The organism is Evansella clarkii, assembly GCF_002019695.1.
GTDB lineage: Bacteria > Bacillota > Bacilli > Bacillales > Salisediminibacteriaceae > Evansella > Evansella clarkii.
On the sequence record NZ_KV917376.1, the window covers coordinates 3,456,756 to 3,514,426 of the forward strand.

Genomic DNA, 57,671 nt, shown 5'->3' on the forward strand with positions numbered 1-57,671 from the left:
TCGCCAGGTAATCAAAATCCTCAGTACGAGCTTCCAGTAAGGACGCAAAGGAAGGGATTTCAATATCTTTAGCAAGCTGCTTTACTTCGTGAACCAGAGCAGCAGCAGCTTCCGAATCGGATTCTTTTTCACCCGCTAATCCGAAAGTTCTGGCAATTTCAGCGTGTTTATACGTATCTGCTTCAGCATTAAACTCGATAAGATAAGGTAAAAACATGGAGTTAGCCACCCCATGCGGAGTATCATACAGCCCGCCAATTGCTTCTGCCATACAATGAACAGAAGCCACATCAGCGTGTGAAAAAGCCATTCCTGCAATCATTGAGCCTGTCATCATATGGTACCGGGCCTCTTTGTCGGAACCATTTTCCACTGCCCTCCGGAGATTCGGATATATATGCTTCATTGCCTGAATCGCAAGCCCGTCTGAAACAGGGTTCGAAAGTTTGCATGTGTATGCCTCTATTGCGTGTACAAGTGCGTCCATACCGGTGGAAGCGGTTAATGCTGGCGGGAGCCCGTACGTAAGCTCAGGGTCCACAATAGCTGCCGCGGGAGCAATTCTTACATCCTTAATTGTAAATTTGATTTTTCTTTTTGTATCCGTAATGACAGAAGATCTTGTTACTTCAGCGCCTGTCCCGGCTGTTGTAGGGATCGCCACAAGGGGCTTTACTGGTCCTGGCACATTCCCCCGCCCTGCATACTCCTGTGGCATTCCGCCATGCATTTGCAAGACTGCGATCGCTTTCGCTGCATCTATTACCGATCCTCCTCCAAGAGCCACAATACAATCAGCGTCAAAACTCCGGGCTGCTTCTCCCCCTTCTGCACAGTCTGCGTCTTTTGGATTTGGCACCACTTTTGAGAAAATTTCCACTTCGAAACCGTTCTTTTGAAGCTGTTTTAAAAGTATGTCCGCAAGGCCGATTTTTTCCATCCCCTGATCGGTTACTAAGAAAACTCTTCTGCCTTTAGTAATATTGCTTATGTAATCTGCTGTTTTGTAAAAAAGTCCATTACCTAAGTAAATTTTTGTTGGTAAATCGAATGTGAAATTATTCATCCTGTTTCCTCCAGTTTGGCAGTTTAGTTAGTCTATTGATTAGATTCGACACCTATTGCTAAACTCCTCCACTTGTTCAACCGATCTAAACAGCACAGCAAAAAAAGCGTTCCAGTTTAGAACACTCTCTGCCTGATTTTATGAAAACTCAGCTGATTGAGAAGTAAAATCTTCTCTGAAAAACCATTTGTAAAATATCCGGGAAAGATAATTAGTGATGCCCAGGGTCTGAAAACTCCAGTACCACTTCCATTTTCTGTACTTAATTAAATTAGTGTATCTTTCTATAGCAACTTCCCCCAAGGTCATAATTCCCGCATAGAAGACTATGTATAACAGTTTAACAAAAGAATTGTATTTTTCCGGATATTTAATGTTAAAGATTGCACATAAAGCAGTGTAAATAAAATACTCGAATGAAAAACTGGATTTATTTTCTTTTTTAAAAAATCTTACCGGATACGTGATATAGTCTTTTTTCACGACCATCAGTCCCAGTGGCCAGGTAAGCATCTGCTTAAATAAAAATGCTGCAATAGCATGTCTGATTTTATTTTCATATTAAATTTAATAATACTTTATTGTTGACCATTATGAAAACCTCCCTTGTACTTAAATTATCCTTTTAAAGGATATAAATACGGTTTAAGGGAGGTTCAGCCCTTCTTTACGGGATTTATCAACATGCAGGAGGAGTGCTTTAAATTACTGGGCGTGCAAATATTATTCTCCCGCTTTAGTTCTTCTTAAAAACCCTTCGATTTCTTCTGCTGGAAGGGGCTTGCTGTAGTAATACCCCTGCCCGATAACACCTTTTTGCTTCAGAAAGTTAACCTGGTCTTCCGTCTCAATCCCTTCTACAATAACATCAGAACCAATTTCAGTGCCTATTCGTATAATCGTATCCAGCAGACCTGCTGATTTACTGTTTTTCATGACATCCCTGAGGAATGACTGATCAATTTTCAGGCTGTCTATATCAATGATTTTTATCATATTCAGTGAAGAGTAGCCGATGCCGAAATCGTCGATCGCAATGCGTACTCCTGATTCTCTTAGTTTATTCACGCTGTCTGCCGCTTCATTTACATCCATCAGTATCCGTTCGGTTATTTCAAGCTCTAAACAATGAGGCTGAAGGCCTGTTTCCTTTAATATGCGTGTAACCATCTCTGTAAAATCAGGATCCATAAACTGCCGGGCGGAAACGTTGACAGAAACAGGGGCATTTAATATTCCAGCATCATGCCATGCTTTTCCCTGTATACAGGCTTCATACAAAACCCATTCTCCAATATCGACAATCATTCCTGTTTCCTCCGACAGAGGGATAAACTCAGCCGGAGATACGGTACCAAATTCCGGCTTCCACCTAAGTAATGCTTCCAGGCCGGTAATCTTAGACGTCTCCAGTTCAAACTGCGGCTGATAATGCAGGGAAAATTCTTTCCGATGGAGTGCTTTTCTGAGAGAACTGACGAGCTGGTTTCTTCGCATGACTTTTTCGTGAAGATGTTCTGTATAGAACTGATATTTGTTTTTTCCTGTATCTTTTGCATGATACATAGCTAAATCAGCATTCTTTATTAAATTTACGGCATTCACTTTATATTCAGGGTACATGCATACACCAATGCTCGGCGTAATAAAGACTTCATTTCCGTATAGCTCAACAGGCATTGTTAATTCATTAATGATTGTTCTGCAAAGTGTTCGCATTTCAGAGATGCCTGCTTGTTCAGTTAAAATTAAGAATTCATCACCGCCCTGTCTGGAAAGTATATCTTCATCTCCTATACATGATTTCATTATTTCAACAAGCTTTTTGAGCAATTCGTCCCCGAAATCATGTCCTAAGGTATCATTAATAGATTTGAAATTATCAAAATCAATAAATAAAATACCCAATGAACTACTGTTTTCATCAGCCCGATTAATCGCTTCTTCCAGTTTCAGCTTAAACAGTGAACGGTTTGGCAGGCCGGTTAAGGCGTCCTTATATGCAAGTTCTCTGATCTCCTCGACTGCCTGCTTTTTTTCTGTAATATCCTGAACAAAAGCTAGGACAGTACAGGAATTATCCTTATAAGAAACAGGAACTACATTCACATCAATAAATAAGTGATGCCCTTCTTTATGAATAAGCCAGTTTTCAAAACGGAATGACTGGCCATCTTTTACCTTTCGAAAAACTTCTTCGGCTTCTTCTTTAAACAGCATTAGGTTATTAAAATGCATTCTGAGCAGTTCCTGTTTACTGTATCCGGTTAGTTTTTCCGCTACATTGTTAACTCTTGCGTAATTGCCTACTTCATCGATTTCAAAAATTGCGTCAAGAGAGTTGTTGAACAGAGAATCGAATTTTTCCTGGGTCTCCTGAAGATCCTCGATTACTTCTTCCAGCTGCTGCTCGGCCTTTTTCTGATTTGTGACATCTCTCGTAATGTAGGCAAAATGAGTGATGCCCTGGTTATTATCTCCAATCGGGTTTCCTTTAGTGTCCAGATACACCCAGTGGCCTTTTTTATGTTTAAACCGAAACACTGCCTGGTGCTCCTGTTGATTGGTTTTAAGTGATTCTTCAAATGCCTCCACTACAAAATTAATATCATCAGGATGCATAAATTCAAAGCAGTTTTTACCTAACAGCTCCAGAGAAGAATAACCTAAATACTTTTCATGGGACGGTGATACATAAACATAATTACCCTCAAGATCCACAATACCGATAAAATCAGAAACATTATCTGCAAGGAGCCGGTAGTGCCGTTCGCTCTCTGATAGTTTCTCATCTGTCTTTTTATGTTCCAATGCCATAGCTGTTATATATGTAAAAGTTTCTATTATCTGTACATCATCTGCTGAAGGCTCATTCGGAAAACTGTGATAAAGGGCAAAAGTACCCAGTATTTTTCCTTCAGAGGAAAGAATCGGTTCGGACCAGCATGACCTCAGGCCATGTGAAACACCAAGGGATTGAAATTCATTCCAGAGCGGATCCTTTGTAATATCTTTTACGATTACTCTTTCTTTTCTGTATGCTGCAGTTCCGCATGAACCTGAATGAGGAGCTATTTTGATTCCTTTGACAGCACGTTTATATGAATCGTCAAGGCTTGGAGCCACAGTGTCTGCTAAAATGTTTTCTGCTTCATCACATATCATTATTGAACAGTATGTATCCTTAAAAATACTTTCAATTTCCACGGTCACTCTCTCGAGGATGCTCATAAGGGATTCCCCGGTTGCAATCATTTCCAGAATAATATTTTGCGATTTCAGTAGTTTTGTATCCGGAATATTTAATGTCATACTTCCCTTTCCTTTCTCTGTTCATACTGATCTTAAATTCTCATGGAATGGTGCTGCCAAATACAGGGACCCCGGACTCTTACCAATGAAAACCTTCATTTAAATACAAAAACACATCCGTTTTCAGAATGTGCTATCCATTAAAACGGTAACTGGCTGGCATAACTTTGCAGTTGTAGCCCCTGTAGTTTTGCGTCCCATCATTTCTGAAGGTTTGCCCTGAACGTTTAGTTTTAAAATTTTCCAATTAATTACACTGATTCCTTTTGAAGTTACCATAAGTACTTTGTCTGTACGATAAGAAATTTTTATAATTACAGGACTTGGGATGAGAGAGGGAAACAATTAACTTCATAGGGTTATAGTCATCCTGTAAAAGTACCGTTCCCTTGTCTGAAATTTTTAAAACTACCAGAGTGGATAATATATCCATGTAAGAGTTATGTTAGTGGTTAAAAACTAAAGAAACAGGCTGATGAGAAAAAATTCTCAACAGCCTGCCAGGGTCATAATTAATCTGAATAGCTTTAATTATTCAGGTGGATAAATTCTCCTGGTCCCAGTGGAAGCCCAAGGAAGTACCATGCTGCGAAAAGGATAATCCAGACGATTGCGAATGCAATTGAGTATGGGAGTAAAGAAGCCATAAATGTTCCGATACCGATTTTCGGATCGTATTTTTTCGCAAATGTCAGGGCGATAGCGAAATACGCAAGCATTGGAGTAATTGGGTTCGTGATCGAGTCTCCAATGCGGTATGCGAGCTGGGTGAATGCCGGGCTGTATCCTACAATCATAAACATAGGCACAAAAACCGGCGCGAGGATCGCCCATTTCGCAGAAGCACTTGCAACCATGAGGTTGATCAGCGCTGCCACAATAATAAATCCAAGGAGAAGCGGAAGGCCGGTTAATCCTAATGCCTGAAGAAGGTCTGCTCCCTTAATGGCAACGATCGGACCTAAATTACTCCAGTTAAAGAAGGCAATCATTTGTGCAGCAACGAAGGCGATAACAATGTACATTCCCATGCCGGACATTGCTTTTGCCAGATGGTCAGCAATATCTTTAGAAGATTTCAGAACCTTAGTAACGAGTCCATAAACGAGCGCTGGCACCAGGAAGAATACCATCATTAGCGGCACAAGGCCTGTCATGAATGGTGAAACAGTTAACGAACCTGTCTCAGCATCCCGGAGCAATGCATCCTGAGGGATTGTAAGGAACAGAACGATTACTGAAAGAACAGCAATGGATATACCTGCCCAGAGCAATCCTCTTTTTTCTGATTTTGTAACTTCTTCAATCTTTTCTGTAGTACCTGTATACGAGCCGAGACGGGGCTCTACGATTTTTGTAGTTACAAGTACAGCTACAGGGACGAGAACAAAACAGGAAATAGCAAGGAAATAATAGTTCATTGCCGGATTTGCAACATAGTTAGCATCGATAATTTGTGCGCCGGTTTGTGTGAAACCAGCTACTAAAGGATCAAGCATGCTTAATATCAGGTTTGCACTAAACCCTCCGGCTACTGAAGCATATGCTGCAGCCAGACCGGCGATCGGATGCCTTCCGAGAGCTATGAAGATCATTGCTACGATTGGCGGAAGAACAACCATCGCTGCATCTGCTGCTGCATTCCCGAGCATTGCTACCAATACAATTACCGGAAGGATCAGTTTCTTTGGTGTATTCATAATGGTTGTTTTCATTAGCGCTGAAATCAGTCCGGTAGATTCCGCTAAGCCAACCCCCAGCATGACCACTAATACAATCCCAAGTGGAGGGAAACTTGTAAAGTTCGGAACGAGTTCGGTTAAAATCATAATTAACCCTTCCCCGTTCAATAAGTTCACGACGAAAATCTCTTCATCGGTTGCCGGGTTGACAGCCGATGTGCCTAAAGCGGCAAACACTGCGGAACAAAGAAGTATAATACCAGCAATAATTACAAATAGCATTACAGGATCAGGAAGTTTGTTACCGTACTTTTCCACAAAGTCTAAAAATTTAGAAAATAATCGATTCGCTATGCCTGGCTTTTTATTATTAGGATCCATTTGCGGGTCTGGTTTCACCCCTGGATTATTTTGTGGGATTGCGCTCACGAAGTTTCCCTCCTTATTTTCAATTATTTAGTGTTCTTTTTTCACATAGTTTTTGTGTCTTTTGTCAGCTCTGCGACTTGTCCAGATAGTTGTACATCGTATACTTGGAAATATCCAGCAATGTAGCTACTCGCTGTACGGCTCCTTTGATAAGAAATAATCCTTTCTTATCAAGGTAAGCAATAAAGGCTTCTCTCTCCTCCTTATTCATTAATGCAACTGGCTTGCCAATCTGATTGACTGCATCTTCAATGATTTCATCCTCAAGTTCTGTAATAGACTGGGAAAATTCCTCCTTTCTCGTTTTCTTCTGGTTTGTTGCCATGAGGCTTTCGGCAAAAGTGTGATTCATCTTTAAATATGTTAAATCCATATTAATGCATAAACAGCCAATCATTTCGTCATGCTCGTCCCTGATGATCATGGAGCTGGACTTTATATACTTCTGAGGAACGGTAGAATTAGGATAGTTCAGTATAAGATCCTCACCGTTTTCCCCTTTACGGAGTATTTCAAGCCCGAGATTTGTAACCGGAGAACCAATCCGGCGACCTGTCACCTCTCCATTAAAGATAGCGACGATGGAAGAAGAAACGTCTGAAAAATCATGCAATGTTACTTCACAGAACTCACCGAAAGTAGATGCTATCCCTTCAGCTATTGGAAGGTAGCTTCTTAGCAAAGGATGGATATCGGTTTTTACGAGCTGTTTTTCCATCTTACTGTACCTCCGGAACTTTATTCAGTGCTGTTCCCTGATAAAGCCTGCCATCCTTAAAAACGTGAACTGGATTTTTCAGAATACTAATGTCTGTAAGCGGATCCCCGTCCACAACCACTAAGTCAGCAGTTTTTCCTGCTTCAACGGTTCCTATTTTGCTGTCCGCTTTAACCGCTCTGGCAGCTGTGATAGTTGCTGATCTTAAAGCTTCCGCTGGACTCATCCCGCAATCCACCATCAATGCGAGTTCATCAGCGAGCAGCCCCGGTACATTAAATGGGGTTCCTGCGTCTGTTCCGGCTGCGATCGGCACCCCCGCTTCCAGAGCCAGCCGGAAACTATTAATATGGTCATCGACTATCTGATTCAATTTATTCAGCATATAGTCAGGAACGATCCCCTGCTTGTCCAGTATGAGGCGTGGTGCCAGTAAGGTTGGAACAAGATACGTCCCCATCTGGACCATGAGCTGGACTCCTTCTTCGTCAAGAAGATAAGCGTGCTCAATCGTTGTTACTCCAGCTCTGACTGCGTTCTTTATCCCCTCCGTGCCTATAGTGTGGGCCGCAACAGTTTTAGAAAGGTTTGCAGCTTCTTCACAGGCGCAACGGAGCTCTTCTTCATTTAACTGAACTCCCCCGGGTCCTTCGTTGCTTTCTGTGAGAACTCCGGCAGTAGCCATTACTTTTAAAAGATCAGCTCCTGCTTTAAACTGTTGGCGTGCTGCTTTTCTTACCTCGTCAGGTCCATCAGCTTCTACTGCCATAACGTGGCCGTGTCCGCCTGTCATAACGATGGGCCGCCCAGCGGCAAAAACTCTTGGCCCTTCAATGAGGCCTTCCTTTACTGCCCTGGAATATTTAATGTCTGCATTGTACCGGGTCCCGAGATTTCTTACCGTCGTAATTCCAGCAGCCAGAAATTCGTATCCTTGTTTTACAGCTTTAAAGGCAATTTCCTCAGACCCGTCATCTTTCATCTTTGCGAACGGATCGGGAGAAGCATCCATTCCGAGATGGACATGAGAATCTATTAATCCGGGAATTACCGTTTTACCGGTGCCGTCTATTTCCGTAACAGCACCTTCTGGTTTTTTCACTGATATGCCAGCTTCTGTTATCCCTTCTTCGCTGAACAAAACCTCCCCGTTTTCAAAAATATCATCGCCGTTACAGGTGATCACGCGAATGTTTTTCAGCAAATATGTCATCGGGCCACCTCCTGTTTTGCAGCATTACGCTCTGTGTATTCTCTAATCAGCTTATGATAAAGCTCAAAGCTTACGTTCCCTCCGCTGACCATCACTACAGTTTTCTTGTCTTTTATGTTGACTCTTCCGCTTAGAAGCGCTGCTGTTGCAGCTGCACCGGAAGGCTCCACAACAAGCTTTGCCCTTTCAGCCATAAAAGCAACACTGTTTGCAATATCTGCTTCAGAAACGAGAACGAGGTCATCCACATATTTTTTCGTATGAGCGAAAGTCAGGTCTCCTGGTTTTTTTGCCATCAGGCCGTCAGCAATTGTATTTACTTCACTCACTTCAGTCGGCTGGCCATGCTGTAAAGAGGTATACATCGCAGTTGCCCCTTCTGTGTTAACTCCGATTACTTTAATCGTCGGTTTGATTTCCTTTAGAGCGGCTGCAAGCCCGGATATCAGCCCTCCACCGCTTACAGGGATGATGACTACCTCTGCATCCGGAAGATCTTCAAGTATTTCCAGCCCTATCGTCCCCTGACCAGCAATGATATATGGGTCATCAAAAGGATGGATCATTACACGGCCTTCTTGCTGATGTAATTCGAATGCCTTTTCAAACATGGCAATCGAAGTAGTTCCGTGTTCGATTACTTCCGCCCCGTACTCAAGGATGGCGTTCTTTTTGCTTAACACTGGGTTTTCCGGCATTACTACAGTTGATTTAACCCCGAGCTTTTGTGCCGCGTATGCAGTGCCTGCTCCATGGTTTCCCGCAGAAAAGGCAACTACTCCTTTTTTCCTCTCTTCTTCAGGCAGATTAGCAATTTTGTTATAGGCACCGCGGATTTTAAAGGAACCAGTCTTCTGGAGGTTCTCGGTTTTTAAATATACGTCATTACCTGTTAATGTGGATATTGTCGTGCTGTTTTCGAGCGGTGTTCTGTTAATTACACCTGCCAGATTAGCCCTGGCCTGGTAAATATCATTAATCGTAACTAGCATAGTAGCCCTCCTAATCTTCTATTTCTGCGACCATCTCGATTTCTACTGGTATATTAAATGGCAGGACACTTGTCCCAATCGCGGACCTGGCATGTTTTCCTTTCTCGCCAAGGAGTTCTGCGAAAAGATCTGAAGCAGCATCGATGACTTTTGGCTGATCATAGAAGTCTGGTGAACTATTTACAAATCCAAGAAGTTTAATTATTTTGATTTTATGTAAATCGCCTGCTTCACTGCTTACCATGCTTAATAAATTCACTACAGTTATTCTGGCTGCTTCTCTCGCCTCTTCAAATGTTACTTCTGCCCCGACTCTCCCCTGGTAAACAGGTTTTCCATTTACAAACGGACCGGCCCCTGAAACAAATAATAAATTACCAGTTCTTCTTACAGTGACGTAGTTAGCCATTGGTGCAGGCGGCTCGTCCGGCCATTGAAGCCCTGTGCTGTTTAATTTCTCCTGAATTGTCATGTACAGCCTCCCTTCTCTTTATGTTATAATATTCTAAAAATTTAATAAATTCAATAACTTTTTGTAATTATAAAAATTTTTTGTTATATTAAATAAAAATATTTTGCCTGGAGGGTGTTAGGATGACGGAAGAACTTTATCTGGAAGACAGTTATTTAAAAACATGCAGCGCAAATATCATTGAAATTAACGATGGTACGGTAATACTTGATAAGACAGTTTTTTATCCATCCGGCGGCGGACAGGAATGCGACCATGGTCATATCATACAGAACGGACAGGAATTTGAAGTACATAAAGTGAAAAAAGAAGCGGGGAAAATACTCCACTATGTACGGGATGCAGAAAGGCTTATTCCCGGTCCTGCTGAAGCGGTAATTGACTGGGAACGAAGAGAAAACCTTATGCGGCATCACACCATGCTTCATGTGCTTGCTGCGGTATTCCATAAAGAGTATGGCTCTCTTTGTACCGGTAACCAGATTTACCCGGAAAAAGCGAGAATTGATCTTACAGATATTACAGAGCTTGACCGGGATGAAATTAACAGGATCGTAGCTTTAGCTAATGAAGAAGTAAAGAAAAACCATCCTGTCTCAGCGAGAACCCTCCCTCGAGAAGAAGCGGAAGCAATTTCAGGCGCGATTAAAACAGTAGTGAATCTTATTCCAAAGGCTGTGAAAGAAATCCGTCTCGTGAAAATCGGAGAGATAGACGAACAGGCATGCGGCGGGACCCATGTGAAAGGAACAGAGGATATCGGGGAAATTGTTCTGGATAAAACAAAAAATAAAGGAAAAGGAACAACAAGGCTTGAGCTTCGGGCTGTAACTAAGAGTGTTGAAGCAGTTTAGATGTGTATTGGTGGATTTCTCTATAAAAAACAGAGGCAGCCTTTTAAAAAGGTCTTGCCCCTGTTTGTTTTTCCTATGTGTTAGTCTCTTACCGGCCTTTCTCCCACTCCGCTATCTCGCCTTTTACACGGGGAGCTACCTCTTTGCCAAGGAGTTCAATCGCATTCATGACTTCATCATGAGGCATTGTTCCAAGAGGAAGATGGAGCATAAAACGGGTGATCCCTACATTTTTTCTAAGGTGGATAATCTTCTCCGCCACATAATCAGGATCCCCGACATAAAGAGCCCCTTCAAAACTTCTGGCATGGTCGAAGCTTGACCGGTCATAATGCCCCCAGCCTCTCTCCCTGCCAATAACATTCATCACCTGCTGGGTTGACGGGAAAAACTTATCTGCTGCTGTTTCTGTTGTTTCCGCTATAAAACCATGTGAGTGGGAAGCGACTGGAAGTTTGGAAACATCATGGCCCGCTTCCGCTGCTGCTCGTTTATACAGGTCAACAAGGGGAGCAAACTGCAGCGGGCTTCCACCAATGATCGCCAATACGAGCGGCAGCCCCAGATATCCGGCCCGCACAACGGATTCAGGATTCCCGCCGCTTCCGATCCATACAGGCAGCGGATCCTGTACAGGACGAGGATATATCCCCCGGTCATGAATGGATGGACGGTGCTTTCCTTTCCAGGTGATTTTTTCTGTTTTTGTAAGTTGAAAGAGCAAATCGAGTTTTTCTTCAAACAATTCATCATAATCCTGCAGATCATAACCGAACAATGGGAAGGATTCAATAAAGGATCCCCTCCCTGCCATAATTTCCGCCCGGCCGTTTGAAATACCGTCAACCGTAGCGAAATCCTGGAAAACTCTTACCGGATCATCTGACGAAAGCACCGTAACCGCGCTCGTCAGTCTTATGTTTTTTGTCTGAGATGCGGCAGCTGCCAGAAGAACAGCGGGCGAAGAAGCGGCGAAATCTTCCCTGTGATGCTCCCCCACTCCAAAGACATCCAGCCCCACCTGGTCAGCAAGGACAATTTCCTCCACTACCTCTCTGAGACGCTGCGCATGGCTGATTACTTCACCAGTTTTCGGATCTGGCGTTGTTTCTACAAATGTACTGATTCCAATTTCCAATGTATATCCCCCTCTTTTTGATTAGAAAATTATGTATTGCATATTTTGTTCATTGTTTATTATTTTGAGGTTTATTAGTATGGAATACAAGGTTTTTGAACCGATGTGACGCTGTATCTTACACTGGCAGAGTTGACAATATGTTAAAAAGAAGGTTTAACTGCGAAATCGCCCCTCCAACTTGCGAAATCCACCCGTCTGCCAGCGAATTAAATATTAACTGCTAATAAAAAACGCGAGCAGGGTTCATCCCCTGCTCACGCTATTTCTTCCGGCTTATTTTTAACAAGTGCTTTCTTTTCCCACTTTCTGCTTTTCCAGCGGTACCAGAGAGCTATTCCCCGGATCCATTCATCTATAATGAATGCAGCCCAGATGCCAATTAACCCCCATCCAAAATGGATACCGAATATATAATACATTGGCACACTGAGCCCCCAGATGACGATAATCGAAACAGCCATCACGAATCGCGCATCCCCTGTTGCCTGCAGAGTTGCTCCATAAACAAGATTGAAGCATCTGCCAGGCTCCAGAAGCAGGCCCATCAGCAGGAGAATCATACCCATTTCGATTATTTCCGGATCGTTTGTAAATAACCGGAGCAACGGTTCCCTTACTGCTATAACCACAAGAGCAACAACTACTGCAGCGATAATGCTGATGCGGATAGTCCTCAGCCCTTCCCTGTATGCTTCCTCCATTTTACCTGCACCAACAAGGTGGCCGGTAATTATCTGAGATCCCCTGCCAAGAGAAATGCCAAGAATGATTACTAAAAAGAGGACATTTAATGTGTATATCCTTGTTGCAAGCATTTGTGTGCCTAAAAGAGTGATAATTGCTGTTGTTACTATCTGGCTTAGATTGTAAGAGAGATTACCGATAGACGATGGAATCCCGATACTAAGGACTTTACTGAGCCTTTCTTTTTGAAGATCAATAAAGTCATTCCAGGTAAGCTTCAGTTTTACCCGGTAATAAAGAACTACCGCATAAGCAATCAATGCGAGAAACTGGCTGACTGCTGTTGACAGAGCTACCCCGGGGACTCCCCACTGAGGAAAACCGAGTGCTCCATATATAAATAAATAGTTTCCAAATATATTAATGATGTTCATACAGCCGCTTACAATCATTGTATCTTTCGTGAATCCGTGCGTCTGGATAACCATAGACATCGTAATGCTCATCGCCTGAAAAACAAGCGCTCCACCGACAATAATCAGGAATGTCCTTGCCTGATCAAATAGTGCAGGTTCTAAGGAAAATAACCCAAGAAGCTGCCTGCTGAACGCTATAAGAATCGCGGAAATCAAGATTCCGAATAAGAAGTTGATCAAAATTCCATTTCCAGTATATTTCCTGATTTCATCATGTTTATTTGCGCCAAGATACTGTGCAACTACGACAGAAGTCCCTGCAGCAATAAACTGAAACAGAAAAAACATAAACATAATCAGCTGGTTGGCGACGCCGACCGATGCGACTGCTTCGTCTGATACTTTACTAAGCATAAAAGTATCTGCAGTTCTTAATGACATATGCAGAAGTGATTCAATAAAAATCGGCCATGTAACAGCAAAAAGAGAGATATTCTTAACTTGTGATTTTGTCATAGGTCTTCCTCGCTGTATGGTATTAAAAACATTTTCTATTCCCGGGGTTTCGTACTGCTCAGCCTCTGTTTCTCTGGGGCAAGGAAAATTGCTTCAGAGATAACCGCTCAGCTTTAATCAATGTAAGAATTTTACCACTAAAGTTCCTTAATAAAAACAATTTATTTCGTATTCCTAAAAAAATATAAAATCATCCTGCTCAATATGCCCCTCCCTCAGCCCTAACCTCTCTGGAGCCTGACACCGAACCGACAAGGGCCAGACCCCCGACAATTACTGTGTTCCCCTATCTTAGGAATAGGATTGTGTGCTATATTAGTTTTGATTGTGTTTTCCGGAAAGGATGTTTAAAACAGATGAAAAAAAGTGTTGTTATTGCAGAGAAGCCTTCTGTAGCCCGAGATATTGCCCGGGTGCTGAATTGCCATAAGAAAGGAAATGGTTTTCTTGAAGGCGACAAATACATTATTACCTGGGCGCTCGGCCACCTTGTGACACTTGCCGACCCTGAAGTGTACGATGAAAAATATAAGACGTGGAAAATAGAAGATCTTCCGATGATGCCAAAGAACCTTAAATTAACGGTAATCAAAAAGACGAGCAAACAGTTCCACGCTGTAAAAAGCCAGCTGCACCGCCCTGATGCTGGTGAAATAATTATTGCTACTGATGCAGGCCGTGAAGGTGAACTTGTAGCCCGCTGGATCATTGAAAAAGCTAAAATAAATAAGCCGATTAAACGGCTCTGGATTTCCTCCGTTACTGATAAAGCGATAAAAGAAGGATTCCAGAAGCTCAAGAACGGAAAACAGTATGAAAATCTCTACCATGCAGCGGTAGCCCGGTCTGAGGCTGACTGGTATGTGGGATTGAACGCTACGAGAGCACTCACAACAAAATTTAATGCCCAGCTTTCGTCCGGCCGGGTGCAGACCCCTACTGTTGCGATTATCGCAAAAAGAGAAGAAGAAATCCGTAATTTTAAGCCGAAAAAATACTACGGGATTAAAGCGAAAGCGAGCGATGGCCTGTCTCTTACGTGGCAGGACAGCCATTCCGGTGACATTCGCACTTTCTCTAAAGAAAAAGCGGATAAGCTGCTGCAGAAAACGAATAAAAGCCAGGCAAAAATAACAGAAATCAATAAGAAACAGAAGAAAAGCTATGCTCCTCAACTGTACGATCTGACTGAGCTGCAGCGTGATGCAAATAAAGCATTCGGTTACTCGGCAAAAGAAACACTATCTATAATGCAGAAGCTCTATGAGCAGCATAAAGTCCTCACCTATCCGAGAACCGATTCAAGATATTTATCGAGCGACATAACTGATACACTGAAGGACCGGATTAAAGCATGTGGTAATGGAGGCTATACGAAGCTTGCCCACCAGCTGCTGAAAAAGCCGATTAAAACGAATAAATCTTTTGTGGACGATTCAAAAGTGAGCGATCACCATGCGATTATTCCTACTGAGGAAACCCCAGTCGTAAGCAAGTTTTCCGATAAAGAGAGGAAAATTTATGATCTGGTTGTAAAACGATTTTTAGCAGTTATGTATCCTCCGTTTGAATACGAACAGACAACAATCAAGGCGGACCTGGCAGGAGAAACTTTCCTCGCCAAAGGGAAAACAGTCCTCTCCCCTGGCTGGAAAGAAGTATATGAAAACAAGTTTGAAGAGGACGAGGAAAACAGTGATGACATGAAAGAGCAGCTACTCCCTCAGCTGGCACAGGGAGACCAGCTGAAAATCGTCTCTGTAAACCAGACTTCCGGGGAAACGAAACCTCCTGCAAGATTTAATGAGGCAACTCTTCTCTCCGCCATGGAAAATCCTGCGAAATATATGGCCGGCGAAGAAAAGGATCTTGCTAAAACGCTGCAAAAAACAGGCGGCCTCGGTACTGTGGCTACCCGTGCGGATATTATTGAAAAACTGTTCAATTCCTTCCTTATCGAAAAGAAAGGAAAGGATATTTTCCTCACTTCCAAAGGGAAGCAGCTCCTGGACCTGGTACCGGAAGAGTTACGGTCCCCTGCTCTTACTGCAGAGTTGGAGCAAAAACTTGAGGCGATCGCTCAGGGGAAGCTGGCTAAAAATCAGTTCATCGGAGAGATGAAAGACTACGCTAAATCCGTCGTGTATGAAATTAAAAACAGCACGAAAAAATACAAGCATAATAATATCACCGGAACGAAATGCCCTGACTGCGGAAAAAACATGCTTGAAGTAAACACGAAAACAGGTAAAATGCATGTGTGCCAGGACAGGGAATGCGGTCACCGGAAGAATATTTCCAAAACAACAAACGCCCGCTGTCCGAAATGTAAAAAGAAACTGGAACTGAGGGGACAAGGCGAAGGTCAGGTCTTTGTCTGCCGTTGCGGCCATAAAGAAAAGCTCTCCACCTTCAATGAAAGAAAGAAGAAAGAGAAAAACACGAAGATTTCCAAGCGTGATGTTAATAAATATATGAATAAACAAAACAAGGATAATGACGAGCCGTTTAACCCAGCTCTTGCCGATGCCCTTGCCAAGCTAAAACTTAAAGATTAAAACTAAATGATTCCTGCTGAAAAAAACTGCACCCCGATTGCTAATCCGGCGGTGCAGTTTTTTCGCTCTGTTAAAGGCTTTACAACAGTTTGTAACAAGAATGTTCCCTGTAAAAATACTTTTGTAAAGAAATTGATATTTTTAAATAACGAAAAACGGGTATGAGATAGAGTAATAAGCAACAAAATTCACAGTGGAGGGATAATATGAAAACTTCAACATTAAGTCTAATAGTCGGATCAATTGCGGGCGGAGCGGTTCTCGCTTCTCGTATGTACAAGAAAAAGCAAACAGTAAATTCTGAAGCAGATAAAGACACCCACTGGAGAGCGAGTGAAAAGATTGATGACATAGAAAGTGTCTATGCAGAAGATGATCCGGAAGAAAAAGGGCTGACGCAATTTGATTCTGCGCACAGAAACGACTGGATCGCAAACCGCATACCAGATGAACAGGCGAGAAAAGAACTGGAAGAACTCAAAAACAACCAATAAAAATTCAATGACCATAATAATACAAATAGGCTGGGACACAACAGCCTCTCTCAAGTACAAAAGGGTCCAGTTACCATTATCCATAACTGGACCCTTTTCAGGTGATAAAAAGGCATTCACAGTCGTATGAACCCTTTATACGACTGTTTTTTATATTCAGGACTGATTTTCGGCCGTTATGAGACTCAAACAGAAAAGACGTATGATTATTCATACGTCTTTTCTTCAGCCATCATCCAATTCTCCTGTCATCCTGGTCAGTTTACACTTCAATAATAAACGGCAGAATCATTGGTTTCTTTCTTGTCTGTTTATATAAGTAGTCCCCTGTCACCTTTTTTAGTTCATGCTTGATCATGCCCCATTCATTTCTTTTAGAGGATGTCATCTCATTCACTGTCTGGGAAACAAGGACATTGATATTATTTAACAGCTCTGTAGATTCTTTTTCAAAAACAAAGCCCCGGGAAATAATATCAGGATTCGTGGCAAGTTTTTTATCTGTTTTGCTCATGGTCAGAAAAATAATAAGAATTCCGTCTTCTGAAAGCTGTCTTCTGTCACGGAGAACAATCTCGCCAGTTTCCCCTACACCAAGGCCGTCTACATAGGTATTTCCGGCGTGTACGGACTTCGTCTGCCTTGCTTCCCCGTCCTGAATATCCAGCACGTCGCCATTTTTCAAAATAAAGGTGTTTCCTTCTTGCACCCCGACAGATTCAGCAAGCATACGGTGGTGATGGAGCATCCGCAGCTCCCCGTGAATCGGAATAAAATACTTTGGCCGCATTAAGGTGAGCATCAGTTTTAAGTCTTCTTGATAACCGTGGCCAGATACATGCATTCCTGAAGAGCTTCCGGAACCGTAGATAACTTTTGCTCCGAGGCCATACAAATTATCGACGATACGGCTCACTGCTTTTTCATTCCCGGGAATCGGGCCGGCAGCTAGAATAACCGTATCTCCCGGAAGGACTTCCGCATCCCGGAAATCTCCGGTAGACAGCCTGGACAGAGCCGCCATTATTTCTCCCTGGCTTCCGGTACATAATATTGCAACCTGCTGAGGAGGGAGCTTGTTAATATCCCGTTTATCAATAAGCATGCCGTCCGGCACATTCAGATAGCCTCTCTCCATCGCCACTTCGACTACATTTACCATCGTCCGGCCAAGCAGCGCCAGTTTCCTGCCTGTTTTTGCTGCTGCGTCCACCGCTTGCTGCAAACGGCTTACATTTGAAGCGAAAGTCGACAGGAACACCTTCCCATCCGCCTTCATAAATGCTTCATCCACATGCTCCCCCACCCTTCGTTCCGTTGGAGTAAGCCCGGGACGTTCGGCATTTGTACTTTCAGAAAGAAGCAGCAGCACTCCTTTTTTCCCTATTTCCGCCATCTTATGAATATCTGAGTACTCTTCAATAGCCGGAGTCAGATCAAATTTAAAATCACCTGTATGAACTACACTACCCTCCGGTGTATTAAATACAACACCTAAACAGTCAGGAATACTATGGATGACTTTAAAAAATTCGACCTGGACACTTCCAAAGTCCAGCTGCGTATCCTCCTTTATTTCTTTCAGCTCTGTAGTGCCAAGGAGCTTATGGTCCTGCAGTTTCAGCTCGATTAAACCGATCGTAAACCTGGTTGCGTAAACCGGAACATTTATTTCTTTCAGTAAGAATGGAATGCCGCCAATGTGGTCTTCATGACCGTGAGTGACAATCAGCCCTTTCACCTTCTCTTTATTTTTAATAAGAAAACTTATATCAGGAATGATAAGGTCGATCCCTAACAAACTTTCATCAGGGAATTTATTGCCGCAGTCAATAAGAAATATGTCATCGTCGTATTGCACGGCATACATATTTTTTCCAATCTCATGCAAACCACCTAAAGCAAACACCGATAAACCGCTCAAACGAAATCCCTCCATAAAATAAATGTAAATTTATTCTGCCCATTACTTGCTGCATTATAAGACAGGAGACACAGCGGTCCCCTTCGTATAAAACTAATCTGGTTTAAATTATTTAAAGTATGTATTAATCTTTTTACACCCTGAATGAATTCCATATATAGACTTTACATTTAAAAAGACGAACATTACTTTTCGATTGCAGCGTAAGGCGGCGGTGACTGTCTCTTCATCTGCTCCTGCGGTTACTCGTCGCAAAAAGAGTTTTGCTCCTGCGGTTACTCGTCGCAAAAAGAGTTTTGCCAGCATAGCTCCGTAGAATATCCGTCGAGACAACTCGACGCATTTGCGGTGAAGAAGATGCTCGTTCTTGCGGGAAAAGCATAAAAAGCTGAAAATCCATTTTTGACGGCGTACAGCCGTCAAAAATTATTTGAAGCCGTGCCCGCAGAACGCGTCCGTCTGTAGCGTAAATCGATCAACAAAGTAACATTTCCTGAATTATAAAATTGATTCACTCTAAGTATATATAGCGAAGAAATCAATCCGACAATGGAATTTTATGGCTAAAGTACAAGTGCAACCATGCCTCTGTCTTCGCAAATCGGCTGGTTTTCTTTACTTATGCCCTTACTTTGTTTTTTTAAACCTGTTCCCGGTGTTCACATAGTAAAGAATAAAAAATATAACAATGAAAAAAAGCGCAAGCCCAAAATAAAAAAGCCATCCGATTTTCAGCAGTTCACTGAGCAGCATAAAAACCTGAATGAATGCAAGGGCGAACATCATTTTTCCCATGAATTTTGTTAGAGCAGTTTTGTCATATTTATCTCTTTCTTCCTTTGGCATCGTGTTGAAACCGGCTATAAGGAAAGAGCCTTTTCCGAAAGAAAACAGTATTCCAAGCAGAATCAGGCCAGCCATTACTATTAAAGCACTTACCATAATTTCACATCCCCCTGTCGTTACTAGTAATACGGGGGACTTTCGGGAAAGTTCCCTGGAGAGTCAAAGACTATCTCCATACATTACAAATTTTTATAATTATCTAATGCTCACCAGGCTCGATCAGCTGTTACGTCTGCTTCCGGTTTCCTTCTTTCCAGGAACTTATTAAACTGTGTGGGAGTTACACCTGCCAGTCTCTTGAAATCCCGGTTAAAATGGGCGTGGTCATAATAACCGTTTTCCTGAATAATTTCCAGAAATAATTCCTGTGTGATCTGCTCCTGACGGATGATTTTCTTCACGGAATTCTGGAATTTAACAATGCTGCAGAACTGCTTCGGTGAAAAGCCAATATATTCGGCAAATTTATTGCGTACATACCTGTCTGAATAGCCGGTTTCCTCTGAAAGCTGGCGGACGGTTACTGTACCATTCGACGCATAAATTCTCCTGCTGCAGTATTGAATGATTTTATGATCATACCTTACCCTGCCCGTCATATTCACAAAAATGCTTTCAAACAATTTAACTCTCTCAGAAAAGGAATTACATTCAAAAATCTGATGAAGAAGTGCAGTATCAAAGTTAGCTGTAACACTTTCTGCAGGAAAATTCTGATCAATAATTTCGTTCATAGGGCTTTTTACTTGCAGCGTAGTCTGTTCCGGGATGAACCTGATGCCAAAATATAAACTATTTTCTTTGAAATCGGGCTGTATTTTTCTCACAGGTGGGCTCGTCCAGAGTACAGCTTCAGGATGAGCAGGTTCGCAGCAGAAAATACAGTCAATACAACCATCAGGAATAACAGGGATCGCATAGGAAGTGGCTTCCTTTGTTCTGAACTGATAATACAAAGCAATGTCTTTATTCCAGGCACTCCGGGGCGGCTGAAACTCAGTGTAATCATATGTATTTAATGCTATTTCAGGCTGAGAAGGAAAAAATAGCATCAAATTCCCCCTTATTAGTAATAGTCTAAACCAGCATTCTAATAATGAGGTTAGTATAACACGGGCGTTTAAAATAATTTGTAGTAATTTGTATATTGAAAATATTCATAAAGTTCCGTTTCTTCCTATTATCATACTCATAACAGGGATATGCTTAAAAATGAGGCACAAAGGTCTGAACTGGATTGTTTTGCTGCCATCATCGCTTATTAACCCCGGGAAGTTGTTAAACTGCAGTGCAGGCTCTCCAGCAGGACCATTTGTGAATATCCCTGTCAGGAGGAGATCAAATGGAAATTAAGGAAAAAACTCAATTAATTAATCACCCGCTCGAACCGCTTACAGCAGAAGAAATCAGAGAAGCCGTTGCAATTGTAAAGGAAAAACAGAACCTCTCCCTCTCGGCTCGTTTCGTACAAGTAGTTCTCTACGAGCCTCTGAAAGAAACCGTCCTTTCCTTTGAAAAAGGAGATCCGATTATACGGGAAGCATTTATGATTATACTTGATAATGAAACGGAGAAAACATATGAAGCTGTCGTTTCACTTACAGCTAAAGATGTGCTTTCATGGGAGCACATTCCCGGAGTACAGCCCGGTGTCATGCTCGATGAATTCGAACAGTGCGAACAGGTTGTAAAGAACAGTCCCGAATTTCAGGAAGCGCTGTTAAGACGGGGAATTTCTGACCCTGATTTAGTGATGGTCGACCCTTGGTCTGCAGGTAATTTCGGGATAAAAGAAGATGAAGGAAAACGCCTGGCGAGAGCCATTTGCTGGGTGAAAAAATTTGCCGACGATAACGGATACGCCTATCCCCTGACAGGGATTGTCGCTTATGTTGATCTCCATAAAATGAAAATTCACCGTTTTGAAGACCATGGAGTTCGTGAACTTCCGCCTAATGATGGAAATTATACACCAGAAACTTCTGAGAGCATTACACTCCGGACAGATTTAAAGCCGCTGGAAATTGTCCAGCCGGAAGGGCCAAGCTTTGAGATTGAGGGCCATTATATCAAATGGCAGAAATGGCATATCCGATTCGGATTCACTCCAAGGGAAGGACTTGTCCTCCACCAGGTGGGATATGAGGATAAAGGAAAGATCCGGCCTATACTCTACCGGGCAGCACTATCGGAAATGGTTGTCCCTTATGGGGACTCAAGCTTCGCCCATAATACCCAGAACGCATTCGATGCCGGTGAATACGGGCTGGGCCAGCTGGCAAATTCCTTAACCTTAGGCTGTGACTGTCTCGGAGAAATCCGTTATTTTGATGCAGTCATGACTGACAGCAGCGGAGAAGTTCGCACGATCCCAAATGCGATATGCCTACATGAAGAAGATTATGGAGTTGCGTGGAAGCATACTGACTGGCGAACAGAGAAAGTAGAAGTCCGGAGATCACGCAGGTTAGTCCTCTCCTTCTTCTGTACTGTCGGAAACTATGATTATGGTTTCTACTGGAGTTTTTACCAGGATGGCACAATAGAAAACGAAGTAAAACTGACTGGAATCTTAAATACGGGAACATATGATGAAAGCGGCCAATCCAAATATGGCACCGAAGTTGCTCCGAAAATGAACGCCGCCTACCATCAGCACTTTTTCAATTTCCGGCTGGATACAATGCTCGATGGAATTAATAACTCTGTCGTTGAAATTAATACAGTACCTGAAGAAAAAAGCCCTGATAATCCAAATAATAACGGCTTCTATATTAATACACATACCTTTAAAACAGAAACGGAAGCGCAAAGAAACATGGACCTTGCTTCCCAGAGGACGTGGAAAATTATTAATCCGGAGTCACTAAACGCCGTTGGCACACCTGTAGGGTACAGGATCCTCCCTGGTGAGAACTGTTTTCCGTTTGCTAATGATGATTCGAGCGTAATGAAACGAGCCGGATTTTTGAAAAATCATTTATATGTCACTAAATACGACCCAGATGAAAAATATGCAACAGGCAATTATCCATACCAGCATCCAGGAGGCGACGGGCTGCCTAAATACGCAGCTGCAAACCGGAACATAGAGAATGAAGATGTGGTAGTTTGGTATACGATGGGCCACCATCATATCACCCGCCCGGAAGACTGGCCGGTAATGCCTACCGCCTATATTAATTTTCAGCTGAAGCCCGCTGGTTTCTTTGACCGGAACCCTGCAATTGACCTGCCGCGGCCGAAAGCGAAAACAGGTGCCTCATGCCATTCTGATAAAGGATCGTCGTGTCACTAAAATGAGTATCGGATTGGTTGAAAAATTTGCTTCCGGGAGGTGTTGAGGATCCTCATTCCGTTAAGTTGATAAAAATGTCGTTTGGGGAGGTGCAGCGGTTCCTCGTTTCGTTATCAGATCAGCATAAAATCTGGTGATTTAAGGGGGGAAATGAGCAAATAAAGGAACTAGGATCCTAAAACGTACGTAAAATTAAGTATTTTAAGGAAGAGCGGATCGAGGATCCACAGTAAAAGCACATTCGTGATAAAACAAAGAGAACGCCTGGATAATATTATCCAGGCGTTTTTGTATACAATTCATAATGTCTCCAACGGTCAGGAAGTGCGCTGGAGAACCCGCGCGCTTCTTTTTATTAGAAATTTACTTGTTAATTATTATAAATATAATAGCTGAGGGGCTAAACCATTTTAATAATGCAGACAACTACATGATTCTTCGCTGATCAGGACTTTTTATCTTCGCCTTCACTCTTACTGTCTTTTTTATTTTTCTCTGGAAACAACGCCTTCATATACCCGCTGTCCTGAAGAACAACTCCCTTTTTCACTAGTTCAGACCATAGGAGCCAGTCTAATGAAAATGGACTCTCTTCCTTTCTCCTCTCAACTTCTGACTGACTTACACCAATGTTCAATACACGGCCATTAAGGATTAAGGTGATTGCTACATCCCTTTCATTTTTACCCGGCCAGCTGCAAACTAAAATTACATCATTGCCTGCTTCCTCCAGCTCTCTTTCCACACAGCCCATCACATGGTTAAAGTAATCTTCCACACCCATTGACTTTGCCATCATTCCCCGCTTCCATCCTGAAACATTCATTAAATCAGCCCCCTCATGTTTTTATTTTTAGTATAGTTGTCAGATAATTATGATAAATTATAATTATTCTACTAAAGTTTTTGTCAGATTACCACTGTTTTTTTAAATATTTTTAAAAAGTTTTATAAAAATAATATTTAAGGTGATTAATTTAGTAATGAAAAAGAGCTCCACTAAGGGAGCTCCTCTTCATAATTTATTGGTTTCTTGTTAAAACTCCGCCTTCCAGCTCAAACTCTCTGTCACCTTTTTTCGCATAAACAGTAATCAGGAAACTTCCCCGAGGAAGCTGGTTCGTATTGTAAGTGAATGAACGTGTTCCAGGAGCTACATTTGTTGCCCGGGCAGTCTCGGCGACGACTTCGCCAGTTGAAGTGTTTTTAAACCGGACAACAAACTCATCTGCACCATGGGGTACGTTTACGCTGCCGATAAGGAAATTAAACAGCATAGACAGCTGCAGTCCTGATAACAGCGGATAATCAGGCTCCCCTACAAAAACGATTGTCGGCACTTCAATTGTTGATGTTCCATCACTAAGAATAAAAGTACCTTCATAGTAACCAGGATCAAGATTTGCCACATCTACCTGTACACCAAAGTTCAGGTTTTGGGTCTTTCCTGGCTGTACCTGAAGGTTATTACTGTGCATTACCTTAATACCTTCATGCCCGGTAAACTCGATAGAGAAGCGTTTTCTCTCATCGGAAAGATTCTGGACAGTAAAGAACTGGCGTCTTACTTCTTTATCTTCTTCATTCGTGAAGATACCGAAGCTGTGGCTTCCTGGTGTTGCAAGTACTTCTGCATTAATGGCATCCAGCACACGGATGCTGCCTGCCCCCTGACTGTTATGCGGGTAAAGGTTCCCATTCTCATCATACATATTTTCCGCCGTATTCTTTAGAGCTGCCTTCACAAAGTCCACGCTCCAGTCAGGGTGTGCCTCCAGGATTAGTGCCGCTGCTCCAGCAACATGCGGAGCTGACATGCTTGTCCCCTGGAAGGAAGCGTAGCCGTGAGGATTTGCCGGGTTGTGAGTCGGCACAGTGCTTACGATTGCTACCCCAGGTGCTGAAACATCAGGCTTGATCATCCATGTATTCATTACAGGTCCTCTGGAAGAGAAATTAGCCATTGTTTCTCCAACCAGTTGTTCAAAATCAATATCAAAAGAGATAGTATCGTTTCCTGAAGCCAGCTCCGCAAGGATTTTCTGCCCGTCTTCCTGTGTGAGCATAATCATTGGAATTGCCGTTCCAGGCACCTGCGGCTGGACCCCTGCCACATTATTATAAATCACTGCGCCAATTGCTCCGTGGTCCTTCGCATTCTGTGCTTTATCAACAAATGCGTAGTCCCCCCGGCGCATAAGCGCGATTTTTCCTTCTAGATTTTTGCCTGCGAAATCAGCTTCTGTACCAGCAAGCCCTACATCAATGAATTCAAACTCCCATTCATTGAGAGCAAGAAGTTCTTCTTCTGAAGGATATCCCATGATTGCTGCGCTAGGGTAACTTGTATCTCCTCCAGTAGAAATATCTACACCGAACAAATTGTAAGGAAGCTGTGTTGCGCCAACAGAAATCGCTTCACGGGAAGTTCCCGGCGAGCCGACTGTCCAGTTGTTCGGTCCGCTGTTACCATTCGACGTTACCGCTACTACTCCTTCTGTCATCGCCCTGTCTAATGCGATACTCGTAGCATAATCAGGATCGTTGACATTTGCACCGAGTGATAGGTTCATAATGTCGGCACCGTCCTGTACTGCACGTTCGATCCCTGCGATAACATTTTGAGTTGTACCGCTTCCCCCTGGGCCTAAAACACGGTAAGCAAGCAATGTGGCATCTGGAGCCACCCCTTTAATTTGCCCGTTAGCAGCAACTGTCCCGGCAACATGAGTACCGTGATTCGTCCTTTGGCTCATGTTCCCTGTGTTTGTTTCCTGAGGGTCAGCATCATTGCTTACAAAATCCCATCCAAGATAGTCGCCAAAAGCGTGCGTCAGATCAGGATGAGTGTAATCCACGCCAGTGTCGATGATGGCGACAGTTACTCCTTCTCCTGTGTATCCTGCATCCCACGCTTCGTCAGCGCCAATAAAAGGAGCACTGTCCATCATCATCGGGCTGAAGCTTTCCGGGTCAAGGAGCTCTGCCTCTTCTATTTGCGACACTTCATACGTCTGGTTTGGATAGACAGCTTTTACACCTTCGATCTCAAATAATTCTGGAAGGTCTGCCTGGGAAATTTCCACGGAAAATCCGGAAAAAAGATAGTCATATTCCCTGTTCACAGTTACATCGGCTGCTTCTTCCAGTTCAGCAATTATTTCCTGGCGCACTTCTTCCAGGTTTTCTTCTGTCTGTACTTCACCTTCTTGTTTTGCCTCAATAATCGATGCTTCGTCAAGCTCAACAATAACTGTCAGTATTTCCTCTGACTCTCCGTCAAAATCAAGATATACTTCCGGTTCACCGGCTGCATCCCCCTCTGCAGCCATCCCCAAACCGCTGAAGCCAGAGAACATAAGCAGAAAAATAAGTGAATAAATGAATAAAACATTCTTCTTTTTTCTTGCCATTACCCCATCTCCTCATGTAGTAGTTACCTGCCGTTTGCTGGCAGGCTTGCTGCTCAGCAGGTGTTGCTATGTATCCCTCCTCTTTCTATATTTAAAGGGCCGGACTATGAGTCTATTTTTCAGTGATATCATAAAAATGTCAATAAATTCTGAATTTAAAGAAATTTGTCGTTTCATTATCCTTTTTACTTTTTCAGGAAAATATATAATGTTTAAGAAATCCATCTATAAAGGATTTTTGTTCGTTCAGGAAGGATTTTTCGCCGATTGCTCTGCTTATTACACGACTTATTTCTTTTGCTTAGCTATTCTAATAGAGTAAGTATAAATGTAGCAAAAACAGAATTATGCAGTAATCAAATGCCTTTTCTGTTTTATTGTCGCGAGGAACGGCAAACTTGTCGGATTCTTCCTGGAAGAATACAGAAATAGCGAGTATATGCCTACTCAGAAGCCTGTGAATTGCTGCAAATCTAGTTCATTTGCTCCCCTTTAAAAATAGGGATTTCATCTTTAAAAACATATGTCGAAAAAAATGGTGAATAAAAAATACGGCAAGTTCCCTGCCGTATTTTTATAAATCTTGCTATTCTGTTTTCATTAAGAATTAAATTTACTCCTCTTCTGGCTCAGTTTCAAAGCTTTCCAGATTAAAAATATCTTCCATACCTTCTATAGGGATGTCGGTCACTGCTTCGTCGAGCATATCAGCGATTTTCTTCTGTGCAGCAGATAATTCTACTTTTTCGTCAACGAGCATTCTCCGGATATCCCCTTTCATTTCATCAAATGACTGGTTAACATCATCCATTTCCTGCTTTTCCAGCACTTTAATGATATGGTAGCCGAATTCAGTTTCTACCGGGTCACTGATCTCGCCTTCTTCCAGTGAAAAAGCGGCGATCTCAAATGGTTCAACCATCATCCCCGAAGTGAAAAAGCCGAGTTCTCCCCCTTCTTCTGCATTTGAGCTGTCTATCGAGTGCTCTTTAGCAAGCTCGGCGAAATCTTCCCCGCCATCCAGTTTTTCTTTTATCTCCAGTGCTAGTTCTTCCTCTTCGACCAGAATATGTGAGGCATTTACCTCGGTTATTAAGCGGGTATACATCTCTTCCATCTCTTCTTCGCTGATTTCAACACCATCAGCTTTTGCTTCGTCCTGCAGAAGCGCCAAGTGGACCGCTTCCCTGAAAGCTTCTTCATCTTCAAAATTCAGATGACCGAGCCACTGTTCGAAGTCGTCGCCATACTGGTTTTTATAAAGGTCAACCTCCTGGTCAATCTGTTCTTCTTTAATTTCATATTTTTCATTCAGAACCTGTCTTGTAATGAGATCCTGCAACACTTCTTTTCCATGCCGGGACAGCAGCTCTTCATATAATTCTTCCTTGGTGATTGTGCCGGCGGTAGTTTCAACAACTACTTCTGAATCGCCCTCACTTGCACTTGCCGCCTCAGAGCTTTGCTCCTCATCTGTACATCCTGAAGCAAGGATGGCTGATGCTATTAAAATTCCTGTGAGACCATATTTTTTCATTAGTCATTCACCTTCCTCTGTTTTCTCTTAAGTGCCCATTCAATATGTACGGAGAACGAACCAGCAGGTTCGTTCTCCACTGACAAACTATTTATCTTCCATTTCCTTTACCAGGCCCTGCACGGCGAACTGCTGTATCAGACTGTTCAGGGTCGGTTTCAGACGATGCTGTAAATACCAGGTCATTAGGATTTGGTGTGGAACCTCTTCCTGGTTCTGGTATTTGAACGTAAACAGGTACGTCTACTGTTTCCCCTGCTTCAACTTCGATAAGGTTATTCAGGAGACGGAGGTCCCATCCGCTTTCAGACTCAACATCGAGACGGAAAATGTCTGTCTCTTCCCCGGTATTTGTAACCTGGAAAGTATATTCAGCGATTCTTCCTGGCGCTGCATGCTCCACATCTCCGTTCTCTACTTCAACGCCTCGCTCATATGGTCCAGCTCCATCCATATGGCGGACTGCAACACGATAGGATAGTGCTTCGTCGTCAGCAACAATCTTATCTAGCATATAGAAATGCAGGCGGTTGTACTCATCCACGTATTCGTTCACTACCCCATCAGCAGTACCAACTTTAAACAGTGCATCGGCAAGCTGCTGGTAGTCTCCAAGAGAAAGCATTTCAGTTTCTCCGTTAGGTCGCACAAAGTCAACTTCTTCAATGTCTTCCGGATGAGCATCAATTACCCAGATGTTCGGCCATGCTTCGTTGTCTCTCGTTTTAGCCAGAAGTACGCCGGAATCCATCTGGAAGGAGTCGTATCCTACACGGTCAACAACTTCAATAGTGTAGTTGTTGTACCATCTTTCACCACGCTGCATGTCTGCTCTCCAGTCATCCTGCAGGGAATTCCTCGGTGTATGGTCAACCATTTCAATGTTAATGCCATAAATACCGTCGCGTCCGAATTCCTCGCCAGATGGGACAGCACGAGTAAGTATTTCAGCAAAAACAGGACCTGTTTCTGCCAGTTCATCCCTGTCTACTCTGATGTACTGATCTTCGTCAAGGTAACCTTGCTTAATTTTGTTACGAAGCATATGGTGTGACGGAGCTGATGCACCTTCATAGGAAGGAACTGTCCAGCGAGTATGGTTCCCCCCTGGCCCGTTAAAGGCACCACGGCTCATTAATTCCCATGGACCAGAGTAAGTTCTGGAAACCGGGTCTGCATATGGGTTGTTGTAGTTATCAAGGAGATTCATAATATGTCCGAATTCATGGGCGAAAACTGCCATTCCGCTCGTTTCCCCTTGTAAAGACATACCTGCAGATATATTTGCACGTGCCCATGGAGCAGCAGCTGCAGCCCAGGAAGTCCAGGAAACATAACGGGTGTTCGCCCAGTTATTCAGTTCATCTCTGAATTCCTCAGGAGGTCCGAACTCGTCAGTAACATCTTCCGGAGAATCGAACATCATTTCCCCAAACTGCTGCCATACGTCTGATTCAGATAAGCCAGCATGGAGAACAAAAACGAAGTCGTAGTCTTCCCCAGAGGCATCTATATCTTCCTGCGCAGCGGCAACTCCATGATTCATCAGATTATATGTCTGATAACCTGCTGGCATATCGGCTTGCTGTCCCCATTCACCCATTCCATACTGGAAATAACGATGGTCCATTTCATATACACCGAAAGCGTCCAGCTCCACGCCCCACTGGCCAAAAGAATTTTCCCGCCAGTAGCCATCAATGGATGTATAATTGTTGATTTCCTGCGGTGTATTTAAGTAATCCACCCACCACTGTGGCAGGTCTTCTCTAGGAATTTCTCCAATACCAATTGGGTTACCTCCAGCCTGGGAACCTTCCGGCTGGCTGATAATGAATTCCTGATCAGGGAAATCTACTAAAATCAAAGCCCCTTTAATATTCAGTTCTGGCTCAATATCCGTATCATGCCAGTCGATCCCGGGAACCGGGCGGTAATCATCCCATGTCATGTCTCTCGGGAGTACCCAGGATTCTTCATCAATTGGATCAGGAAATTCTGTAAGGCCAGGCTTCCCTGCAGCTTCGCCGGCATTTGGGTTACCAGGAGGGGATGCGAAAGCAGTGGTAGATGAAAATAATAACAACACACTGGAAAGAAGGACTGCGGATTTCTTTCTGAGTTTCATAGAAAACCTCCACTAATTCAGATTTTTTGTCGTACAGCTTTAACCTTCCGGGCAATGCAGTTGATCCCTGTATTCTTATAGGCACTCCTCCCTGTTTTTCTCACACATTTCGCTGTATTTTACTGGATCAGTTTCATAATAAAACAAATTTTCTGTAAATTTATAAAACTTAAGCAATTGTATAAATAAGTCTCACACTTCTCAGAGTCAACTTATTTCGACAGGCAAATAAAGAAATGTAATAGGACCATCTATTATATTATGAAAGTATTACTCTTCAATAAGTTACCAGTCTAAAGTAAAGAAGCTTACTCTAATGCCAATTAATAAAACGATTTTGCAATGTCCGGCTTTTAAAAATTATTTATAGTTTTTGAGCACTATTTTTAATGGTGGTGCTTTTGTAATGCATTTTTTGAAAAAACAGGATATATTTACTTCGGATGTCGAAAAGTTTTTTCTCCATTTATGATTATAAAAGATACGATAGAGAGTATTTATTTAAATTACAGTAATAATTATTTTATAAAAGAGTTTAATCAGGGAGGTTAAACGACATGATCATGCCTGCCACAGAAGAAGAAAAGCAGTTCATTATTTCAAGAGCAGCAGTCACAGCAAAGGAAAGTACGGGATCGGCCATGGAAATCAGCCAGGAAAAAGCAGAAGGCCTGTTAGAGGCAGCATTATACAGCGGCGCCTCCTTTTATGTCACGAGAGGGGATGTTGGTCAATTGACCGGGTGGATTCTTCTTGGAAAACAAATGGATTTTATTACTGGCAAACCGGTGGGTTTTATGTTTGAACTTTATGTACTCCCTCCCTATCGCAAAAAGGGATTAGGTAAATTACTTATTCAGGAAGGTGTGAGCATTCTGAAGGCCCGGGGGTACGAGGAAGTCCGCTTCAATGTATATACAGCTAATCCGGCGAAAGAAATGTACAGCAGACTCGGGTTCAAGGAACTTCAGACCATTATGTATATTTAACATCAAAAAAAAGGATGGCGGCCTGTTACTGTTGCCGCCATCATTTTTAGTTATATCACCTTATTATAATTTATTTGCTTGCTTCATAGATTCTCATCGGGGGCAGATTTCTGAAGAAGTACTGATCGTGTACATTGGCAAAATGCTTTTCAAGATACTTTTTCAGGTGCTCATCCTTCTGGTAAAACGTCTGGTATGGGAGGAATTTTCCTTTTTCTTTTAATACCAGGCTTGTATTTTTCACAACCTTGTCTCTTAATTCAGGAGTAAGGAATGAAAACGGAATGCCAGATAACACATAATCCGCTTTCCCGTCTGCATATTTCCGGGTAATTTCCTCCACCTCTTCGGCACTTCCGTGATGCACGATCAGTCGTTCATCCGTTATATTTTCATTTAAATACTGGACAAAGTTTTCATTTAATTCGATAGCGATAATGAGTGAATCATGCGTGATCCGTTCAAGCAGATAGTTCGTGAAAACCCCGGTTGCCGGTCCGTACTCCACGATGACAACTCTGTTATCCAGGTTCATCCTCCCGCAAATTTCCTGTACTCCTTTTTTAGAAGTCGGGGTAATAGAAGCGATATTTTTGTCCCGGATTATATTTTTTACATACTCTTTTGTACTCATCCTTACACTCCTTTTTTTCCTGTACTTAGCAGCGAGATATATTTTCCCCTTTCCGAAGGGATTTAAGCGCTTATTTGAAAAATGCCTTATAAAATATGCCCTCTTTGAAACTTTGTTGCATACACTGGTCTTAAACCTATTTTCCATCTGGAGGAGTGCTCTTATGATTCACATTGTGAAAGCCGGTGAAACACTTAATCAGATTTCCAGGGATTTTCGAACTCCCTTAGATGCCATTTTAAATGCAAACCCGGGCTTTAATCCTGATATGATTTTTCCGGGACAGGCAATTCTCATACCTGGTTTCCCCTCCCCTGAAACAATTCCCTATAAAATTGATGTGTCTATTACTGAGAGGCGGCTCAATTTGTTCCTCAATAACGTTATTATCAAACAATATCCAATTGCAGTCGGGAGAATTCTCCACGAAACCCCGATAGGGAATTTTATTATTATTAATAAAGCGCCAAACCCGGGAGGCCCGTACGGCACAATGTGGATGAGCTTGTCAAAGCAGCATTATGGAATTCATGGTACAAACGACCCGAGTTCTATCGGCCAGGCAGTGTCCAGGGGCTGTATTCGTATGTTCAATCATGATGTGGAAGAATTAGCAAGCATTGTCCCGATTGGCACTGGTGTGATGATTCATCCGTAATAGTCCAGTTAATTTGAAAAGAAGGTGTAGCATCCAGCCCCTGTCAGGAGAATAAATAGCAAGATAATAATACTTGTGGTAAAGTTTAAGAAGTTGATAATATCTTCCAAAACACTACTAACAGCAGTCACAGACCAAAAAGATTAGCCTGTGTAAATGAAATACTATTTCTATTATAAGCAGGAGGAATTAATATGACAAATAGTGAAAAAAGCGAAAGCCAGGAACTGATCGAACTAAAAGAGAGAAATAAACAATATCAAAATGAAATCTATGAATTATCAACACCTATTATTCCCTCAATTGTTCCTAACACCATTCTCGTCCCATTAATGGGTAAACTTACAAGTGAGCGACTTGAACACATCCAGGAAAAGCTAGTTAATAACATTCATAAACAATCAGCTGATACAGTGTTAATCGACTTTACCGGGATTAGCTCCTATGGCGTTGAAGAAAATATGGAATACGATTTTTTAATGGGTCAGATACATAACTTAGTAGATTCTCTTCGATTAATGGGCGCAGAAACGCTGTTTGTAGGATTGTCTCCGAAATTAGTTCAGAAACTCGTTTCTTCTAATGTGAGAGGGTTGACAGAACTCAATGCTCATGCGACCTTCCGTACTGGCCTGCAGTATCTTCTAGACAAAAAAGGCCTGGAAATCCGGGAAAAAACAAAATAATTTTTTGAGAATGGACTGGCTGTGTGTTTATTTGCGGCCGGTTTTTTTGTTTTTATAACCCGAACTTAGAGAATATGCCCGGGATCGGTATCAGGAGATCGTCTTGCATGCCCGCTCCAGGAAAAATTGATGGCGAGCGGTAACGTGAGGGCGTCTCACATGCCCGCTTGAGGAGAAATTGAAGGCAAGCGGTAACGTGAGATCGTCTCGCATGCCCGCTTGAGGAAAAATTGATGGCAAGCGGTAACGTGAGAGCATCTCGCATACCCGCTTGAGTGAAAATTGATAACAAGCGGTAACGTGAGAGCATCTCGCATGCCCGCTCCAGGAAAAATTGAAGGCAAGCGGTAACGTGAGAGCATCTCGCATGCCCGCTCGAGGGAAAATTGATGGCAAGCGGTAACGTGAGAGCATCTCGCATGCCCGCTCCAGGAAAAATTGAAGGCAAGCGGTAACGTGAGAGCGTCTCGCATGCCCGCTTGAGGAAAAAATGATAGTAAGCGGTAACGCAAGATCGTCTCACATACCGAACTAACGAAAAAGTTTTCGCCACCTCCCCCACCTCCTCAAACTCCTCTAAACAGAGCCTTCTTAACTATTAATCAGACAGATAGCACGTGAAAATCCTCCCCATTTTTTATAAAAAAACTTTCAAAATATCCACCACTCTTCAAGTCCAACCTAAAACACCCTCTTCAACACTTGGTGTATCAACATTTAATGTGATTTTAAATTTTCTATATTTTCAAGCCATTATGAAGCATTAGAGAGCATAAGTCCACATAACCGAGGAATAAGCTATATTTTTATGACAAAGTCCTCTTGACATGAAATAAATATGCTAAATAGAAAAATATATCAATATACTGAATTTGTGGAAAATTGTCGAAACCACTAACCTAGTAAACATGTGACAAAACAAAATGTTTTCTTAATAACCAGACAGAAAACAACCAGGAGGATATGAATTTGAAGAAATTTAAAGTAAGAAATTCAGCGAAAGTAACAAAAAAGGTTGCTCCATTTTTAGCAGCTTCTGCATTGCTGGTAATGGCCGGCTGTGGAGAAGGTGAAGAAACGCAGGCAGACAACACTGACTCTCAGGGAGAAAATAATGAAGCCGAGGAGAATGACAGCGAAGCTTCACAAGGAGATGCAGAGGAAATCAGTGTGGCCGTAGTACAGGACTACCCGCCATTCGAATACATGGAAGACGGTGAATTAACTGGCTTTGATGTAGATATAATTGAAGCGATTGCAGAGGATCAGAACCTGGAAGTTAACTGGGAGATTATGAGATTTGACGCGATCATCCCTGCACTGCAGGCAGACCAGATGGATGCAGCGGTTTCCGCGATTTCTATCCGTGAAGACCGTGCAGAAGTAGTAGATTTCAGTCAGCCGTACTTCGAATCCGGACTTTCACTTGTTGTGCCTGTGGACAGCGAGATTAACAGCCTTGATGATTTAGAAGGCGCTACGATCGTTGCGAAACAAGGTACTTCCGGTCTGGAGAAAGCTAATGAACTAGCTGAAGAGTATAACGGGGAAGTCACTACTTTCCAGGAAGATGCCATGATGTACATGGAGATCATTTCCGGGAACGCTGATGCGGTAATCAATGACTACCCAAGTGCTGCATATAAAATCGTTACTGACGGAGATGAGTCTGATATCCGTATCGTTGGCGACAGACTTACTGGTGAAGATTACGGAATTGTAGTCTCTAAAGGCTCAGACGGCCTGGTGGAAAAAATGGATGCCGGGCTTGATTCCCTGTTTGAATCAGGTAAATATGATGAAATTTATGATCAGTATTTTGGTGAATAAGTTTAAGTGATTTGCAGGAAGGGATTATTCGGGAGACAGAGGCTGCCTTATCGCAGCCCCTTCCCCCATTCCTTTCGGGTAATTAATCTAGCTTTTTTGCCCAAAAAAGGTGTGACTGATCCACTCTCTGGAATCCGGTCATACCTTTTTTATGTAAAAACAAGGAGGAGTCAACCATCGATACCATTAACGTTATGCTTGATGCTATGCCAGTCCTGTTAAAAGGACTGCAGATGACAGTTTTAATTACAATAATTTCACTGGCAATTGCTTTAGTAATCGGTCTTGTTTTCGGGCTTTTCAGTATTTCAAAAAACAAGCTGCTCCGCGGCATATCCACTGTGTATGTAAACATCATTCGCGGAACACCTATTTTAGTTCAGATCCTATATATATATATCGGTATCCCCGCAGTAACTGATATTCGTTTTTCTGCTTTTACAGCAGGTATAATTGTAATCAGTATAAATGCCGGAGCCTATCTCGTGGAAATTTTCCGGGCTGGTATTAATTCAATAGACAAAGGGCAAATGGAAGCTGGACGAACACTCGGTTTTTCATACGGAGAAACAATGCGGATCATCATTCTGCCACAGGCCGTAAAACGAATGCTACCTGCTTTTGTTAACCAGTTTATCGTCAGCATTAAGGACACTTCCCTTCTGTCAGTGATAGGGATTGCCGAGCTGACCATGTCAGGACAGTCTATTTACTCAGCGAATTTCCGCGCATTTGAAATCCTGACTGTCGTAGGAATTCTGTATTTTATAATAATCTACGCCCTCACACTCGTGTCCCGCTGGCTTGAAAGGAGAATGGATGTCTCATGATTAAGATAGAAAACTTGAAAAAATCATTTGGAAAACTTGAAGTACTGAAAGATATAAATGCGGAAGTGGAACGCCAGGAAGTCGTCTGCGTAATCGGGCCTTCCGGTTCTGGTAAAAGTACGTTTCTCCGCTGTATAAACCGGCTGGAAGATCCTACTGGAGGTTCAATCTATATCGAAGAAACAGACATCACTGATCCGAAAAATAATATTAATAAAATGCGCCAAAAGTTAGGGATGGTTTTCCAGCAGTTCAACCTCTTCCCTCATATGACAGTGCTTGAAAACATAACAGCAGCTCCTAAGCGTCTAAAAAAGAAATCTCAGGAAGAAGCTGAAGAGATTGGCATGCAGCTTCTTAAAAAAGTTGGCCTGGCAGAAAAAGCAAAGGTCTACCCTGATAATTTGTCAGGAGGACAAAAACAGCGTGCTGCAATAGCCCGCGCTCTCGCAATGGAGCCCTCCATCATGCTTTTTGACGAACCAACGTCTGCCCTCGACCCGGAAATGGTTGGCGGTGTGCTGGAAGTTATGAAAGATCTGGCGAAGGAAGGTATGACAATGGTCATTGTTACCCATGAAATGGGTTTTGCCCGGGAAGTGGCCGACAGGGTGATCTTCATGGACGGCGGTTATATTGTAGAGGAAGGAAAACCGGAAGAAATTTTCGACAACCCTCAGCATGAAAGAACGCAGGCGTTCTTATCGCAGGTCTTATAAAGTGAACCTTCAATCAGTGGGGGTTATTCATCCCCCACTGATTGTTAGTTGAACAAATCGGGATGTTAGCGTCCGTTATCTTCCGCCTAAACCTCTTCGCTTCCACTCATGTTTGGAAGCGGGAGTTTTGCGGACGGTTACATCGGGATAAATTATCACCGGTTCAGCAGGTAAAACAACTTTACGTAAAAAAAGTCGCATGGCATTTGCCATACGGCTTTTTTATGAAGAAAACCTGATTATCAAAAAAGGAGGCTGAAAATACAGCCTCCTCCTGATTTTTTACAAGTACAATCGGGTATTAATATGGTTCAGCATCGTGCCCTTTTTTCGGGGCTTCTTCTGCTGCTTTATTTGCTCCTGGGTATCCCTGGCCGAATTTAGACTTGCTGCCTGCTTCGCGGCCTGGTACTTCCTCTTCATTATTCTCTTTAAGTTCTTTCATTTTTTGTTCGATCCCATCTTTTACGCGGCGTCCGTAATCTTCATCTGCTTCGGTGAAATAACCGATCATGGCATCCTGAATACGTTTGTCACATATGGCTAAAGCGTCGGACAGATTTTTAATTAGCTCGTCTCTTTCCCAGTCTTCAAAGCTGCGGTACGTCTCCCCTGCCTGACCGAAGTTGTTAGGACGGTCAATAGGCGCGCTCATTGCAGATGCACTATACTTTGGCTGGTGTTTAGGACGATCTTCTTTACTTGCTTCCTCAAACCCGCCAAGCGTGGAAGGCTCGTAGTTAATATGCGGGTTGTCCCCTGATTCCCTGGGATTGCGCATATCCATCTGCCCTCTGTGTTGATTTGTCCGTACTGTAGTTTTCGGCGCATTTACCGGTAATTTCAGGTAGTTTGCACCTACACGGTAGCGCTGTGTATCTGAATAGGAGAAAGTTCGGCCCTGCAGCATTTTATCATCAGAGAAGTCCATCCCGTCTACAAGTACCCCGGTGCCAAAGGCAGCCTGCTCGATTTCAGCGTGGTAATCTTCCGGATTGCGGTCCAGGACCATTCGCCCAACCGGCAGCCATGGGAATTTATCTTCCGGCCACAGTTTTGTATCATCAAGTGGATCAAAGTCCAGTTCCTCATGATAATCATCTTCCATAATCTGAACGAACAGCTCCCATTCGGGATAATCCCCATTTTCAATTGCCTGATACAGATCCTGCGTAGCGTGGGAAACGTTTTTCGCCTGTATCATATTTGCTTCTTCCTGTGTCAGGTTGCGGATACCCTGCTTAGGCTCCCAATGGTATTTCACCAGCACAGCTTTTCCTTCGTCATTCACCCATTTATAAGTGTTAACACCTGACCCCTGCATATGGCGGTATGTTGCCGGGATTCCCCAAGGAGAGAACAGGAATGTTACCATGTGTGTAGCTTCCGGCGTCTTAGAAAGGAAGTCAAACATGCGTTCTGGATTTTTAACATTGGATACAGGGTCTGCCTTGAAAGCATGAATCATATCAGGGAACTTCATTGCATCTCGGATAAAGAATATTTTTAAGTTGTTCCCAACGAGATCCCAGTTTCCGTCTTCTGTGTACATTTTTACTGCGAAACCACGAGGGTCCCTGTCTGTTTCAGGTGAATCTTTCGCTCCTGCAACTGTAGAGAACCGAACAAGTAATGGCGTCCTTTTTCCAGCGCCGGAAAATACTTTCGCCCGTGTATATTTTTCTACTGGCTCATCACCGACTTTTCCGTATGTCTCAAAGTAGCCATGGGCTCCTGCTCCACGTGCGTGGACAACCCGCTCCGGCACTTCTTCCCTGTCAAAATGAGAGATTTTTTCAATAAAGTGATAGTTTTCAAGAGTAGCTGGCCCGCGATTGCCGATGGTGCGGATATTCTGGTTATCCGTCACTGGATGGCCCTGCCGCGTTGTCAGCGTCTCGCGGTTTTGTTCTTGTTCTTTTGAAGAATTCTTATCTTTGTTCTCTGCCATGAATAAAAACCTCCTCGAGAAATTTTAGGAATAACACTGTATTAAATGTTATAACAGTGTCTGTTGATTAAACCTATTACTAAACAATAATAATTTTAATCAACTGATTATATTATATTAAAATAGGGTTTTATGAACAAGTGATATGCTCTTGATGGGTAAAAATATTTTCAATAAGGAATGGTGATTATCATTATCACTGTTGATAGTCCGTCCACTGCATGCCAGTAACACGGTTCATGTAAAGGAAAAGATCTTCGAACCCTTGCAGGAAGCGGAGATTTTTGTAGCTATCTGTCGGAAGTTAAAAAATTTAAAATATAAGAGAATAGTAAATTCCTGTGATAAGGTAAAAGTGTAACCAATACTCATATGAGGAGGAACATACTATGTTGCAAAATCTCATTTTGAAGTTTATTGAAGTAAAAAAACATAATCCTAATCACGTAAACGAACTTTTAGACTTACTGCAAAGTGAATATGTCCGAGGCCTGATTTCTTTCACCGAATATCGTGAAATTTACCGTGAGCTGCACGAACTGGGCGCAGTAAAACCTATGTAATATAATACAAATCAGGGAGCAGACCCGCCCGATGTCTGCTCTCCTCCCTTTGAAATTGTAATAGTGTTTTCTTCTCTTATGTAATGAACTTTTGCACTTACTCCTATGTCATCAAGCCAATATTTAACTTCAAACGAATACGAGAGTTAATTTTTTCCTTCCTGTATGGTTTCTCCCCTTGTCTTAGCGCCTCCTAAGAAATTCAAACGAAGTTAATAAAAAACAGCTGCCTGGAAAAAGGAAGCTGTTCCTGTATCAAAAAGTTAATCTTCTATCTTTTTCATTCGGAAATAATACAGCCACGATCTTATAGTGAAAGAAGAAAAGAGGATAACGATTATAGAGAAGATAATAATCACTGGCCAGGTGATTGTATAATATATACTTTCTGTGGCTAAGTTAATATCCGTCCATATATAAAAGCTATAAAGAGCGATTACCGGGATAAATATAAGTGTGGAATTAATCGCCATTTTCAAGGCTTGCTTTTGTTTTGTTGGCTGATCACTGTACAACACTGGTTTTGCTCCATCTTTGCTATATTCCTGTGACCAGATCCTCCATTTCGGAAAAGAGCTTGCAGATGAATATACTTGTTTCCATCCTGCTTCCTTGTGCATACCAGCAGATCTCTCATCTGGCATATTTTGAAACTCCGTTTTATAACTTACCCGCCGGGGGCTGCCGCTGAGAAAGTAAAAGCTGATGCCTGACCAGCTGATCCGGTAGAGCTGGAAACCTTTTGCCTCCATTTCCTCCAGCCGTTTTTCCAGTTTGTCTGGTGCAAACTTCCAGCCAAAATACCGTTTAACGACCAATTTCCCTTCCTTTTTAAGGCTTGTTTCCTCTTCAAAAGGAATGAGCTCTTGCCCTTCCACAACCCCATGTTCAAGGTCTTCTTCTTCGGAGTTTCTGTGGGTAAGCTGTTTATTTGAATTCCTGATAGTGTTTAGAAAATAGGCCAGAAGGCTGATTAGCAATACATTAATAATAATCCCTGGAAAAATTACGAGCGGATTAGTTACCATTCCGCCAGTGTCCCTCAAATGTTCCTGTATCGCTTCAGGCAAACTCTGCATCCACATATAATCCATTACAAAATTAAACATCCAGACAGTCAGGAATACGAGAATACTAATGAATAAATAAAACAGCTTTTGATTCCGCTTTACAATGTTATCCTGAACTATGCTTGTTTTGATCTGCTCCTGAGGCTGTTCATTTACCGCTGCATACCAGGCACCTTTTCTGGAAACCATGCGCCATCCGTCGTTCACAAGGGCGTCCGGAAGAACATCACTCTTCTTTTTATCCAGGCCGATTTTAAATTCTGCTCTTCCCGGGCTGCCCTGTTTAAACAGAAACGTGCTGGAGCTTTTTCTGAATTCGTATAAAAGATAGCCTTGTTCGGCCATTTCAGAGAGCCAGGTTTCTGTTTTTGGCACATCAAAACTCCATAAGGGCCTGAATACTTTTTTATCCATCAAACTCCCCCTTTATTGCGGATCCATTTTCATACAGCTCTTTAAGCCTGCCGATTTCAGCACTGATCAGTTTTTTACCAGCAGGTGTGATTTCTTGAACTACTCCACCTTAATTTCACTAGAAATTTGAAGATGGAGATTCCTAAGAACACCAACCTAAGTCAGTTTTGATTAGGCTATCCCCGCAGTTCCTGCGGTTAATCGTAAGGCTTCTTTACGAAGGTTTATGCTTGCGTTAATATCTCTTTGGTGATGCGTGTTGCACACAGGGCAATCCCATTCACGCATCGCAAGATTTTTAACGCCTTTATGCTTGTGGCCGCAGTTCGAGCACAGTTGACTGCTGGCAAAGTTTTTGGCTGCCGTAACGACTTGTTTGCCGTACCAGCCAGCCTTGTACTCCAGCATTCTGTGAAATTGCGACCAGGCAACTTCACTGATGGATTTAGCGAGTTTGTGATTTTTTAACATGTTTTTCACAGACAAATCTTCCATTCCGATAATATCGTGGTTTTTGACTATTTCGGTGGAGATTTTATCTAACATGTCTTTTCTCGCATTGGCTATCTTCTCGTGAATGCGGGCAACTTTCCTTTTTTGTTTATGCCAGTTGGACGAACCCATATACCGTCTGGACAGAATGCGCTGCGCTTTTGCCAATTTTTCTTCCAATGTACGAAGAAAATTTGGGTTTTTATAGATGGTTCCGTCAGACAGAATAGCGAAATCCTTCAACCCAACATCGATCCCAATAGACGTCCCTGTCTTTTCAAGGTGCTCAACTTCTGTTTCAGCTAAAATGGAAATGTAGTATTTGCCTGAAGGGCTTCGTCTAATGGTAGCGTTGATGATCCGTCCGTCCACCTCACGGCTCTTCGCAAACCGGACAAGACCAAGCTTTGGCAGTTTTATGTGTTTAGGGTGAATCTGGATATTACCATTTACAGATTTCGTGGTGTAGGACTGAACAGGGTTCTTTTTGGATTTGAAACGTGGTTCGCGGTTTTGTTTTTTGTAGTACCGGCTGTAGGCGTCATTAACAATTTCAACGGACTTTTGGAGGGCAATACTATCGACTTCTTTTAAGAAAGGATGATTCTTCTTCAATTCACGAACAGCTTTAATGGATTTGTTTTTGTTGAAAAGCTCACCTTTCCAGTTATTTTGAGGCAGCTGTCCGTTTTGGACCATTTCCTGAACGATACACCAATAAGCATCTTTTTCCTTTTGTTTACCAACAAAATAGTTGTAGACAAAACGTGCGCAGCCAATCGTTTTATTGATCAGTTCAGCCTGTTTTGAGTTTGGATAGATGCGGAATCTGTAAGCCTTTTTTACTTGCATTTGGTTTTCACCTCCTCCTATTATTATACCAGATGAAACAGGAGGGTCCGAACATTTGTTCCTTTTATTTTCGGGTAATTGAGATACCAAAGCCATTTCTTGCCTGAAGGCGATTCATCTTCCCCTTACCCTTGGGCTCCGCCCTTCACACGCTTGAAGAGGGAGTTTTCTCGCCTATTTTGATAATTTGTTATACGCTGTTCGTCTGCATATACAGTCATTACTCCGTCACGCTGCATTTTCGTTAATGTCCCGTAAACCGTACCTGACCTGAGGCGGATCCGTTCGTTTGTCAATTTCTCCACATGTTTAACTATTCCGTATTCATGGCGAGGTTTATTCAGGGAAAGAAGAATATAATAAGCGGTTTCCGTCATTGGCAAATAAGCCTTCATCATTTTATTTACATCCAAATCAACCGCCTCCATCGTTGTTTCCTTCATACATCAAGCAACATGTTATGTAATACCATGACTATATCACACCGTGACATAAAAAAAGAAATCAGAAAATTTTAAAAAAACAACAAGGGCCAAAACAACAAGGACCAGACCCTTGTCGGTTTCGTTTAAACTTACATCACACTTCCGCCGGATATTTTCACTGATTCTCCCACGATGTTTTCAGCTGCGTCAGTTAAGAGAAAAGCGATAGTGTTCGCCACTTCCCTGGCAGTAGTGATTCTTCCTGAAGGAATGCCGCTCTCCACTTCCTTCATCTTCTCTTCAAAACTCTTGCTTTCCCGTCCGGCTTTTCGTTTGATTGCATTGATTCCCATGTCTGTGTCTACAAAACCTGGACATACGGCGTTGACTCGAATGTTATGTTCAATCGCTTCCACTGCGAAAGACTGGGTAAAGCCGGTGATTGCGAATTTACTGGCCGCATAGGCGGAATTGCCGTATGTACCTCTTAATCCCGATAACGAGGAGACATTCACGATCGCTCCGCCCCCGGCTTTAGTCTGTTCCATCATTCCTTCGTAAACAAGCTGTGTAAGCCGCACAGTTGCAAAGTAGTTAAGCTCCATAATGTCTCTCATTTTATTTTCCTCAAGCTCTCTTACAACAGAACCTCCTGCAATGCCGGCAGAGTTAACAAGATGGGTAACCGGTCCAAATTTATCTCTGCATTCTTTTATAAGCTCCAGCCTGTCCCCTTCCTTTGTTATATCCGCCGCCTTCATAAAAAGATTTTCTTCCTGTGCGACCTTTTTCAGTTCACCCATCAACTCTTCCAGTTTTAGCTCGTTTCTTCCTGTAACGGATACTTTTGCTCCCATGGCAGCTGTAACTTTTGCAGTTTCATAGCCAATCCCCCCTGTGGCTCCTGTGATTAATACGTGTTTTCCTTTCAATGCCTTATCTGAAAATATGTCCATAGTTATCACTCCTTATCTTATCTATTATCGGACACTTTCCTATACCCTGTTTCCTGAAACTGTGCTTAGGAAAAAAAGAGTAAACACATAGAAAATTCTGTTTTCATACGTTAGAATAATGGAAGGATATATCATAATTTGTAAAAATAAGAATCATTGTACATAAGAGGTGGTTTCCTGTGATTCAGAAAGCAAAAGATAAAGTACTGGAATACGGTATAGTAAAATCAATTTTAACGTTTCTTGTTCTCTCTGCCAGTTTAATAGTATTACTTGCTGTTGGTGTATTTTTCACCTTAATGCTCATGGAAAGGTATGACAACCGGTACACTGAACCTGTAGGGGCCGGAAAAATGAAAACTGAGCTGCACGAAGAATATGACTCAGAGTTGCTGCAAAGCCGGCTCTGAGCTTTTGTTATGTAAAAAGCTTATTTGCTTCCGGAAAGCATACGTTTGAGCATTCTGATTTGCCCTCGGTGGTTTATCTCATCTTCCATGACATGAAACCAAAGATAATAATTATTATGAGGAACACCGTTTCCCCATTTCTTCTCTTCAAATAACCAATCATCGTTTATAACTTTGAATTTCAGCAAAGTCTTTTCTCTGACTTTAGCCAATTCATTCATATAATAACTAACAGGGTTTTCGCAAATGATTTTTCTGGCTTCCGGCCCAAGCTCCAGAGCAGTTTTCCATTGTTCCATTTCCGCCTCGTTAATATCCCGTCCTTCAAATGAAATAACCTGATGTACATATTCAATGGAAGCAATATGGTGTAAAAGGGCGCCGATCGTATTTGAAGTTTCATCTGCCACTGAATCTAAGTCCTCTTCGCTTAAATCCTTTATTTCCTCCAGAGTAACAGCTCTGGTATGTTCCAGCATTGAAACAAGTTCACCAATTTTTTGTGCATAATCCCCTGCGTTTTTAATCCTGTAGTCTATCATCCAATTCCCCCAATCAAGTATATTCTAAGCTTACCAGTCTGATTGAAGAAATAAAGACTGATTAAAACTGGAAATTAATGCTATAATTAAATCAGATACAGAAACAGGCAGCCTCAATTAAAGGAGGCTGCCTGTTCCTATTTGATAAGGGATCCTTATTTCTTCCCTTTATCTAATGGCAGGTCCGGATCGGCGGTCCATTCGTTCATGGAACCGTCATAGATTGCAACGTTTTTTTGTCCCAGCTTGTTTAAAACAAGCGCGTTCCATGTGGCAGCGATTCCGCCACCGCAATAAGTGATTACTTTTTTATCCGGATCAAGAGCTCCCGTTTTTACAAAAGTCTCCCGGAGATCTTCCTCATCGTGGAGCTCCTTTGATTCCATGTCTGATAAGTCTCCGAAAAATACATTCTTACTTCCGGGGATGTGGCCATTGCGGGCATACGTATTTGTCTCGCCGAGAAAATCTGCCTCTGACAAGCTGTTAATGAGAACTGTATCTTTGTCGTCCATCGCCCTTTTTACGTCTTCTTTTGTTGCCAGAAGTTCAGGGCGGCGCTCCCCTTTAAAGTTACCTTTCGGATAAGCTCCCGGTTTATCGGTTACTGGCCTGCCTTCATCTTTCCATTTCGGCAGTCCCCCTTCCAGTACCGCTACATTATCGAATCCTTCATATTTAAGCTGCCATGCAAGCCGGGATGCCCAGTAAGAAGCGACAACAGGGACACCAACGAGTGGGCCCTGGTCGTAAATGACAACGTATGTCCCATCTCCGACACCTAATTCACTCATTTTTTCAATAAATTTATCTCTTGGGGGTACGGTAAATGGGAGCTCGGCTTCCGGATCGGACAATTCACTTAAGATGTCCGCAAACACTGCCCCAGGAATATGCTCTTTGTCATATGCTTCCTTTCCGGGCCATGCCTCTGCCTGTCCGCCATCTTCAGGAATCTTCAAAAATGTTGTTGCATCAATCAGCCTTAAATCCGGATCATCAAGTCTTTTATCAAGCCACTCTGTATCAACAAATAAAGGTACCTGTTCCACAGAAACTCCTCCTTTTGGTAAAAAACTGTATGCCTACTTTTCAGATTGCGGTTGATTTTGTGGTAAATTTACCTATATACTATCATCCCCGGAAATACCCGCTAAATAAACAAAACCAGGCAGCCTCAGCCACCTGGTCATAATAATATATGTTATGCTGATTTTTTCTTCCTTAACCAGCGTTCTCTGCGCTGCTTCATACCTTTTGTAATGTAACCGCCTTTGAAGTTCCGCGGTTCATACGAAGCGACAAACGCTTTTTCTTCAAACTCATCAATGATCCGGTAAAATTCTTTTTCTCTGTCCCGTCTCGCTGTACAGTAAAGCAAATAACGGTCTGTGGAGATCCCTTCCACGCTTGACGTGGAAACACTGAAGCCCACTTCCCTCAGCCTGCTGATCAACGCTTCATTTCTTTGCGGAATATTTGCTTCAATGGTTACATAACCAATCGCCAGTTTTTCCTCAATCCACGCACCTATATATAAACCTGCCCCGAATCCTAACGCGTAGGCAGCCATATTATAATAATTCGTTAAATCACTTAACACCATACCAATGGCAACAACGTAAATGACAGCTTCTAAAATTCCGAAACCGGCTGCTTTTCCTTTGAGGCCCTTCACCATCATAATTGTCCGCAACGTAAGAATAGGGACGAACAAGATTTGCGAGATAAAAATAATTAACGCCTGCCACAGCATAATGAAACACCTCTTTCTCAATTGATTCCTGTTTCATTTTAACAGAGGAATCAAAAAAAGAAAGACATTTTAGCAAAAAATCTTATAAAATAATACAAATTTCCTTATATTCTGGTTTAATATTCGATAAAATGCGTTTTTCTTAAAGATACTTTGACAATCTAATGTATATTCTATCTAACATGAACGAAACAAAAATTACCAGTTGTAAACATGAAGTTTAATTTGTGCTGAATTGGTTTATTTTTCTGCTGGTCCTTAAGTTAATTTTCATGTTACCTTTTTGCCTTAATGCCAAGTAGATTCCGGTCGTATGAGTCCTTCATACGTCCGTTTTACATAGATACAAAGCTGATCGAGTTAAAAATTATTGAGAAAGAAATGGAAGAAAGTTTTTCATGACAAGGGCACTAATTATTTTAAAAAACCAAAATAATCTCCCCCGTCATGACGAACGGGGGAGCATTTCTTTTGCATATTCAGGTCTCGTTTTAAAGGAGGCCAATTAAATCGAAAACAGTAATAAGTCCTCTAAGTGCAAAGTCTGAAATAAACCGGAAGAGGATTATGCCAATTAACGGTGATATATCTATCATGCCAAGAGGCGGAATGATTTTTCTGAAAATGTTCAAGTAAGGTTCCACAAGCTGTGCGATCATCTGGACGAACTTGCTTTCTCTCATCGCCGGGATCCAGGAAGATATAATGTAGACAAACATCATGAAGTAATAGATCGTAAATGCATAACTGACTACATTTATTAAAAATAAGCCCATATTCATTCTTCTCCTTCTTTTTTTCTTGCCAATTCAATGATAATCTAAAACTGAAACGGGTACAATGAAAAATATATGACACTTGTCGAATGTACCATAGTCGGGAGATTTATTCCAGAGCCGCATGTTGGAATTGAAGCTCAGGCTCCCTTTCGGCAAAATAATTATACCGTATTTCGGTAATCAGGCTAATTTAAAAGGAGGAACTGTCAGCATGGAAAAACTTGAGGTTGGTGAAGTATTTACAATTAGTGATGACAATGATGAAGATCAGGAAGTGGAAGTTCTAGCTAAAATGAATATGGATGGTCATGAATACGTTGCTGTAAGCTTTGTTGAAGATCTTCATGAGGAAGAGGAAGACAGTGACACTGAAGGTATTGATGTTTTTTTTCTTAGAGCAGATGAGGACGGCGGTCTTTCTGCACTCGAGAGCGATGAAGAATTCGATAAAGTCTCCGCTGGCTTCGATGAACTGATGGACGATGCGGAAGACATTGATAATGTGTAAGATTTGTACGGCAGATGCCGGTGAATAGCTAGTTAATGTGGAGGGTCATTGAGGAAGGGACGAAAGGTTATCTTTCGCCCCTTCTTGCGTGCCCTGAGATTTCAATTTTCGAAAATGAAGTCCCGCATGAGCATCTTGCATGCCCTGAGATTTCAATTTTCGAAAATGAACTCCTGCAAGAGGGTCATGCATGCCGTGAGATTCTAAATTTTTTAAATGAATTCCCGCAAGAGGGTCTTGCATGCCGTGAGATTTCAAAATTTGAAAATGAATTCCTGCAAGAGCGTCTTGCATGCCGTGAGATTTGAAATTTCGCAAATGAATTCCCGTAAGAGCGTCTTGCATGCCGTGAGATTTGAAATTTCGCAAATGAATTCCTGCAAGAGGGTCTTGCATGCCGTGAGATTTGAAATTTCGCAAATGAATTCCTGCAAGAGGGTCTTGCATGCCGTGAGATTCTAAATTTTGAAAATGAATTCCCGCAAGAGCGTCTTGCATGCCCTGAGATTCTGATTTTGGAGAATTAAGTCCCGCAAGAGCATCTTGCATGCCCTGAGTTTTCAATTTTCGAAAATGAAGTCCCGCAAGAGGATCATGCGTGCCCTGAGATTTCAATTTTCGAAAATGAAGTCCTGCAAGAGGGTCATGCGTTCCCTGAGTTTCTAAATTTCGAAAATGAAGTCCCGCAAGAGCATCTTGCATGCCCTGCGATTCTGATTTTGGAGAATGAAGTCCCGCAAGAGCATCTTGCATGCCCTGAGATTTCAATTTTCGAAAATGAAGTCCCGTAAGAGCATCTTGCATGCCCTGAGTTTTCAATTTTCGAAAATGAACTCCCGCAAGAGCCTCACTGCTTTATTCCCTCATACTTTCCTTCTTATCTCCTGAATTCCTCACGCTCCCCCAAGCAGCTCCCTTGTTTTATCAAGAATTTCTTCGTCTTTCAGTCTGAATTTAAATTCCACCCGCCGGGAATCCTGAGCGCTGTAGTTTCCTTCCTTGTCTTCCCGCCCGTCTGTATACGATTTTCCGTTTACAGTAAGCTTCTCCTTAACCGCCCCCTGTATGTTTCTGTAAGGAAAATCCTCACTCAAAATGTATTCCGCTACACTGAACGCCCGTTCCTGGGAAAGATTTAAATTATACAGGTAACCGCCGTTTCGGTCGGCATGGCCCTCAATTATAATCTCAGATATATAACTTTCATAACCTTTTTCCAGCAAAACGTCGAGATAGGCAGGAACGAACTCATCCAAAAACACAAATGCTTCCGGTTTAAGCTCTGTAGCATCGAAATCAAAAAGCACATCAGAGCTGAAAATGATCGCACCTGTTTTTTCATCTACTTCAATGCCAAGCTCGGAACCACTGAATTCCTCCTTTAAGTCCTCAACAAGATTTACCCTGACCCCCATGATCTGGTCGATCGTCCGCTTCATTTCTTCGATCTGGAATGATTTAATAACCATCATAATGATAAAAATTAACACAAAGCAAAGTAAAACAGCTGACAGCAGATCCGTGAATGACGGCCAGAAATGCCCTTCCTCCTGCTCCCCTTTAAACAGACGCTGATATTTATTAATCATTTCCTGACCCGACCTTTATCCGCCCTTGATTACCTGGCTGCTGTGTGGCTGCTACTTCTGTGATCATCCTTAGCTGGCGGGTTAAATTCCCTACTTCCTGCGTCAGCCCTTCCAGGGACTGCTGGCTTAACCGGAGGCTTTTCTCCTGATTCTCAACAGTGAACTCACTGATTTGCCTGAACTCTTTTTTTACCGCCCCGTTCATTTCAAGCATGTATTCACCGAGATTCCTGCTCACTTTATCGAGTTTTTCCCCAAGCGTGCTGTCCATTCCGGACACATAACGGGACAGCGTGTCTTTGAGGACAGCGACACCTGCTTCCAGCTGATTCTCCCGCTGTGAAAACGAACTGGACATAGCCTCTATACTCCGGTTCATTTCACTGATCAGCTGATGATTTTTCTCCCCGAGCTGTTCGTTCATTCGGAAACCAGCATTGAGCTGCTTTTCCAAGTTTACGGAATTCCCGGAAAGGGATTGAAGCTGCTGGTGAAAATCACGGTTAAGCTGCCTTAAATCATCAAAACGGTCCGCCAGAACATTTTTATAATCAGCCTGTGTGGAATGAATGGCTTCCAGTGCACCAGGCACCTCAACGATGGCATTCTTCATCCTTTCGAAATCAAAGGCAAGCTCCCGTAGAGAGGTTTGGATGCCTCCAAGTTTCGACCCTACATCATCTCCGAAAATTCCTTTAAACTGTTTATTATTTTCTTTCATCAGATTTACTAAAGCGCCACTGTTCCCCATTATTTTTTCGAAGGAAGCCTGTGCCGCAACCTGCCTGTCTGACAGCACGGAAACATATTCTTTCCACTCCTCTACTGCTCCTTCAAAATGCTCCATCGTCTTGATCTGTGAAACAGTAAGCGTCTCGATTTTGTTGTACGTTTCCTGGAAAGCGTGTGTCATCCGTTCGTTTCGCTTATCCATTTTATTTAAATACGAAAACAGCTGAGTGAAGTTTTCATTTAGTTTTGCTGCTGTCGTATGGAATCCTGCTGCCATTTCTTTTACGTCCTTAAAAATCAGCTGGAAGTTCCCCAGGTTTTCCGACAGTCCTTCATTAAAGCTGCTCAGATCCTTTGCAGCCTGCTGAAGCCCGGAAGTATACTCCTGAAAACCACGAAAGGACTTTTCAATTTTTCCTAAAGTCTGCTCGTTTGACTCCCGAAGCTCCACAATATTAGCATTAATCGTTTCAGAAACCTCTATCAGCCGGGCCATTCCAGCCTGTTCGCTGCCTTCCAGCTGGGCCTCTGTTTTCAGCATAATGTCTGTGAGTAAAAATTCGGTATTGGCCACCCTGAGCAAAATTGTCATAATGAGGGACAAACCCATACCGGCAATACTTGTGTAAAAAGCGACATCAATCCCTGCCAGAACGCTGGCTACGTTTTCTACGAGCTGCTCTCCGGTTGAGTCGATACTCCCAAGGGACATTGTCAGCCCGATAAACGTTCCAAGAACCCCGATTAAAATGAACATGGAAACGGTCATCTGGATTAATTTAATGAGCCCTACGACGGGAAAATTAAATACCCGCCATCCGGAAAACTTCTCCTGCACAAATGTTTCCGCTTTAACTGGCTCTTCTGCCTGTTTTTGTTCGAACTCTGATTTAATGGACTTGAGCGGCTCAATATCCATAGATCCAGAATGCTGTAAAAAATGGCGGATTCGTTTCAGCCTGAGATACAGCATAATATGAAGAAAAAACGCTGCTGCAAAGGTGAAAAACAGCACTGTGAAAATCACTTCAATGATCGGACTTGATAAAACAGACTGGGCCTGTTGTTCACTCATAAACAGCCGTAAAATTACTTCCGGCATCTTATTCGCCCCCTTATATTTAAAACCACGCTTTAGTAATTGCTATTCGAAAAGTGGACAAATCATGTTTGTTTTTGGGACGTTATCCGGGCATCTGCCTCCAGTAAACAGAAGCGGATGAACGGTTTGCAATGCTGCTGCGTAAATATATTGAATCAACTGCTAAATGAGGTTAAGGGATGAAAATAAACAAACTTATCAACACCGGTTTAATGTATTTAGGGAAGCCTTATGTATTTAATGCTCCTCCGTTTCAGACTGCTTCCTTTGACTGCAGTTCATTTATTCAGTTTATTTTTAAGGAAAACGGGATTGACCTGCCTCGTAACTCGAGGGAACAATATAAGGCAGGGAAAAGAGTACCATTTCTGCAAATAAAACGAGGAGACTTGTTATTTTTTACAACAAAGAAGAGAAGGAAGAGGAATGGGATAGAAAAAATTGGCCATGTAACACTTTATCTTGGAAATGGCCAAATGCTCCATACATCCAGGGAAGAGAAAAAAGTGGCAATTACGCCTTTAAATGAATACTGGCTCAGGAGGTTCGTTGGGGCGAGGAGGGTCTTTTAATGTACTTCTTTTAAGTATACCCTTAAGAAGAACAATCAGCAGCGTTAGTCCGCCTGCTGATTGTTTTGTATATTATTTTTTCAGTCTTTCAGGCTGGAAGAGCGTCTGCATGTACTGGCTGTCCTGTATTTTTATCCCGTGCATGCGGATCTCCGACCAGATGAGCCAGTCCAGCGCAAACGGTGCATATTCCTTCCGCCTTTCAACCTCTGCCCTGCTGATGCCTATGTTTATGACTTGAGTGCCTAAAATCAACGTTATGCTTATATCCCGTTCCCCTGGCTGGGGCCAATTATAAAACACCATTACGTCATAACCTAATTCTCCCAGTTCCGTTTCCACACACCCCATCACATATTCAAAAAAAGGCTTAACTTTCATCGACTTGGCCATTACTTCCCTTTGCACATGTAAAATTCTCATGCTAAATGCCCCCTAAAAAGTTGTATCGATGAAACGATTGTGTAGTAAGATTTCGTTATAAAAGTATCAAATCCTCCATATTTTTATAAGATTCTTAATTTTTAATATATTTATAATCGCAACTCAATCGTAGCCCCCTTCAGGCTCAGGGAGTTCCCGGTACTCCTCTCTCGGCATAACAATTTCCGTATGCAGGACATAAATAAATTCCTCCAGCTTCTTATCTGGCTTCTTCTCGCAATAAGAAGTAATCCATTCCCGCTCATACACTTCCCCATTAATCGTTACTTGAAGTTCATTTACTTCATATGGATCGGCACATGTATATTCGCTCGCATTTTCTGCTGAGTTTAAAATATCTGCCTCCGCCATCATAGAATAAATCTGTTCCATTTCTTCGTCTGATAATTGAAAGTCTATCGTTATATCCTCTTTCTCAATCATATTATGTACAAAAGTATCTTCGTAGGTATCAAGAATATCTCTTGCCTCAAACCCATATTTCAGCTGAAAATTAAAGTCGTCCGGTATTTCCTCTGGAAGCTTTTCCCCTTCTTCCGCAGTATTCCAGCAAGCTGTCAGTAAAATTAAGCCAGATATAATAATGGTCATAAGTTTCAACTTTTTCACTCCCTCATAGACCTCTGCATTTACTAAAAAAAACGTATGGAAAATCCATACGTTATTAGGAGTCGCTGCTCTTTTATCCTTGTACCCGCTTCCTTCGCATCCACTGTGTTGCCGCCCATTTTTCCCCTTTAATCACAGGGGTGCCGGCGTGCAAAGTTAGCTCATTGAGTTCAGGATCATTATAAAAATACTCAAAGTATACGGCCGATCCCTTCTTCGGTGATACGGATAAATTCAGTTTCGGAAAAGTCGTTTCCCCACCTTCTTCCACATCGTTCAGATACATGACAAGGGTGCTGATACGGGGATTACTCACCGGCCTTGCCGCGGAAGAGAAATAATCATGGTGTGCTTTATATTCCTGCCCAGGCTTATAATTCAGAATTTGCAGGCCTTCCCCATGTTCCTCCGGTATGCACATTATTTGGGAGACTCGCTTTTCAATTCTGGCGATCACTTCATTTTCCGCTTCCTCAAAAAACATGCTGCTGCTCGTTCTAAGTTCATGGTCGTCGTTTGTATCAACAATTTTGGACCGAGTGAGTCTGTCAGCTGACTGCCTGATCAGTTCTTTACATTCTTCATCACTTAATACATTATCCAGTACAACAATCCTCGGTTCCATATATCTGGCTATTATATTAATCTCTCTGTCGTTAGTAATTATTTTATTCCCTGTATGGCTGAAAATACTTTGTTCCTTAATGAATAAATCTTGTGTTTCCATTCTGACATACACCCTTTCAGTATATGAATATTCCGAAAAATAAGACAATTATTGGCAGACAATGTGACTTTTAATAGTAAAGTTTCATTCTCTATGCCAGACTGCCTCTCCCTTTCTATCTGTGGGCATTGCCCGTCAGAGTGGTGTCGTATTTACGGATTTATGCTTTGGGAGTAACACTATTTTTTTGAAAAGGAACTGGTTTTCTCCTCTAAATGGATCTCTGAAATCCATTTATTTTATATTACACTGTGTTTAAGAGATTAGCTATCTATTTTTTTCCATACTTGTCTTTTATTTATTTCCCCCAGGAAGATAAGAAAAGCACCTCTGATTACTCAGAAGTGCTGTTATCTTCATCCTGCTGTTTTTCGTTTAATCTGCGGATTCGTTCTTCCTGAGCAAGAAACTCGCTGAACAAATTAAATTGATTAAAAGGCTCTGCTTTTAACTTTCTTAAATATCCTTCTTTCAAATCCTCATGAACTACTTCGCTTTTAGCCATTCTGTCTCTTATATATTTAAGGCTGCTTTCCTGAGCCTCTTTATTTTTCAGCCGTGATTCTTTAAAAAGGGCAAGACCGAGAGCTCCGATGACAGAAAATAGGATTAAGAGGGTTGTAATGTTTTCAGTTACAGAAGCGTCAAAGATTATATAGTACAAATTGAAAACTGCTATCCCAAACAGAGGGATAGAAATGAACCCGTAAATGAGCGCTTTCTTAATCAGCGGCTTAATTGAAGCCTGCATATTTTCCAGTTCTTTTCGTATATAAACAGGATAGTTTTCCTGGTTGAAAAAATTCATGTGTAACCACTCCTTCTAATTCTATTTTTCCGATAATCTTTCACTTAATTTTAAAAACTCATTCGGTAAATAGAAACGTTCGTTGTTCAGCCGCAGTTCATGTCCCTCTTCTGTTTCATCAACTGCTTCCTTCAGTTCGTTCATTTCTTTATGAATACGCTCCATCTTCCTATCCAGCTGAGCGGCTGATTCTGCTGCCTCAGTCAGTTCCCTGACTAATCTTTTCGGAACGGTGCGATTATATTTATAGTAAATTTTGTGTTCAAGGCTTGCCCAGAAATCCATAGCGATAGTGCGGATCTGAACTTCCACACAGACATTTTCAACCCTGTCAGACATAAAGACCGGAACTTCGAGAATCATATGAAGGCTGCGGTAACCGTTGGTCTTTGGGTTACTTATATAATCTTTCGCCTCCAGTACTTTGATATCCTGCTGTTTTGACAGCATGTTACTAAGCTCATATATATCTGAAATAAAGGAACAAGTAATCCGGACGCCTGCTATATCCTGAATGTTTTCCTTTATGGATTTTAAGTTTAATTCATACCCCTTTTTCTGAACTTTTTTCAGAATGCTTTCCGGTGTTTTAATCCTCGAACTAACATGTTCTATTGGGTTATAGTCATGTACAAAATGGAATTCCTGTTTTAAAATATCAATTTTCGTATTCAGTTCATCAAGAGCGAATTTATATGTCATCATGAAGCGGGTTAATTCGTTTTTTAAAGTTCTTATCTGCTTAACGTCTATTGACTTAAATGTATCCATACTCCCAGCCTCCTGTATTCTCATTAATATTAAAATCTCTGTTTTTCTACCTTGCTAAGGCTCTTTGTTCCCGGAGCTTTTTCCGTCCAAAAATCCTTATAGAAATAGCTGGAGCAAACTGGAACAACAGAATGCCGAGCACGGCCGATAATATTATAAAAATACTGCTGAATGCTTGAATTGTCCCTGCAGCCAGAGCTGCTATAATGATTGAAAATTCTCCTCTCTGTGTTAAGGAAAGACCTGCTCTCAATGATATCCGCTTGGAAAGTCCGTACCATTGTCCGCCGAAATAACCAACAATAATTTTAGCAGCTACAGACCAGGCAAGTATTTCAAGCAGTAATGAAATCATTGGTACTCCATCTGAGAAATTAATCGTGGTCCCGAAATAAAGAAAGAATAGCGGAAGCAGCAAATCTCTTGAACGGACTACGAGATGTTCCAGTTCATGTGTCCTTCTCACTTCAGCAAGCATTATTCCTGCAAGAAAAGCACCCAGTACTTCTGATAAATCAAGGTAAAGCGCCAGGCCTCCGTATACAAGCGCCAGGCCGATAACAAACAAGAGAAAAATATCTTCATTCATATACTTATCAAAGAAGCCGCCTGCTTTACTGAACACAAAGCGTCCAAGAATTATTGCTCCGGCTACAAGTATAAGCACCTTTAGAACTAGTAACCCCATTGAACCCGTAGTTACAGCAGTTCCAGCTGTGACACCAACAAGTACGGCAACAAGGATCGGGGCAACTAAGTCTTCGAATATAAGTAAACCAAGCATGAATTCTGACTCGGGATTTGCCATTCTCTTAGAGCTCTCTAACATTTTTGCTGTGATAGAAGAGCTTGTAGCATAAACAACACCGCCGATAATAAGAGAAGATAAAACATCCAGCCCCATGAGCAGGCATATCCCTGCTGTAACACCGAAACTTAGTATTACATCCAGAACTCCGGCCCGCAGAACTTTCTTCGCTACTGATAAAAGTTGTTTTACAGGAAATTCCATACCAAGCATAAAGAACAGCAGCACAATGCCAATTTCTCCTGCAAAGTGAAGGAGATGAGTGTCAGTAAACAACCCCCCAATAATTATCCCCACTAAAATAAACATGATTATATTAGGGATTTTAAATTTTGCTCCTGCAAAACCTGTAATAAATAAAAGGAGCAAAATTAAGCCTGCGACTAAAAGTTCGGGGAAATCCACGGTTAGTTCACCTCTTCACAAGAGCGGATAAACTCTTTTACTAGTGCTCTTTTGCCAACAAGCATCAGCGTATCCTTAATTTCCAGTAATGAATTTTCATCAGGGCTTGCTATAAAGTCATCATTTCGGAAGATGCCTAGTATGGATATACCAGTTGGAGTTAACTTATTTAGTTCTCCAAAACTATTACCTGCAAAACTGGAGTGTTTTGTAATATCCAGCCATTCAACAACGGCCTGTTTCTGGATTTTCTTCATTCTTTCCCTGTCAATGCCGGTTTCTGGTCCTAATGCAGCACCGAGGAACTGTGCTCCAAGCTGATTTGCTTCTTCGGTTGACAGTTTAAATGTAAATATTGGATCATCATCTTCGTAGTCTTCAAAAAAGTAAAGCTCTCTTTTACCTGTATAGTGAAAAATCATAACAATCAATTTTTCTTCTCCATTTATGAAAGAAACCTTCTTCCCTACACCCGGTAAATCTGTCATATTTATCTTCATTTTTTATCCCTCTGCTTTCTGCTGGTCATTGCTCCTCAGCGCCTGTTGCGGAAAATCATAATAAATTTAATCAACTGAAGTACTGCCATTAACGTACTTGCAACATAAGTGAGAGCAGCTGCATTCAGCACTTTTCCAATACCTTTTTCTTCGTTATTGTTAATCATCCCAAACTCAAGCAGCTTGTTCTTTGCCCTCCTGCTGGCATCGAATTCAACTGGCAGGGTAACGACCTGGAATAGGACTGCTCCTGCAAATAATGCTATCCCAATGCCGATCAGGTTGGTTAGCCCAAGGAGAAAACCTCCGAGAAACAGAAATGGTGCGAACTGAGATCCGATATTTGCTAAAGGAAATAATCGGTGCCTCAGTACGAGCATAGAATAATTTGTACTGTCCTGTATGGCATGCCCCACTTCATGTGCAGCTACTGCCAGTGAGGAAATAGAAGTACCTTGATAAACCTGGTCAGACAGGCGAACTGTTTTAGCAGAAGGATCATAATGATCAGAGAGGGTGCCGTTTTTTGAAAACTCCACCTTAACATGTGAGAGGCCTTCCTGATCCAGAATGTATCTGGCAGCCTGAGCTCCAGTCATTCGTGAGGCAGCCTGTACACTAGCCCACTGCCTGAAGTTACCTTGTACTTTAGATTGAGCCCACATTGCTAAACCGAGGGCTATAATGATTAAAAAATCCATTGGATGAAAAAACATATCTTACTCCTTTATTCAATTTTTAATAACCTAAACCCATTTTATTTCAATTCTGATCACTGCCTGAACCAATCTGCATCGGAGATCAGGCGGGCATTTAGTTACTGGCAAGGGGCGCCCGCCTTATTCTCCGTAGGGGGGCAGTTATGCCTTCGGGATATACCCTTGCAATTAGTATTATAAAAAACAATTATGAACTGATTATGAACTGGAAAATTCTTTCGGAAACCAAGTGAAAACAGAGGAATCTGTTCTATTAAAAGGTAATCCCGGATATTTATGTATAAATATATATAAGGAGTGTTCGATGAAACTATTCAACAGAACAATAGAGGAAAAGACACATGTATTAAATGAATCCGTGCGGAAAAACGGGGTTATCTATTTCGATTACCCTCAAAAAACTCTGGAACAACGAAGAAAGTACAAAACCCGGCGTCGGGGAAAATTAAAACTGAATGTGATGAATGGGAAGTTTCTCGCAGAACTGCATAAAGGAAAATTGGATTACTTTCCTGTCAGCTGGTTTTTTGCATCGGAAAATGAGCTGCGATCTTTTATGAAAACCCTTCGGCCCGGTACTAAAATAAAATTATACACTGGAGAAACCGTATTTTTTCATGAGTTTAAAGGGATAAAGTTTTTCTATAAAAGAGAACAAGAAGCACAGGAAGTTCATTCTGTTTCCTTAGGTGCTTTTGATGGGCTTGTGGAGAAAATTTAAAGGAAAAGGACGATTCTCGATAGAAGAGGATCGTCCTTGTTATTATTTGTTTAGAATGCTGATGTCCAGCCGCCGTCTACTGTAACGACAGTTCCATTAACAAAACTGGATTCCTCGGAGGCGAGGAAAAGTGCTGCCTGGGCAATTTCTTCCGGTTTACCGGATCGTGGCGATAAACCGTGAGTCATTCCGGCTCGCTCCATACCAAACTGGTTTATATTTGACATGCTGGAACCAATATTTGTTTCAACCGCTCCTGGTGCAATCGCGTTGCAGCGTATGCCTTTTTTAGCGTACATAAATCCTGTATTTTTTGTGAGTCCAATCACGGCATGCTTGGATGCTCCATAAGCTGCACCTGCATGAGCACCGCTGAACCCGCCGGTTGAAGCTACATTAATGATAAC

At 42.2% G+C, this 57,671-nt stretch carries 54 protein-coding genes and 1 riboswitch (2 of these 55 cut by a window edge); of the genes, 15 read left to right on the plus strand and 39 right to left on the minus strand.

Annotated features, from left to right (window positions below; all coding sequences use genetic code 11):
- From BK582_RS16055 to BK582_RS16090, 8 genes are all read right to left on the minus strand, one after another.
- Positions 1-1,066, minus strand: the 5' portion of a protein-coding gene (locus tag BK582_RS16055; RefSeq protein WP_078596007.1) for an iron-containing alcohol dehydrogenase. Its footprint begins 101 nt before the window's first position; 1,066 of the gene's 1,167 nt are visible here — the first part of the coding sequence; the start codon lies at positions 1,064-1,066; its stop codon lies beyond the left edge, outside the window.
- Between the two features lie 138 nt (positions 1,067-1,204).
- Positions 1,205-1,615: a CBO0543 family protein gene (locus BK582_RS27135; protein ID WP_338066848.1), complete on the minus strand. Its 411-nt coding sequence runs from the start codon at positions 1,613-1,615 to the stop codon at positions 1,205-1,207.
- Positions 1,616-1,789: 174 nt separating this feature from the next.
- A complete protein-coding gene (locus tag BK582_RS16065) occupies positions 1,790-4,378 on the minus strand; it encodes a bifunctional diguanylate cyclase/phosphodiesterase (RefSeq protein WP_078596008.1) in 2,589 nt (862 codons plus the stop codon).
- 144 nt (positions 4,379-4,522) lie between these two features.
- Positions 4,523-4,607: riboswitch (cyclic di-GMP riboswitch) on the minus strand.
- A gap of 298 nt (positions 4,608-4,905) precedes the next feature.
- Positions 4,906-6,441 (minus strand): AbgT family transporter, encoded by a 1,536-nt coding sequence (locus BK582_RS16070; RefSeq protein WP_078598081.1) that lies wholly within the window; start codon positions 6,439-6,441, stop codon positions 4,906-4,908.
- A gap of 112 nt (positions 6,442-6,553) precedes the next feature.
- Complete coding sequence (locus tag BK582_RS16075) at positions 6,554-7,207, minus strand: helix-turn-helix transcriptional regulator (RefSeq protein WP_078596009.1); 654 nt, start codon at positions 7,205-7,207, stop codon at positions 6,554-6,556.
- 1 nt (position 7,208) lies between these two features.
- Positions 7,209-8,420, minus strand: coding sequence for a metal-dependent hydrolase family protein (locus BK582_RS16080; RefSeq protein WP_078596010.1), 1,212 nt, complete (start codon positions 8,418-8,420; stop codon positions 7,209-7,211).
- A complete protein-coding gene (gene ilvA, locus BK582_RS16085; RefSeq protein ID WP_078596011.1) occupies positions 8,417-9,412 on the minus strand; it encodes a threonine ammonia-lyase in 996 nt (331 codons plus the stop codon). Before ilvA ends, BK582_RS16080 begins: the two co-directional genes overlap by 4 nt.
- A gap of 10 nt (positions 9,413-9,422) precedes the next feature.
- Positions 9,423-9,884, minus strand: coding sequence for a RidA family protein (locus tag BK582_RS16090; RefSeq protein ID WP_078596012.1), 462 nt, complete (start codon positions 9,882-9,884; stop codon positions 9,423-9,425).
- Between the two features lie 122 nt (positions 9,885-10,006).
- Here BK582_RS16090 and BK582_RS16095 point away from each other — a divergent pair, with 122 nt between their 5' ends.
- Complete coding sequence (locus tag BK582_RS16095) at positions 10,007-10,738, plus strand: alanyl-tRNA editing protein (RefSeq protein ID WP_078596013.1); 732 nt, start codon at positions 10,007-10,009, stop codon at positions 10,736-10,738.
- Positions 10,739-10,826: 88 nt separating this feature from the next.
- Here BK582_RS16095 and BK582_RS16100 read toward each other — a convergent pair whose 3' ends face one another.
- Both BK582_RS16100 and BK582_RS16105 read right to left on the minus strand, forming a co-directional pair.
- Positions 10,827-11,876 (minus strand): LLM class flavin-dependent oxidoreductase, encoded by a 1,050-nt coding sequence (locus BK582_RS16100; protein ID WP_078596014.1) that lies wholly within the window; start codon positions 11,874-11,876, stop codon positions 10,827-10,829.
- A gap of 257 nt (positions 11,877-12,133) precedes the next feature.
- Positions 12,134-13,495, minus strand: coding sequence for an MATE family efflux transporter (locus BK582_RS16105; protein ID WP_078596015.1), 1,362 nt, complete (start codon positions 13,493-13,495; stop codon positions 12,134-12,136).
- A gap of 356 nt (positions 13,496-13,851) precedes the next feature.
- Between BK582_RS16105 and BK582_RS16110 the strand changes: the two genes are divergently transcribed.
- The gene (locus BK582_RS16110) at positions 13,852-16,053 is read left to right on the plus strand and encodes a DNA topoisomerase III (protein ID WP_078596016.1); all 2,202 of its coding nucleotides are present in this window, start codon (positions 13,852-13,854) and stop codon (positions 16,051-16,053) included.
- Between the two features lie 206 nt (positions 16,054-16,259).
- Positions 16,260-16,547 (plus strand): hypothetical protein, encoded by a 288-nt coding sequence (locus tag BK582_RS16115; RefSeq protein WP_078596017.1) that lies wholly within the window; start codon positions 16,260-16,262, stop codon positions 16,545-16,547.
- Between the two features lie 262 nt (positions 16,548-16,809).
- On the opposite strand, the gene BK582_RS16120 is transcribed toward BK582_RS16115, so the two are convergent.
- The 3 genes from BK582_RS16120 to BK582_RS16130 form a co-directional block, all read right to left on the minus strand.
- On the minus strand, positions 16,810-18,471 hold the full coding sequence (locus tag BK582_RS16120; RefSeq protein ID WP_414457988.1) for a ribonuclease J: 1,662 nt from the start codon (positions 18,469-18,471) through the stop codon (positions 16,810-16,812).
- A 627-nt stretch (positions 18,472-19,098) separates the two neighbouring features.
- Positions 19,099-19,413 (minus strand): DUF3784 domain-containing protein, encoded by a 315-nt coding sequence (locus BK582_RS16125; RefSeq protein ID WP_078596019.1) that lies wholly within the window; start codon positions 19,411-19,413, stop codon positions 19,099-19,101.
- 110 nt (positions 19,414-19,523) lie between these two features.
- A complete protein-coding gene (locus BK582_RS16130; RefSeq protein ID WP_078596020.1) occupies positions 19,524-20,369 on the minus strand; it encodes a helix-turn-helix domain-containing protein in 846 nt (281 codons plus the stop codon).
- A 290-nt stretch (positions 20,370-20,659) separates the two neighbouring features.
- On the opposite strand from BK582_RS16130, the gene BK582_RS16135 reads away from it, so the two are divergent.
- On the plus strand, positions 20,660-22,615 hold the full coding sequence (locus BK582_RS16135; protein WP_078596021.1) for a primary-amine oxidase: 1,956 nt from the start codon (positions 20,660-20,662) through the stop codon (positions 22,613-22,615).
- Between the two features lie 445 nt (positions 22,616-23,060).
- Here the strand turns inward: BK582_RS16135 and BK582_RS16140 are convergent, their stop codons facing one another.
- The 4 genes from BK582_RS16140 to BK582_RS16155 form a co-directional block, all read right to left on the minus strand.
- The gene (locus BK582_RS16140) at positions 23,061-23,441 is read right to left on the minus strand and encodes a hypothetical protein (protein ID WP_078596022.1); all 381 of its coding nucleotides are present in this window, start codon (positions 23,439-23,441) and stop codon (positions 23,061-23,063) included.
- Between the two features lie 196 nt (positions 23,442-23,637).
- Complete coding sequence (locus tag BK582_RS16145) at positions 23,638-26,028, minus strand: S8 family serine peptidase (protein WP_078596023.1); 2,391 nt, start codon at positions 26,026-26,028, stop codon at positions 23,638-23,640.
- 613 nt (positions 26,029-26,641) lie between these two features.
- Positions 26,642-27,565 (minus strand): peptidylprolyl isomerase, encoded by a 924-nt coding sequence (locus tag BK582_RS16150; RefSeq protein ID WP_078596024.1) that lies wholly within the window; start codon positions 27,563-27,565, stop codon positions 26,642-26,644.
- Between the two features lie 91 nt (positions 27,566-27,656).
- A complete protein-coding gene (locus BK582_RS16155) occupies positions 27,657-29,693 on the minus strand; it encodes a FixG Ig-like domain-containing protein (protein ID WP_078596025.1) in 2,037 nt (678 codons plus the stop codon).
- 557 nt (positions 29,694-30,250) lie between these two features.
- Here BK582_RS16155 and BK582_RS16160 point away from each other — a divergent pair.
- Positions 30,251-30,682, plus strand: a complete 432-nt coding sequence (locus BK582_RS16160) for a GNAT family N-acetyltransferase (protein WP_078596026.1) — start codon at positions 30,251-30,253, stop codon at positions 30,680-30,682.
- A gap of 70 nt (positions 30,683-30,752) precedes the next feature.
- Here BK582_RS16160 and BK582_RS16165 read toward each other — a convergent pair whose 3' ends face one another.
- A complete protein-coding gene (locus tag BK582_RS16165) occupies positions 30,753-31,316 on the minus strand; it encodes a class I SAM-dependent methyltransferase (RefSeq protein WP_169911067.1) in 564 nt (187 codons plus the stop codon).
- 163 nt (positions 31,317-31,479) lie between these two features.
- Here BK582_RS16165 and BK582_RS16170 point away from each other — a divergent pair, with 163 nt between their 5' ends.
- The 5 genes from BK582_RS16170 (at position 31,480) to BK582_RS16190 (ending at position 36,039) form a co-directional block, all read left to right on the plus strand.
- A complete protein-coding gene (locus BK582_RS16170; RefSeq protein WP_078596028.1) occupies positions 31,480-31,974 on the plus strand; it encodes a L,D-transpeptidase family protein in 495 nt (164 codons plus the stop codon).
- 194 nt (positions 31,975-32,168) lie between these two features.
- A complete protein-coding gene (locus BK582_RS16175) occupies positions 32,169-32,660 on the plus strand; it encodes an STAS domain-containing protein (protein ID WP_078596029.1) in 492 nt (163 codons plus the stop codon).
- 969 nt (positions 32,661-33,629) lie between these two features.
- Positions 33,630-34,490, plus strand: a complete 861-nt coding sequence (locus tag BK582_RS16180; protein WP_169911069.1) for a basic amino acid ABC transporter substrate-binding protein — start codon at positions 33,630-33,632, stop codon at positions 34,488-34,490.
- 194 nt (positions 34,491-34,684) lie between these two features.
- The gene (locus BK582_RS16185) at positions 34,685-35,320 is read left to right on the plus strand and encodes an amino acid ABC transporter permease (protein ID WP_078596031.1); all 636 of its coding nucleotides are present in this window, start codon (positions 34,685-34,687) and stop codon (positions 35,318-35,320) included.
- On the plus strand, positions 35,317-36,039 hold the full coding sequence (locus BK582_RS16190; protein ID WP_078596032.1) for an amino acid ABC transporter ATP-binding protein: 723 nt from the start codon (positions 35,317-35,319) through the stop codon (positions 36,037-36,039). Before BK582_RS16185 ends, BK582_RS16190 begins: the two co-directional genes overlap by 4 nt.
- Before the next feature lie 301 nt (positions 36,040-36,340).
- Here the strand turns inward: BK582_RS16190 and BK582_RS16195 are convergent, their stop codons facing one another.
- Positions 36,341-37,990 carry a catalase gene (locus BK582_RS16195; protein WP_078596033.1) on the minus strand — a complete coding sequence of 550 codons (1,650 nt, stop codon included), beginning with the start codon at positions 37,988-37,990 and terminating at the stop codon, positions 36,341-36,343.
- Positions 37,991-38,379: 389 nt separating this feature from the next.
- On the opposite strand from BK582_RS16195, the gene yppF reads away from it, so the two are divergent.
- Positions 38,380-38,553 carry a YppF family protein gene (yppF, locus tag BK582_RS16200; protein WP_078596034.1) on the plus strand — a complete coding sequence of 58 codons (174 nt, stop codon included), beginning with the start codon at positions 38,380-38,382 and terminating at the stop codon, positions 38,551-38,553.
- A 263-nt stretch (positions 38,554-38,816) separates the two neighbouring features.
- On the opposite strand, the gene BK582_RS16205 is transcribed toward yppF, so the two are convergent.
- The 4 genes from BK582_RS16205 to BK582_RS16220 all read right to left on the minus strand — a co-directional run bounded on the left by BK582_RS16205 (position 38,817) and on the right by BK582_RS16220 (position 42,762).
- Entirely contained in the window at positions 38,817-40,037 is a 1,221-nt protein-coding gene (locus BK582_RS16205) for a DUF2812 domain-containing protein (protein WP_078596035.1), read from the minus strand.
- 171 nt (positions 40,038-40,208) lie between these two features.
- Complete coding sequence (gene tnpB, locus BK582_RS16210) at positions 40,209-41,381, minus strand: IS200/IS605 family element RNA-guided endonuclease TnpB (RefSeq protein ID WP_078596036.1); 1,173 nt, start codon at positions 41,379-41,381, stop codon at positions 40,209-40,211.
- A gap of 125 nt (positions 41,382-41,506) precedes the next feature.
- A complete protein-coding gene (locus BK582_RS16215; RefSeq protein WP_244895407.1) occupies positions 41,507-41,824 on the minus strand; it encodes a PadR family transcriptional regulator in 318 nt (105 codons plus the stop codon).
- A gap of 131 nt (positions 41,825-41,955) precedes the next feature.
- On the minus strand, positions 41,956-42,762 hold the full coding sequence (locus BK582_RS16220; protein ID WP_078596038.1) for an SDR family NAD(P)-dependent oxidoreductase: 807 nt from the start codon (positions 42,760-42,762) through the stop codon (positions 41,956-41,958).
- 179 nt (positions 42,763-42,941) lie between these two features.
- Here BK582_RS16220 and BK582_RS16225 point away from each other — a divergent pair, with 179 nt between their 5' ends.
- A complete protein-coding gene (locus BK582_RS16225) occupies positions 42,942-43,172 on the plus strand; it encodes a hypothetical protein (protein WP_078596039.1) in 231 nt (76 codons plus the stop codon).
- A gap of 20 nt (positions 43,173-43,192) precedes the next feature.
- Here the strand turns inward: BK582_RS16225 and BK582_RS16230 are convergent, their stop codons facing one another.
- The 4 genes from BK582_RS16230 to BK582_RS16245 all read right to left on the minus strand — a co-directional run bounded on the left by BK582_RS16230 (position 43,193) and on the right by BK582_RS16245 (position 46,246).
- Complete coding sequence (locus BK582_RS16230; RefSeq protein ID WP_078596040.1) at positions 43,193-43,714, minus strand: DinB family protein; 522 nt, start codon at positions 43,712-43,714, stop codon at positions 43,193-43,195.
- Between the two features lie 155 nt (positions 43,715-43,869).
- Entirely contained in the window at positions 43,870-44,766 is an 897-nt protein-coding gene (locus BK582_RS16235) for a sulfurtransferase (RefSeq protein ID WP_078596041.1), read from the minus strand.
- Positions 44,767-44,918: 152 nt separating this feature from the next.
- Complete coding sequence (locus BK582_RS16240; protein ID WP_167553359.1) at positions 44,919-45,467, minus strand: DUF2179 domain-containing protein; 549 nt, start codon at positions 45,465-45,467, stop codon at positions 44,919-44,921.
- Between the two features lie 494 nt (positions 45,468-45,961).
- Positions 45,962-46,246, minus strand: a complete 285-nt coding sequence (locus tag BK582_RS16245) for a YggT family protein (RefSeq protein WP_088034367.1) — start codon at positions 46,244-46,246, stop codon at positions 45,962-45,964.
- Between the two features lie 214 nt (positions 46,247-46,460).
- On the opposite strand from BK582_RS16245, the gene BK582_RS16250 reads away from it, so the two are divergent.
- Entirely contained in the window at positions 46,461-46,757 is a 297-nt protein-coding gene (locus BK582_RS16250; RefSeq protein WP_078598083.1) for a DUF1292 domain-containing protein, read from the plus strand.
- Positions 46,758-46,802: 45 nt separating this feature from the next.
- Here the strand turns inward: BK582_RS16250 and BK582_RS16255 are convergent, their stop codons facing one another.
- The 3 genes from BK582_RS16255 to BK582_RS16265 all read right to left on the minus strand — a co-directional run bounded on the left by BK582_RS16255 (position 46,803) and on the right by BK582_RS16265 (position 50,180).
- On the minus strand, positions 46,803-47,576 hold the full coding sequence (locus tag BK582_RS16255; protein WP_078596044.1) for a hypothetical protein: 774 nt from the start codon (positions 47,574-47,576) through the stop codon (positions 46,803-46,805).
- A gap of 74 nt (positions 47,577-47,650) precedes the next feature.
- Entirely contained in the window at positions 47,651-48,346 is a 696-nt protein-coding gene (locus tag BK582_RS16260) for an OmpA family protein (RefSeq protein WP_078596045.1), read from the minus strand.
- Complete coding sequence (locus BK582_RS16265) at positions 48,339-50,180, minus strand: MotA/TolQ/ExbB proton channel family protein (protein ID WP_078596046.1); 1,842 nt, start codon at positions 50,178-50,180, stop codon at positions 48,339-48,341. The genes BK582_RS16260 and BK582_RS16265 overlap by 8 nt, the downstream gene beginning before the upstream one ends.
- Before the next feature lie 179 nt (positions 50,181-50,359).
- Here BK582_RS16265 and BK582_RS16270 point away from each other — a divergent pair, with 179 nt between their 5' ends.
- Positions 50,360-50,752 (plus strand): C40 family peptidase, encoded by a 393-nt coding sequence (locus BK582_RS16270; RefSeq protein ID WP_078596047.1) that lies wholly within the window; start codon positions 50,360-50,362, stop codon positions 50,750-50,752.
- Positions 50,753-50,824: 72 nt separating this feature from the next.
- Here the strand turns inward: BK582_RS16270 and BK582_RS16275 are convergent, their stop codons facing one another.
- From BK582_RS16275 to BK582_RS16310, 8 genes are all read right to left on the minus strand, one after another.
- Complete coding sequence (locus tag BK582_RS16275) at positions 50,825-51,175, minus strand: hypothetical protein (RefSeq protein WP_078596048.1); 351 nt, start codon at positions 51,173-51,175, stop codon at positions 50,825-50,827.
- 123 nt (positions 51,176-51,298) lie between these two features.
- On the minus strand, positions 51,299-51,805 hold the full coding sequence (locus BK582_RS16280; RefSeq protein ID WP_169911071.1) for a hypothetical protein: 507 nt from the start codon (positions 51,803-51,805) through the stop codon (positions 51,299-51,301).
- A 73-nt stretch (positions 51,806-51,878) separates the two neighbouring features.
- Positions 51,879-52,532 carry a 2OG-Fe(II) oxygenase gene (locus BK582_RS16285; protein WP_078596050.1) on the minus strand — a complete coding sequence of 218 codons (654 nt, stop codon included), beginning with the start codon at positions 52,530-52,532 and terminating at the stop codon, positions 51,879-51,881.
- Between the two features lie 334 nt (positions 52,533-52,866).
- Complete coding sequence (locus BK582_RS16290; protein ID WP_078596051.1) at positions 52,867-53,340, minus strand: DUF5392 family protein; 474 nt, start codon at positions 53,338-53,340, stop codon at positions 52,867-52,869.
- Between the two features lie 21 nt (positions 53,341-53,361).
- Positions 53,362-54,111 (minus strand): GTP pyrophosphokinase, encoded by a 750-nt coding sequence (locus tag BK582_RS16295; RefSeq protein ID WP_078596052.1) that lies wholly within the window; start codon positions 54,109-54,111, stop codon positions 53,362-53,364.
- Between the two features lie 46 nt (positions 54,112-54,157).
- Positions 54,158-55,324, minus strand: a complete 1,167-nt coding sequence (locus BK582_RS16300) for a cation:proton antiporter (RefSeq protein ID WP_078596053.1) — start codon at positions 55,322-55,324, stop codon at positions 54,158-54,160.
- A 2-nt stretch (positions 55,325-55,326) separates the two neighbouring features.
- Positions 55,327-55,812: a cation:proton antiporter regulatory subunit gene (locus tag BK582_RS16305; protein ID WP_244895408.1), complete on the minus strand. Its 486-nt coding sequence runs from the start codon at positions 55,810-55,812 to the stop codon at positions 55,327-55,329.
- A 47-nt stretch (positions 55,813-55,859) separates the two neighbouring features.
- Positions 55,860-56,540 carry a zinc metallopeptidase gene (locus BK582_RS16310; RefSeq protein WP_078596055.1) on the minus strand — a complete coding sequence of 227 codons (681 nt, stop codon included), beginning with the start codon at positions 56,538-56,540 and terminating at the stop codon, positions 55,860-55,862.
- A gap of 307 nt (positions 56,541-56,847) precedes the next feature.
- Here BK582_RS16310 and BK582_RS16315 point away from each other — a divergent pair, with 307 nt between their 5' ends.
- On the plus strand, positions 56,848-57,264 hold the full coding sequence (locus BK582_RS16315) for a hypothetical protein (protein ID WP_078596056.1): 417 nt from the start codon (positions 56,848-56,850) through the stop codon (positions 57,262-57,264).
- A gap of 50 nt (positions 57,265-57,314) precedes the next feature.
- On the opposite strand, the gene BK582_RS16320 is transcribed toward BK582_RS16315, so the two are convergent.
- Positions 57,315-57,671 carry the 3' portion of an SDR family oxidoreductase gene (locus BK582_RS16320; protein ID WP_078596057.1) on the minus strand. The gene runs 405 nt beyond the window's last position, so only the last 357 of its 762 coding nucleotides appear in the window; the start codon falls outside the window, past its right edge; it ends in the stop codon at positions 57,315-57,317.

Coding starts and splice junctions, on each gene's coding strand:
- BK582_RS16065 (WP_078596008.1), bottom strand. CDS start 4,378: ATGACATTAAATATTCCGGATACAAAACTACTGAAATCGCAAAATATT.
- BK582_RS16070 (WP_078598081.1), bottom strand. CDS start 6,441: ATGGATCCTAATAATAAAAAGCCAGGCATAGCGAATCGATTATTTTCT.
- BK582_RS16075 (WP_078596009.1), bottom strand. CDS start 7,207: ATGGAAAAACAGCTCGTAAAAACCGATATCCATCCTTTGCTAAGAAGC.
- BK582_RS16080 (WP_078596010.1), bottom strand. CDS start 8,420: ATGACATATTTGCTGAAAAACATTCGCGTGATCACCTGTAACGGCGAT.
- ilvA (WP_078596011.1), bottom strand. CDS start 9,412: ATGCTAGTTACGATTAATGATATTTACCAGGCCAGGGCTAATCTGGCA.
- BK582_RS16090 (WP_078596012.1), bottom strand. CDS start 9,884: ATGACAATTCAGGAGAAATTAAACAGCACAGGGCTTCAATGGCCGGAC.
- BK582_RS16095 (WP_078596013.1), top strand. CDS start 10,007: ATGACGGAAGAACTTTATCTGGAAGACAGTTATTTAAAAACATGCAGC.
- BK582_RS16105 (WP_078596015.1), bottom strand. CDS start 13,495: ATGACAAAATCACAAGTTAAGAATATCTCTCTTTTTGCTGTTACATGG.
- BK582_RS16110 (WP_078596016.1), top strand. CDS start 13,852: ATGAAAAAAAGTGTTGTTATTGCAGAGAAGCCTTCTGTAGCCCGAGAT.
- BK582_RS16115 (WP_078596017.1), top strand. CDS start 16,260: ATGAAAACTTCAACATTAAGTCTAATAGTCGGATCAATTGCGGGCGGA.
- BK582_RS16125 (WP_078596019.1), bottom strand. CDS start 19,413: ATGGTAAGTGCTTTAATAGTAATGGCTGGCCTGATTCTGCTTGGAATA.
- BK582_RS16130 (WP_078596020.1), bottom strand. CDS start 20,369: ATGCTATTTTTTCCTTCTCAGCCTGAAATAGCATTAAATACATATGAT.
- BK582_RS16135 (WP_078596021.1), top strand. CDS start 20,660: ATGGAAATTAAGGAAAAAACTCAATTAATTAATCACCCGCTCGAACCG.
- BK582_RS16140 (WP_078596022.1), bottom strand. CDS start 23,441: ATGAATGTTTCAGGATGGAAGCGGGGAATGATGGCAAAGTCAATGGGT.
- BK582_RS16145 (WP_078596023.1), bottom strand. CDS start 26,028: ATGGCAAGAAAAAAGAAGAATGTTTTATTCATTTATTCACTTATTTTT.
- BK582_RS16150 (WP_078596024.1), bottom strand. CDS start 27,565: ATGAAAAAATATGGTCTCACAGGAATTTTAATAGCATCAGCCATCCTT.
- BK582_RS16155 (WP_078596025.1), bottom strand. CDS start 29,693: ATGAAACTCAGAAAGAAATCCGCAGTCCTTCTTTCCAGTGTGTTGTTA.
- BK582_RS16160 (WP_078596026.1), top strand. CDS start 30,251: ATGATCATGCCTGCCACAGAAGAAGAAAAGCAGTTCATTATTTCAAGA.
- BK582_RS16165 (WP_169911067.1), bottom strand. CDS start 31,316: ATGAGTACAAAAGAGTATGTAAAAAATATAATCCGGGACAAAAATATC.
- BK582_RS16170 (WP_078596028.1), top strand. CDS start 31,480: ATGATTCACATTGTGAAAGCCGGTGAAACACTTAATCAGATTTCCAGG.
- BK582_RS16175 (WP_078596029.1), top strand. CDS start 32,169: ATGACAAATAGTGAAAAAAGCGAAAGCCAGGAACTGATCGAACTAAAA.
- BK582_RS16185 (WP_078596031.1), top strand. CDS start 34,685: ATGCTTGATGCTATGCCAGTCCTGTTAAAAGGACTGCAGATGACAGTT.
- BK582_RS16190 (WP_078596032.1), top strand. CDS start 35,317: ATGATTAAGATAGAAAACTTGAAAAAATCATTTGGAAAACTTGAAGTA.
- BK582_RS16195 (WP_078596033.1), bottom strand. CDS start 37,990: ATGGCAGAGAACAAAGATAAGAATTCTTCAAAAGAACAAGAACAAAAC.
- yppF (WP_078596034.1), top strand. CDS start 38,380: ATGTTGCAAAATCTCATTTTGAAGTTTATTGAAGTAAAAAAACATAAT.
- BK582_RS16205 (WP_078596035.1), bottom strand. CDS start 40,037: ATGGATAAAAAAGTATTCAGGCCCTTATGGAGTTTTGATGTGCCAAAA.
- tnpB (WP_078596036.1), bottom strand. CDS start 41,381: ATGCAAGTAAAAAAGGCTTACAGATTCCGCATCTATCCAAACTCAAAA.
- BK582_RS16215 (WP_244895407.1), bottom strand. CDS start 41,824: ATGAAGGAAACAACGATGGAGGCGGTTGATTTGGATGTAAATAAAATG.
- BK582_RS16220 (WP_078596038.1), bottom strand. CDS start 42,762: ATGGACATATTTTCAGATAAGGCATTGAAAGGAAAACACGTATTAATC.
- BK582_RS16230 (WP_078596040.1), bottom strand. CDS start 43,714: ATGATAGACTACAGGATTAAAAACGCAGGGGATTATGCACAAAAAATT.
- BK582_RS16245 (WP_088034367.1), bottom strand. CDS start 46,246: ATGGGCTTATTTTTAATAAATGTAGTCAGTTATGCATTTACGATCTAT.
- BK582_RS16250 (WP_078598083.1), top strand. CDS start 46,461: ATGGAAAAACTTGAGGTTGGTGAAGTATTTACAATTAGTGATGACAAT.
- BK582_RS16260 (WP_078596045.1), bottom strand. CDS start 48,346: ATGATTAATAAATATCAGCGTCTGTTTAAAGGGGAGCAGGAGGAAGGG.
- BK582_RS16265 (WP_078596046.1), bottom strand. CDS start 50,180: ATGCCGGAAGTAATTTTACGGCTGTTTATGAGTGAACAACAGGCCCAG.
- BK582_RS16270 (WP_078596047.1), top strand. CDS start 50,360: ATGAAAATAAACAAACTTATCAACACCGGTTTAATGTATTTAGGGAAG.
- BK582_RS16275 (WP_078596048.1), bottom strand. CDS start 51,175: ATGAGAATTTTACATGTGCAAAGGGAAGTAATGGCCAAGTCGATGAAA.
- BK582_RS16285 (WP_078596050.1), bottom strand. CDS start 52,532: ATGGAAACACAAGATTTATTCATTAAGGAACAAAGTATTTTCAGCCAT.
- BK582_RS16290 (WP_078596051.1), bottom strand. CDS start 53,340: ATGAATTTTTTCAACCAGGAAAACTATCCTGTTTATATACGAAAAGAA.
- BK582_RS16295 (WP_078596052.1), bottom strand. CDS start 54,111: ATGGATACATTTAAGTCAATAGACGTTAAGCAGATAAGAACTTTAAAA.
- BK582_RS16305 (WP_244895408.1), bottom strand. CDS start 55,812: ATGACAGATTTACCGGGTGTAGGGAAGAAGGTTTCTTTCATAAATGGA.
- BK582_RS16310 (WP_078596055.1), bottom strand. CDS start 56,540: ATGTTTTTTCATCCAATGGATTTTTTAATCATTATAGCCCTCGGTTTA.
- BK582_RS16315 (WP_078596056.1), top strand. CDS start 56,848: ATGAAACTATTCAACAGAACAATAGAGGAAAAGACACATGTATTAAAT.